Source organism: Providencia sp. PROV109, assembly GCF_033681625.1.
GTDB lineage: Bacteria > Pseudomonadota > Gammaproteobacteria > Enterobacterales > Enterobacteriaceae > Providencia > Providencia hangzhouensis.
In genome coordinates this window covers 3,401,800-3,458,462 of sequence record NZ_CP096320.1, presented here as the reverse complement: position 1 = coordinate 3,458,462, position 56,663 = coordinate 3,401,800, and the positions used below count along the sequence as shown (strand labels likewise).

Genomic DNA, 56,663 nt, shown 5'->3' with positions numbered 1-56,663 from the left:
GCATATTTTGCAATTAAGATGGAAGATATAGAATCATTTTTCTCTGAGAGTCGAGAGCCCCAAAAAAAGATTTCATTAAAAACACAAAACGCACAAGCTCAATTTATTTACGGTTTACTTTTTACTAAGTATGGCAAAGATGTTGCTGATAACCCCCGCCCTCATATTGAAAATCCAAGAGGAGTAATTAGAACAGAGTTCGACTCATTGAACCTCTCATTACCTAGTGGAAATGCTGTTTCTGGCTGGCTTAAAAATATTGACTCGTAATATTACGAACTATTTTTGTAATATTACGAAAACACCTAATTCAACGAAGTATATTCCATCCTGAGATCTACGAACGTCTACTAAGGCGTATCATTAACTAGATAACAGGGGGCACCATGCCAACAGTTACAACCTTAAAAGAAAACCTCATTCGCTTACCTGAAGTTATGCGTCGTACGGGCTACGGTAAAGCGTGGATTTATCGCCTCATTGAAGCAGGTCAATTCCCTAAATCAGTAAAAATCGGCACTCGTTCTATTGCTTTTGTTGAGTCAGAGGTCGATGAGTGGGTAGCAAATAAGATTGCTGAATCACGTACAGGCGAGGTGGCATAATGGAAAAGAAAAACCACCCGCTACAGGTGGCTTCTCAGGATAACGCGACAGCATCTATTCTATCAAAGAACCCACCCAAAAAACACCGTGCCCGTTTATATATGTTAGGTACTGGCATTAATGGATTTACAGAGAATGAAATATTAATTCATTGTCGCTTATCGTCAGCAAGGAACTACGCCTCGGAGTTAGAGCGCAAGTTGGATATTACACTGGATCGCATTGATGAGCCTAATCCTGATGGTATCGGGTCACACTACCGTTACCGCTTTAAGACGGCTCAGGATGCGCAGAAGGTTATCAATTTAATTAATGAACGCGCTGAACAAGGTAATTACCAGACGCTAGATAAAGTACACGTAAATAATATTTTAAGCCTCTACCCGACAAAATAACGGAATAAGAAAATGAAACTAAAAAATAACAGCTTAAATGCTGGTGGATTCGCTCACCCTAAATTCAGTGAAGAGCCTATTTTAAATATTAACTCAGATGATATTTCCGTTATTCGATTTGAGGGGGTAGAGGTACGGATAGTTAAAATTAATAATGATCCGTGGTTCGTTGCTAAAGATGTTTGTGACGCATTGGAAATATTAAACTCAAGTGATGCTTTAAAATCATTAGACTTGGACGAAAAAAATACTATAGCTTTAAACTATGGTATTCAGGGAAACCCTAACAGACAGGTTATAGCGGAGTCTGGTTTCTATAAACTAATTGCCCGTAGCCGCAAGGCAACCACTAAAGGCACATTCGCACATCGTTTTACTAATTGGGTATTCCGTGACGTTATCCCATCTATTCGTAAAACTGGCGCGTATGGTGTGCCATTCTCAGCGTTAAATGACTTCACTAAACGTCAGCAACAATACCAAATCACAGCCTCAAAACATGGACGTGACCTGCAATCCTGTAAGCAAAAGAAAGCTGATTTACAGCGTGAAGAACGTGAATTATGGAAGAAGTACCAGCCTGATTTTCTTGATGGAGAAATCCACTAATGACGGCTATTAACTTACAAATGGTTAGTACACCCAAAGCGGTGTATCAAAGTTCAAATATTAATCAATTATCCCCAGAGTTGTGGAATATTGCCTACCAAGTGAATGATTCCCTACTGGCAGGTAAGGGGGTAAGTTTAATTTACTCCCTTAATAATACTGTAGCTTTAAACTACGGTATTACTGGCAATCAATCAGACAAACTTTCGTCTGGTTACTCGGCCAATATTTTGGCTCAGCAATCAGCTAAAACTTTAGCCGATGTATTAGCGAAAATTTATGCCAATCAATCACCCAAATTTACGGGAAATCAATCTGGGGAATATTTCTCAGGTCAATCAGCAAAACATTTTGCCAATCAATTAATCCTAACCACCGTTGGAGGATGGGATAACAGCGAGAACCTAAAACGTGGAGAATTTACACCATTTGCTAAAGGTGATTTTTCTCACCTTTCTAAAGAGGCGAATTATCCTCATTGGCAAGGTTTATCTGGGGGCACTACACAAGGCAGAATTGAGTTTTTGGAGTCCATAAAAAAGGGCAGCCAATCGGCTACCCTTGGAAACGTCGATATTAAATACCGAGCAAGTGAGAATATTAATATTAGCTTACTTCTCTGGTATGGCAAATATCAGTTTTTAGGCTTAACACCTAATCTTTCCAGCTCGTTACGACAGGCTGTCTTAACCCATGAACTAAATGGCTCATTACCAATAACTGAGTCTATTTGTTTGAGCAAATCATCATCAAATCGGATTGTTCTTCTTGTGCTGTTTGCACGGTCGTATGGTTTTTTGTCTTTTTCATCTTGCATTGGTTCGAACCACTATGATAGTTTATATGTATATGGTGCGAACCAGTATAAAGGTAAGTGCTATATAAAAACAATGCCCCGCAGTGGTGGAACACTAACGGGGCATCTAATCACCACCGATAACGAAGCTATCGAGGTAACTATGAGTAAGCATAACACACCCGTCACAGGGCGGACTAGTCTCACCCCTAACCAATCGTACAGATGGTTATTCCTCGCGTTAAACCGTAGCGATTACACCGCTAAACCTTGCCGTATTGTTGTTACAGCATCGAACGAGAACAGTGCAAGACTGATGCTTGTACGTGATTACATGCTGATATTCGCTGGTCGCTTACCTGCTATTGGAGGTAAACATCATGCGTAACCCTCAACCTAATGATTTCTACACTCACAAAAATAATGGCGAAACCGTCAAAGTTCTATCGGTTCAATTCAACCGTGTGACCTTTCAGAGAGACGGCTTTGATAGTCCTGTCATTGTTCCATTAAGCCAGTTCAGCAACGAATACACCTATGCAGGGAGGGCTTAATCATGGCAGATATCAATATTCATCAAGCCGCTGAAAAGGCGCATCAGATTGAGTTAATTAACCTGCTCATTGAATCACACCCGCACCAGTTACAAGACAGTGAAATATCCACTTTGGCTTCTCTTATGGCGAAGTTATCAGGTGATGTTTGTGTATTTCTTCAAGAGGAAATTGTGGCACAGGAGGTGAAAGCATGAGTATTTCACGCCTATCTGACGCATTGAACAAAATCCAACGCCTAGCAGAAGCCGCTTTGTCTTTATCGAACCAACGTGATGAAGCAGAACTCAAAATTCAGCTAATTGAAATTATCAGCAAGACAGCAGAAGAAGCCGTATCTGAGGGGGAAGCATGAGCAAGCCTATTCCATTAGACAGAGCCGCATACAAAGCGCAGCAAAATAATTCATTGCTTGCCGTTATCTTGGAGCAAGTGAGTAGCGATTGTTCGCGTGAGTTAATCGACCTCGTTTCTATTGCGTATGACTTCAACGCAGAAATATGCGAATCCCTCGAGGAGGCGACCAAATGAAAACAGTTAAATTAAAAGTTGGTCACTTATCTACCTTAGAAGAAGTCGAACATATTAACGAAGAACTCCAAGCGTTACTAATCCCACTGTTAACCGCTGTAGAGAATGAAGCTGATACCGATACGCATTTTCTTCTGAGAGCAGTTAACCGCCTTGTGTGTGCTCAGCAGAAAGAAATCACTAGGTTAGCGGAGGTGATGAAATGAGACAGGTCACTATCAATGCCACCAGCTTAAGCCCATTTATGTATCAAGGTAAGCGAGTTGTGACCTTTGCCATGATTGACGAGGTACACCAACGCCCGAAAGGTACAGCAAAGCGCACATTTAACACGCATAAAAAACACTTCATTGATGGGGTAGATTACTTTTTGCTCACTAAGTACGTAATACGTACCGAGTTGCCCGAACTAGAAATAGGCGGAAAAGCAAAAGAGCTAATGCTTATCACTGAATCAGGTTATTTGATGGTTGCCAAGCCATTTACTGATGATTTGTCGTGGCAGGTCCAACGCTCAATGGTTAACAGCTACTTTCGTTTGTCTGAGTTTCCCGAAATTAAACACATTCAAATACCCACGCTGGCGGAACTTGAAGCCATGCCAATTGGTGAGGCTCAGAACTTGATTAGCCGCTTAGAGGCTGACTCTTATCAAGGTCACGGTAGGCGCGGAAGTTATGCCATGAACCTACGTCGCAAGGAGAAGAAAGCACTTAAACCAATGGTAATGGCCATTGAACAAGCCTCACAGCTACACATTCAGGATATGGGGGATTATCGCTCATGAGAACGTTTCAAATCGCAGGATATGGCACAACACCAAAAGGCTTAACGCTAGGTATTAGCAAACGTGTGATATCAGCCACCCAGAAAGACGCTCAATCGCAAGTGATGCGAGAAGCGCAACGAGACGGTTTAACCAGTATTCGAATTAACTATGTGCGTGAGGTGAAGTAATGAATCAGGAACAGAAACGCGAAGTGGAAATGTTACTAGAGCCGCACAAAGCAAAAGTATTAATGCTAATTACTTTACTTTCTACGTGGCTGGAAGCTGAAGAGTGTGGCGAAACCAGAAACATGATCTGGGCGGTGTTGATTGTTGTTTATTCGATTAGGGATGAAATGAACGAAGCGGCAGGGAGCAAATAATGAGCTTATTTATCAAACGTAACGTTGCCAGTTTTGGCTATGGTGCCACAGGTGTATTGGTCGTTTATCGTGAGAATGATCAGCTTAACGAGGTGATTAGTTACGACGATGCGCTTAAATCCCTTGATGCTGGTGATTTTGACACGGATTTGCTCATGGGGTTTGAGCTTGTATTGGCAATCTCAAAAGGTGAACGAGAACGCTTGTTTAACCCAACATTAGAGCAAACGTTGATTTTATGCCGTTGGGTAGTGGCTGCGTCATTTGTTCAAGAGTTAAGAGATCAACATGGCGTTATTGAACTCGACAATGAGCGAGGCGGCAAAGATATTGCCACGCTGTATTACAGCGATAACGGTTCGGGGATATCGGTTTATCCATCGGGCGAACGTGCGTTGTTAACTACGCATATGGAGGACTTTGTTTGTGAGCAATACGGGCAGGAAATGGGGCGGCAGTTAGTTATCAGGGCTTACATGGACTTTATCAATATGCAGCCAGAAGTGGGAAATCGCCTCTCTGAAAAAGGGCGAAAGGGGCTAACTATCTTGCATGATGGCCTTATGAAAATCGCTCGTTCTAGTGAAGTTGGCACTATGCCAGTGTTTCACTGATAGGGGGGATCATGATTAATAATTTAACCCATTTACTGGCGAACAAAGGAGCATTTCAATGAGTAACATTATCCCATTTAAAACCAAAGCGAACTCGCTTGATGATGCGCTGAAAGCCTTTGCCTTTGCTGTATTTAAAAGCCGCCCGAATGACTTTGAGGAATGTTACACCTACACGGAAACATGCCAAGGCCGTACTAACAAACAACAAATTTCACCGATTGAGTACCTTTGTTTCTTAACTGAGGTTTGCTTTATTGAGCCGCTAATAGACCAGTTTGAGGAATACGAAACGGCCGCATTAGAAGCATTAACTAAAGCGGTAGATTGTGGGCGTCTTACTCTGGAAGGCGAGGCGTTATATCAATCTGTTTTAAGTGTGTCTCATGAAATGGCTGAACCAGCTGGAGGCGCAGAGAATGAAGCCGATTGATGTTATCCGTGATGTAAAGCTGAAAGCTAACGGCCAATGGCAAAACATATTATCTAACCTCGGGGCAGAAGTGCCCCTAAACACGCACACGGCTTGCCCTCACTGTGGCGGTAAAGACCGTTTTAGATTTGACGACAAAGACGGCAACGGCACATTTATTTGTAGTCAGTGCGGCTCGGGTGATGGGTTGGACTTAGTTCAGCGTGTTCTGGGTAGTAGCGTGACAGAAGCCGCGTATGAAGTGGCTGGCATGATTGGAATTGATACCCGTTCAGATAATCCACCAGCCTACCGTAGCCATGAGGTAAAAGCGCAACAGGACGCATTGAAAGCGCAGCAAGCCCAGAGCCAAGCTAACGAGCAGATAGAGAAGCATAAACGTTTTACAGCGCGATACAACCGCACTATTGCCAAAGCTAAACAGGGCGAGTCTGAGTATCTCAAGGCGAAAGGGTTTGATAGTACCACCGTGACTCTATTGTCTGATGGTTCGCTAATTATTCCATTGATAGACACTGACGGCACAATTACAGCCGCACAGACCATTAAACCCAATGGCGATAAACGGCTATTACTCGATAGTACGAAGAATGGCAGCTATTACCCTATCAATGAGCCTGTAAATGTTTCTACGGTGATTATCGCTGAAGGATTGGCAACCGCCATGACGTGCCAGTTAATTCAACCAGAAGCGCACACAGTAGCGGCAATTGATGCGGGTAACTTAATTCATGTGGCTAAGGTGATGCGGGCGAAGTACCCAGAGAGCAAGATTATCATTGCAGGTGACAACGATATTAAGCCAGACCAAGACAATACAGGGAAATTGGCTGCAGAAAGGGGAGCTAAGGCAGTCAATGGCATTACGGTTTTACCGCCTACCGATGATAAAGCCGATTGGGATGATTATCGCTTATCACACGGTATTGAGGCAGCAAGACAGGCATTTAATGCTCAAGTGGGTCAGCAGGAAGGTGAGGAAGTGAAAGAGGATAACGTGATCCAAATTGACGCGAAAAAGAAAGTTAGAACACACGATGATTTAGCCCCATTTTTTGATAAGCGTCACGGTGGTTTGTATTACATCGAACGCAAACAAAACAACACGACGGGCGAAATTGACGAAAAAGAAACATGGTTTTCGGATGAAATGGCAACGGTAGGCATTGGCTCTGATGGCAAAGACAGTTATTTAGTTATCCAAATGAAGCAAGAGGGCAGCAACCGCATAATTTATGAAGCCATTCCGAGGCGTGAATTAGGCTCACCTCAAGGATGGGGAAGATTGCGCTCCCGTGGCGTAAATATCACAACTAAGCGCGGTCAATTGGATTTACTGGCTAACTATCTTCAGCGAAAAGGAACGCGCGACGAATGGACGATCACACATACCGCTGGTTGGCATGATGGGGCATACGTGATGCCTGATGGTCATATTATTGGCACACCTAGCCGCCCTGTTGCTTTTTGTGGCGGAACGTCTGCCGTTGCGGGTTATATCGTCAGGGGAACCGCGGAAAGCTGGCGGAAGAATGTCGGTAATTTAATGAAAGGCAACCAATCCATGATTTTAGGTGGTTTAGTCGCGTTAGCTGCCCCTCTGAACTCATTATCGGGCGGTAGCTCGTTTGGCATTCACTTATTTGCTCAATCCTCAGCAGGGAAAACCACCACTGTAGAAGCTGCCTCAAGTATCTACGGTGTACCCGATGAACTGAAATTAACATGGGATGCGACGAAGTACGGGCTAACGATTGAAGCCGCTTCACGAAATGATGGGTTTATGCCGATTGATGAAATTGGACAGGGTAACGATGTGCGGCATGTCGCAGGAAGTGCCTACAGCCTATTCAATGGTACGGGGCGCATACAAGGCAATAAAGACGGTGGAAACAAAGCCGTTTTACGTTGGGCGATTGTGGCGTTATCAACGGGTGAGGAAGATTTTGAAACTTACCTCATTCGTAATGGCGTTACCCCCAAAGCAGGGCAATTAGTGCGGTTGGTTAGCGTGCCATTTACCGATACTGTTGAGTTTCACAGCCTTGATGATGGTGATTTGCATTCACGAGCAATAAAACGCGCATCAACGCAGCATTGCGGGGCAGTCGGTAGGGCATGGATTGAATATTTAGCCAACAATCAGGACATGGCCAACCAGAAAGTAACCTTCAAAGAAAACGAATGGTTATCGAGTTTACCCGAAGAAGCATCACCGCAGGTTAAACGAGTCGCTACCCGTTTTGCCATGTTGGACGCTACCGCAGAGCTAGCAACATCAATAACGGGTTGGGATATTGCCGAATGTAGCCGTTTTATTCGTAATAGCTTCAATGAGTGGCTGGAGAACTACGGCACAGGGAACCGCGAAAAATACCAAGTTGTTAAACGGGCAAGGGATTTCATTCAACGCTATGGATTGAATCGCTTTCAGCCATACACCTATGGCAAGCGTAACGGAGACCTAGACCGAACTTACGCAGGCAGGATAACAAACCTTGCGGGCTATTTGGTTTCTGGGCGCAGAGAGGACGGCAAGGACGAATATCACATTATCCCGTCAGTGTTCGAAGATGAAATACTCTCAGGCATCCAAAAGAAACTAGGGGCTGAAGCACTCGACGAGGCAGGTGTTTTAGTCAGACCAGAATCAGGGCGCGTAGACGGTAAAACTATCAGCATCAACGGTAGCCAGCAGCGATTTGTTGTCTTAATTGATAGTGAGGAAGAATAGCCAGCCAGAACAGAATCCTTGTGATGAATCAAAAACGCTGGGATAAGTGGGATAACGGGATAAGAACTAAAAAAGATAACAGTATTATTAAGTTAGGTTACTTCTATTTATCCCATGTTATCCCAAGCTATCCCAAAGGTAATGATAATAAATTGTTATAAATGTTAATTAAAAACCAAAGTTATCCCAAAAATAAAAAGTCTGGGATAAGAAAATAGGGTGTTTGGGATAAGTTAACCTGATGATATTAAATGTAAATAATCAACTTATCCCGTTATCCCAAAGAAAAATCGATTTTCGCCTATAGAGAGATATTTAAATGAGCACTCAAACACTGACACTAAAACGGAAAAATCCACCAGCGACGAACGCCCAAAAAAGCATACAGGCTAAAACGCCACAGGAAGCCCCACAGCAACCGAAGAAGAAAAACAAGGCAGATGTTCACGCGAAGAAGAAACAACACCGTATCGACCGTATAGCGAAGCACTGGACGCTATTCAGTGAGCCAGAAGCCAAGCCGCTAATGATTGGCATTAAGGAAGCTATGATTGCCGAGGTTAAAGATAAAGAGCTGGATATCCCCGAGAGCCACATTAAACAGGGATTACGCTCATACATCAGCCGCAAGGCTTATTTGAAAGCTCTTACTCTGGGCGGCAATCGGTTTGATATGTTCGGGCAACCTAATGGAGAAATTACACCAGAACAGCAAGCCATAGCAGAGAAAAAGCTGGCGGAATGGGCTAAAAAATAGCAAGGTAACAACCGCCAAAGCATAAGCCGAGGCGGTTATGTATAATTGGCCTTATCAACTAAAGGGATCACCAAATGAAAAAAATCATGATAACGGCTCTATTGGCTTTGTTTCTATCGGGATGTGATAACAGTCCGCCAGCACCCTACGGCTTTAAGTGGGGGCAGTCGGTGGAGGATATCCAAAAGTTAAACTTAGATGGTGAAGGATGTAAGTTCCCTGTGTGTGAGGTAACCAATACTCCAAGCGGAGTTACAGGATCAACGGTTTTAATATTTAATAAAAAACTAGGGTTGGTTCAAGTATTACGCTCAGAGGCATTGGGTGAAACAAGCCAACAAGAAGTAATGAAGAAATTTAACAATGCGGTTGATGAGGTGAATGTAGCGTATGGTGATCCAACAAATAAAATAATTAAAATTGAGGATGAATCAAACTTTATTGCTTGCCTAAATAAAATAGGGTGTAGCAAGATAAAGGCTGAATACGACAAAGAAGGGTACAAAGTGTTAGTTTCAGTTGGTATTAGAGATAAAGATGGTAAATTAGCCATTCTAACCAACTATGCAAAACCTCTAAACTAGAACCCACCTAAAAAACAAAAGCCGACCTTGAGTCGGTTTTTTTGTTGTCTTAATCTTAATACCATCAAAGCCAAGATAGGTAGAAAATATTTCTATACTTTCGATTATTTATAGCAATATATTGTTGTTTATTTTTTACTCTGGATTATAATTGTAGTGTATATAACTACAGGGTGGGTAAATAATCATGGATAAGCAAAAAAGAACCTTCAAGGCAGTGTCAATTGAAAGCGACATAGTAGATCGTGTTAAAAAATTTAAAGAAAAACAGGGTGAAAAAGATGTTTTCATTCAACGAGCGCCTATTGGTCAATTAATTCAAGGTCTATTAAGTGATGCCTTACAGCGAGAGGGGTTCTAATGGAAAAGTTACAACAGTTAGCAAGCACTATAGCTCAGATTTATGTTGATGGGCTAAAAGCGGAAACGGGAACAACATTAGTGACTTATAACGGCATTACAGGCGAAGTGATCCCTGAGTTGCTGGCGGCAGGGTTATTTGATAATGCGGTATCGATTGTTAAGTCTCGTGGTGAGTCGTTCGATGTTGAGAGTAAAGCATGTGATTTATTGCTTCCTTACCTAAACGTATTTACCAAGCCTTATTCCATCACAGATCAGTGTATTTATGTGATTGGCGAAATGACTCGTTTTGCATTACGTGACGGTAATGTCAGTGGCTTATCAGCCGTGCATTAATTAGAGGGAACAATCATGACGTATCACGGTGAAGGTTATACAATAGAAATACATGGTGAGACTGAGAGCTTGCTTGAAGCGAATAAAGCGATTAGAGAAACAAAGCGCAAAATGGCTGAAATGGGTAAACAGGCTGATGATACGTCGAAAGCCTTTTACCGTTTTGATAAAACAGCAATGGCCGTTTCCAGTGCGTTAAAAATGCCTGAAATTAACCGCTTATCACGTCAAATGAGTGAGTTAACAGGGCAAATTGGCGCAGCATCAGCCGCTACAGACAGAGCGACTAGCGCGAATGCGCGTTTTACAGGGGTAATTAGTAATGTCTCTGGGTTATTAGGTGCGGGGTATATTTCTAATATTGGCAGTGCCACCTCCTCACTCTTACAACATACTCAAGGGGCGATTAACGCTACACAAGCCGAGGTTTCACATACTCGCGCTATTCAAATGAAAGCACAGGCATTACAAGCCGCAGCCTCCCAAGAAGTCATTAACGCTAGAAATCTGACCGTATCAGCACAAGCCGAGTTAAAAGCGGCTCAGGCAGCGTTAGAGCACGTTTATTCACTAGAAGCGGCTAATGATGCCAAGCAACGTGATTTAGAGTCACTGAGAGCACGACAGGCGGTACAGCTCAAGGATGCCGAAATAACCTATCAAATGGCAGCGAGTGAGGAAAATCTACAACGCGTCACCAAAGCCAGCAACGCTCTACACGCCACAGAAACCAAAATCAAAACGCATTTAGCCACAACAGGGAAAGAAATTGCGCGTGTTGAGGCTCAAGTCGCTAAAGCGAAAGAAGTTGAAGCCAACGCAACCCATAAATTAAATGCGGCATTAGCATTAGAGCAAAAAGCGAAAGCCACACTAGCGACCACAACGGACGCAGTGACCGCAGCGAATAACCGCGCAGCACAAGCCGCTAAAACTCAATCTATCGCTATGCAAGGGTTACGGGGCACAGTGGGATTATTAGGTGGTCCTACTGGCGTATTCTTTTTAGCTGCCGCAGGTGTTTACGCATTATATAACGCCATGAACGATGATACCGCAACTAAAGAGTTTAACGACAGGGTAGATCAGTGGATTGATAAAATCGACGAACTGTCAGCAAAACAGGCGCGTGTTGTGGCTAATCGTTTAGGCGAGAAGATAGCGGAAACAACCACAGAGCTAGATGGACAGAAAAAAAGCCTTGAAGCTGTAAATGTGGATCTCAGAGCCCATAGAGAAGAACTTGGCAGAATTGAAAAGGCAGTTAATAAACTTAAAGAACAAGATGGAGAAATAGGCTCTACTTATGCGCTAGACAGCTATGTTGACGCAATCAAGGAGCTGACTAAAAAACAGCAACAATATGAGCTACTTATTTCTGAAGGTGAGCAAAATATTCGACGCTGGACGGTATCGCAAGGAAAAGCCGCTGATATTGCTAAGGTTAGAGCGCAACAAACAGACGAACTGACCAGAGCCGATTTAATTTACCAACGCCAAGCTAAAGGCATGATTGATGCTAACCAACAAGTAGCCCGATCACTGGAATTAGGCAGCGAGGCAGCAGTTAAGAAAGAACAGGCTATCAAAGAGCTAGAAAAGGCGTTGATTGCTGACGGCTTTGTTAAAGACTCTGAAATATTTAAACAGAAAATCAAAGAGTTAACGGATGAATTTGATAAAACGGTCAGCTTGAACCTTGCTAACTCGCTTACTGAGATTGAGCAGCGCACCCAAGCCCTCACAATTGGCATGAAAGACGGTAAGCCGGCACTGGATGAATACAACGCCTCATTACTCCTTATGCAAATGGGATTAAAACAAGGTTCAGCCGCCTACAATACCGAACTCCCGAAAGCCATTGAAGCCATACGCAAGTTACGTGAAGCCCAAGAAGCCGCGCTAAGCAGTAAATCAAAAGGTAACAAATCAGCTAAAGCCGCCAACCAAGCGAATGAAGCGATAAAACGTCAGAGTGAGCAGTTGGCCACACTGAAAAAACGCTATGGATTACTGGAAAGTGGCGCAGCCGATGTTAACCGCCAAATGGCAATCTATGAAGCCGTTCAGCGACTCGGAGCGCAGGCAACAGAGAAACAAAAAGCGGCTATCTCAAAAGAGGCTGCGGAACTGTTTGACCTCAATCAGCGCGTGAATGATTTTATTGCGGCTCAAGAAGTCACCCCAGAATTAAAACTGGCGCATACCTTTGGTGAGGAAGTTAAAACCCTTAAGCGTTTGTTAGATGAGGGATTCATCAACAAGGAGGATTTTGAGCGCATGGGGCGTGAGGCGATGGTGTCATTTAATCAGGGAATGACCGATATCAAAATCAATGCCTCAGTGAATTACATTGAGGAAAACCGCGCTAAATTTGACCCAATTCAGGCATTGGCTAATGAGCATACTCAGAAGTTGGCCATGATGAAAGAATACAAGGCGCAAGAGTTACAAATACTCAATGAAGCCTATGCAAAACAACAAATTAGCCATGACCAGTTCACCGCATCGAAAGCGGCAACCGATGCGCAATATCAGCTACTCAGAACCGCAGCAGAGAAAGAGTATCAACAGCAGCAGTTAGCGGCACAATGGGAACTAATGAGGCAGCAGAACCTAGGCTATGAAATGTTAGCTTCAGCGGTTGATTCTCTGGCGGGTAATGTTTCAAACGTCATGACAGGGTTAATCACTGGCTCAATGGATGCGTCCGAGGCGTTGCGTTCGTTAGGTAATACGATGCTAAACAGTGTTGTAAACTCCATTGCTCAGGTTGGTGTGGAGATGCTTAAAAACTTCATACTTACTCAAACGATTGGTAAATCTGCGCAAGTAGCAAATGTACTAGCGGCTAAGGTGGGAGGTGCGGCAGCGTTGGCAGCTTGGACACCTGCGGCAATAGCGGCATCTATCGCAACGGGCGGAGCCGCATCAGGGACAGGATTATCAGCCTATCAAGGGGCGCAAGCATCAGGAATGGCTATGTCTGCGCTTAGTTTTGGTGGTGGGCGTGAGCATGGTGGGGTAGTTGATGCGAGTAAATACTATCGTGTCGGTGAAAATGGTAAGCCTGAGATATTCCAAGCGAGTACGGGCAAGCAATACATGATCCCTGGTGACAATGGGCGAGTTATATCAAACAAAGATTTACAGGGCGGCAGTCGATTACCTCCGATCATCAACGTGTACCAGCAAGCCTCAGGCGCAACAGTTGATGTAACCGCAGAACGAGGATTAAACGAGCGTGACGTGGTTAATATCGTTGTCCGTAACATTATCGATGGACGCGAGATAAGCGGAGCAATGGCAACTCACCATAATGCCCCAAGGAAGGCGACAGGCTCTTTGTAATTATGTATAGGGCAGCAATCTGCCCTTTGGTTTTATTGGAGTACAGCAATGATAAAAGTAAAAGTTGTCAGTAAAAAAGGAAACGGTAGCTTTGACCGCTATGTTAGCCATGTTCAGCAAAGAGTGTCTTTAGCTATGCAGCGGTTTCTTATCGACGCTGGAGCACAAGCCGCAGTCTATACGCCTATCGATACCTCGACATTGATTAATAGCCAGTTTCGAACAGTCACCGTTAACGGCACACGAGTAACGGGGCGTATTGGTTATTCCGCCAGCTATGCCGCGTATGTGCATGACCCGAAAGTTAAGCAGAAGTTTAAACGCCCAACGGCTAAAAAAGAGTTCCTGAAAAAAGGTGTTGAGGAAACATTACCCAATTTAGCTAAGTATATTCAGGAAGAATTGAAGCGTTAACTCGGTACTTTCGTGAACAGTACGCGCGCGAGGGGGAAATATGACTTTTCGGGCACGTTAGCAAAGGCAGTTAGATAGTTTTTACACATCGTAGAACAGGAGTTTTTACACACGTTAGACTGAATTATCGGACACGTTAGCGGTTGGTTTTCGGACATCGCAGGAAGAGTATTTTGAGGCCATAAAAAGAGAATATTAATCTTACGTTGAAATAGGCTTATATCTATTGGTATCACAGGGATTGACGAGATAATGAGAATGACAATTTATAAAAAACTCATATTATTTCGGATTAGAAATGGTGAGGCATTATGAGACCACAATCAAGGCACTATACGGACGCATTACCAACTATCGGGCATGGCACTATAGCTGCTATCAGAAAGTTTAAAAACGATGGTGAAGGGTTACAGTGGAATACTAGCGCAGGTAAATTAATCATTGGTAAAAATGGTGATAATTACTTGGTTGTTATAGGCGATAAGCGATTTTCTTTATCACTCGTTACCACTCAAGCGGGTTATGGCGTTCGCTATTGGTATTCATGCCCCTATTGCCGTAAACGTAGAGCCGAGCTTTATTTTAGTCGTAAAGATTTAGCCTGTAGAGCGTGTTGGAATTTCCACTATGCCAGCCAGAGCGAAAACAAGCTTGACCGATTAAGGCGCAAGGTGCGAGTAGGCCGCTTTGCTATTTGGGGCTATAGTTCAGATGTTAGCGATTTAACTAAATATGTTTATAACTTTAGAAAACCCAAAGGTATGAGGTGGGCTACATTCGATAAGTTAGTAGCAGAACAGGCAAGACTAGAGGATTATTACTGGCAGGCGTTTATACCATTTGTCGATAAATTAACGTCGGGTATTAAGATAAGGATAACCTAATATTTTCACGCAGTACCACCTCACGAAACCTCACGCCATTGATATTTTACTACTAGCCAAAACTAGCCTTGCTACTAGAGAAAACTAGAGGTTATTGCGCAAAACGAAACGCGCACTCTAAACAGTTAATTTGAGTTATTGGTAGATAACATACTGATAAGTGGATAATATTTAGTATTAAATGGAATTGCGCATTGATGCCAAAATTGCGCACTAAAACTGCGAACAAAAGTGCGAATTCGCAGTTGGCCATGAAGTGGGAATGTAGCATTAAAGCCGCTTTCTGTCTGGTTTTGTTCAATGATAACCTGTTATCAATTGTTATGGTTCATTGTTGAGAAATGTTAAGGTTGTTCGCATTTTACTACTACATAAAACTACACATTGAACTTAAAAAACTTAGTCATTGCGCGCAGTTTTATGTGTATCGGAATGTATCGGTAAATTGCGCACTAGATGCTAAGAAATGCTAAGGTTTAATGCGCAGTTGAATACCACGTTTTACAGGGGTAATTAGCTACTCAGTTTCCCTGCTATATCCTTGTGACGCTTCCACGCTGAATAAATATCCTTATCCCACGCTTTACCGCCTTTAGTTTGATATCCAGCCTCATTAATTCGTTCAGCGATAATGCGCCCGTTATCTATACCCTCTGATAGCACCAAATTAACCACAGAAACGACAGCAGACTCATTATAGGTATACGGTGGGATATCTGCCTTACCAGCAATTAAAGATGCCACAGAAGATTCTAGGCGTTCCACTAGCGATAACATACGAGCGTCAGGATTACTGTCTGGGCGGTTTAGCTTCTCTTTGATAGCTGAGACTATCCACGATGTTTTATCGCTACCAGAGTTCGATACAGCATCATTAAACAGGGCTTGTAGTTCAGCAGGTAAACGAAAGGCAATAAGATTAGATTTACTCATGATAATAGTCCGTTATTAACTCATTGAGTGCTTATTATATCAGCGTATAACGATGTTATACAGATTAGAAAATGTAAAATTGCTGGTGGATTTAACGAGTAATTGTATAACTTAATATAACAAAGTCAGGGTAACTTACTGTAAAACAAGCAAAGCGTATTATTGCGCCTTGTAACTAACTGAATGCATGACAAAGCTCAAATTTGAGCACAGTCTAATTTTACCAATAGAATCAATCGACTCATTTTTTGAGCCTGTATTTATCAATAGAAACAATGCCCTCAAAATTGAGGAGGGTTAACGATTGTGATTATGTCCACAGTCGGAAAGGGTGACAGTTGAAATGCTACCCTTGATACTGAGGACGGCTTGAAATGAAGCTCTCATATCAAAACCACAAATTAGTGCCTTTAGCCAAAGTAGCTAAGTATTAGCCAGTACAGCTAACCCATACGAAAAACACGGTGTAGTTATATTGATAACAAAAAGAATCACAATAATAACGTACCGAAATGGTACTTAAATAAACCACGGTGGTACTATGGTGTTGCTATAGTGATTGTAAGGTATTCGTTTTGGTATCCACCGAAAAGGCTATATTTTACTGGATACTCTATCCGCTGAATGTTGACAATTGTTGACATCAGAACCAGACAAAACCAGACATGGGAACCTGACAAAACCTGACATGAGAACAAAGTAAATGTTGTTAATTGTTGTGGTCGAAAACTTGTCAAAACTTGTCATCACGCCAAAGAAATTTATAAGCCCCGTCCAAAATCAAATAGGTACGCAGTAGGTACGCGCTTAATTCTAACGATTCGTTATAATTAAATAAAATCATGATGTTGCATAAAAGTACGCAGAATGGTACGCAGCAAAACAAGGGTAATAAGTTTGGACTAGTTTTGACGGATATAACTTGGTTGCTATCTTGACGGTTGCCACTCTGGTTGCCAGCAAAACAGCATGTTTTATGCTAGTGGATTGATGGGCTTTGATTGTTCCAATTCAGCACAATCAAGGTATAGCGATAATCACAACACCTTTGAGGTATAGCCATGTTACAACGTGAAGCAATAGAAGCCGTTATGATGGAGTTAGCCCACCAGCAAGGGCAATCACTCAACGGACGCGATAGGTTAGCGATTAGAACAGGTGTAGCCCAGACAATACAGGCTAAAGAACGTCACAGACGGAGAATGACAGCACCTACCTACCAATGGACGAAGCCAGCACCTAAACGATAATAGGTTGCCTTGAAATCAAGGGCACTTAAGGCGATTGAATAGGACTCCTTAATCTCAAGGAGTCATGAGGCTCTGAAACTGGAGGCTCGTCACTGGCTGGCAATATTCTAATCATGGCCATGAGATAAAAGTAACCACGTTGGTAACCACCAAAAGTAACCACAATGCAAATAAGCATTGCGATACCCACAGGACAATTTTGTCCTCTGAATATTAATTTCATACTGATAATAAAAACATCTCATAACGATAAATGTAATCATCTTAAAAGGATGGTCGTAATTAATTGGTAGATGTGAACTATATTTCATATAAAATATTCTACGCTTAGGACTTAAAGCCATAAACAAGAGTGTTATAAACTATTAAATTGTGTCTGTGAGAAATATTATAAAAAAGGTGAAGCATTGTGAGCATATTAAAATCGATTTGGGATTTTTTTGGGCTTTATCAGACTAAAAAAATAAGAATTTTACATGCGTTAATTCTACTTTTGGTAATATCACAAATCATTGTGAGTAATTGGATGACGGGAACTAAGTCAGTAGTTGTTCCGTTTTTTGACGAGACTTATTTATTCACTTGGATTCATATCGTTTCAGGTTTTGTGCTTTTTTTCTTAACGTTCTTTTTAGTCGTGTTATGTTTTAACCAGCGAGGGTTTAGATATTTTTATCCCTATCTCTGGGGGGACTTTAAGCAAATCAAAGAAGATATAAACTCTCTTTTAGCTAAAAAGCTACCAGACAGCTCACCTAAAGGGCTTGCCGCGACAGTTCAAGGGTTAGGGTTAGGTGCTTTATCAATTGTTATTTTGTCTGGTATTGCATGGTTTATTCTATGGTTACAGCAGTCACCACTTGCTTTAGAGGCTAGAAGTATTCATAAATCACTCACAATTTTAATTGAGATTTATATTTATGGTCACGGTGGTTTAGGGATCATTCATTTTATAATTTGGAATAAAAGTAAAAATAAATAGGTTTGCTTGATACCTGATTGGCAATATGGGTGATTAGTCGCCCATATTCATTAAATGATATTTTGTTGTAATCTGTAGATGCTAATAATTTACCGTGACGCAAATATGCGTTACTTAGTAAATCAATAGGTTATCTACTCTGAACATGAATGACTAAAGCTAAAATAACGGTCCTATTACGGTCCGTATAACACGATTAAACGGCAAGATTACGGCAAGGTTAAACGGGGATGTTACGGGGAGGGTTAATCCGATAACGGTAAGGTTACGGTAAGGAATCAGGGCGAGATTACGGCGAGGTTTCCACAATGGTTTCCAGTGAAAACGGACTTTAGCAAATGGAAACTAACACTAAGGTTACGCTAAGGCTTCAGATGGTCAATTTGACCGTTAGTAATGAAAACAATGTGTTGCCACCTCTTACCATTGGTCGCTGAAGCGATGACCAATGAGCGTTAATCTGGTTTTGTGACAGAATTAAACGTTATCAATTAGTTATATTTTGATTCCGTCGATTTAACGGAATTAAGTATAATCAACAGCTTATATCTACATACGGGATTATCCCGTATCATCATGGATAAATTAACGTTTCGATCACCACTGATAATTAGAGCGATTACCTGTATATCCAGAGTCCTATCAGCATTTTATTTTAACCAATAGCTTATATTGTGATGGTATCAAGATGAATAGACCAGAAATGAGAAAAGCAAAACCAATCAGGATCACCACATCAGGAACGGTAATAAAAGCCCCTGAGAGAGTTAAAACAGCCACAGGTAAAGTTATGGCCACAATGACTATTCAGGCTGAGAGTGACAAGCGTAGCCCGTACCCACTAAAGGTAGTGGCATTCGATATTAACGCGCTGGAGCTTATGACCTGCCAGAAAGGGAACAAAGTCACGGCTACAGGTCGTTATGAATGGTTTAATGGTTATCAGCTAACAGGGGCGCAGATAGTTACCTGTTAGTAAATGTTAGTATTTAATCGAGCTCAAATAAGAGATATTTTAAGTCTGGTGAGTGTCTAGTGGAGTCTAATGGCGTCTAGTAGCATCACAAAAAAGCATTTTTCTGATATGCTAAAAAAAGGTTTGATGACATACTGTGATAAACCAAGAAGCTTAACGTGATTATAAAGGAGTATAAAAATGGCTGTAGCGAACCTCAATAGCGTAGCTGATTACTTGCTGTGCTTTGCTCAGGAGCACGGCGATTTAATTACACCACTTAAATTACAAAAAATGGTTTTCTATGCTGATGCTTGGTATATGGCTCTAAATAATGGTGAGCAATTAATTGACGACCAGTTTGAGGCGTGGGTACATGGCCCTGTCGTTCGTGCTTTATATCGTCGATTTGCTGATTACAAATGGAAGCCGATTATTGAGCCAATCGAATGCCCAAAAGATTTAAGCACAGATGTAATCGACCACCTCAAAGAGGTTTATAGTGTTTTTGGTGGTTATAGTGCTTATGAGCTGGAGCAAATGACCCATAGTGAGCAACCATGGCGAGAAGCTAGAAATGGTATCGCAGATGACGAACCTTGCGAATTCATTATTGATAAAGAGCTAACGGCTAACTTCTATAGAGAAATGGCTAATCAGTAATGGCTAAAAGTGCAAGGATTAGAGCCAGAAATAATAGTAAGCCAGTATCGACTATCTCTGCTGGCTCTATTACACCGCCAACTACGACAGTTAGTTTTTCATTTAGACATCTTGACCCTTCCCATAGTAAATTTAATGTCACGTCTAAAAATGCTGATTACTTTTGTAAATTGTTTGACAGATTGAAATCAATTTCTGGCTTCACAGCTAAAGAAATCCTTCAAGAAAGAAGCTCCGCACTTAGGGCGCACCCTATTGATTGGTCGGGAACATCTGAAAAAAATGGATTTACTAATTTGAATGAGCAATTTAAATCCTATGAACCATACCAGTTATCAATATCAAGTAATGAGCATGGGCGCATACATGGATTTTTCATAGGGCATATATTCTATGTTGTGTGGCTTGACCCTGAGCATTTACTTTATTCAAGCAAGTAAGAATTATTTTGCTAAAGAGGACATTTCTCCCCTTTAAACTAACCCACAATTAGTTACCTGCCTTTAACTGACCCTCTTTAAGATGACCGGTTCAACTAACCCAAAAATATCAAGGCAATCTTAAATCTGTCTATATAAATTTAGTTACTTGCTCGCTTAGTTAATACATAGTTAATCTACCAAAATACTGTTTAATGACTTTCATACTGAGGAATAAATATGATTATTCGTTGTTATAGCGGAAAAATAGGCGAAAACAAAATAGATGAGCTTACCAATTTGTTGTATAGATGCGTCCTTGGTGGTGCTAGCGTTGGGTATACTGACGCAGAAGCTCAAATTGATGATATGAGAAATTATTGGATTAGCATTAATGACTCGTTATCCATGAATAATTTTAAGCTTGTTTCAGTAGAGGTCGACAATAAAATTGTTGGCGTTGTTGGGCTTGAGCTATGCACAAAACCAAATGGCAAACACCGAGGAGAAATTTGTAAGTTATTAGTATTGCCTGACTACAGGCGTAAGGGGCTTGCAAGAAAATTGATGCTAGAGGCTGAGCAAATAGCATGGGAATTAGGATTGTCACTTTTAACACTAGATACAAATACGAAAGGAGTAACTGTCAGTCTATACAGCTCGCTAGGGTGGCAGGCTAGCGGAGAAATTCCTGCTTTTGCACAATCAGTTAATGGCGAACTTGAATCAACTACTATCATGTTCAAACTCAGGCCAGAAAATAAAGTTTAAATAATATTGGTTGATGGCAAGTCAATTTGAGATTACATCCGTGTTAGTTTTATGGTTCCGTTTGAAACGGAGTCGTGAAAAACACGGATAAGGTTATTTATGATTGGTGTTTCATTATCTGCAATAAAATTTCCATTGATGATATTTTTGCAATGCTGGTGGCTTTGGGAAAACTGAAGCCTGAACCTCTTAATTTTTGAGTCACAAAATAAAAAGGGGGCATAATTGGGGGCATGGTATGAAATTGAATGAATTTAATGTGTTTATAATCAATATAATATGGCTTTATATTGAATCCTGTAGGGATTAATTTTCAATCAATTACTATCATTTAAAATTCTCCACTTTTGCTAACTGGGACGTATTTGGGACGCAAGTACCGAAAATCGTGTCTATTTGCTTCGCATGTTCAGTTAAATGATTAGGTGCTAAATGAGCATATCTTCTCACCATATCAACCGACTCCCAGCCGCCCATTTCTTGTAGAACTGAAAGCGGGACGCCAGACTGAATTAACCAACTAGCCCATGTATGCCGCAGATCATGAAAGCGGAAATTTTCTATTCCTGCTCTTTTTAATCCTGCATACCAAGCGTTACTATCATCAACTTGCTAGGGGTATTGCTGGTTATTGCCTGAAATCTGTATCTATCCTAGTATTTGTTTTCTATACAACTGGAGGGGGGATATGCGTAATTGGCTTGGGTACTTAATATATTTCTCTATTATATTCGCTATAGCAAAATGCACTATGACTATAACTCCAAATGCCAACATTCCAGGATGATGTTTTATCAATGAAAAATGGAGATTTTCAATGAAACCATGGAATCCTTGGGTTGGGATGACGGTGTTAGTCGTAATCATATTTCTAATAACGCATTGCACTTTGACTATGTTCCCAGGCTATGTGCCTCCAACTAATTAACTTTAATTTGCACTTCCGCTAAGCTAACATGACTGAAACTAATTGACGGGATGGTGAGATGAAAGGATACATAGTTGCTAGCTTGTTAATGATTTCCTGCTCTGGTTTTTATGCACATTCTAGTAATGGTATTGACCCATTAGTAGCAGATGGAAAAAGGTCTAATTATGGTGATTGGGATTTTCTTTATGCTGAAAAAATGAACTATGATTTATGTAAGCTATCAGTAGAGGCTATTTATACATCTGGCGCAATCGATCATAAATTGACATCAATAACTCATTTTGAAAACGCGCACACATTAATAACACAGACACCAAAACATGTAGTTAGGATTGATTGCAACGGACATGGTGGAAATATAATGATATTGACCGCTGATTATATTGTTCAATAGTTAATCTAGCATTAAGAGACTCTGAAATTAGTGGCTCGTCACTGGCTGGCAATACTCTAATAATGCCCATGAGATAAAAGTAACCACAATGCAGATAAGTATTGCGATACCTGCAGGACAATTTGGTCCTCTGAATAAATATCAATAAGTTACAGCAAAGAAAATAGAAAGAAAGCTACGAGTACGTAGCTTTGGTGAGTATTTATAGTAATTTAAATAACATTCGTTATTCTAGATAAGCCCCTCAGTGCTACAGCATGAATTACAGGTGAGACGCTTGTACAGCAGTTACCTAATACTGATAATTTATATTTTTTTGCTTGTTCAGAAATAGCAGTAAATAGGACGCAATTTTGAGTCATCATCCCGCATAATTCGATATGGTTAATATTATGGGTTATAAGCAAGTCATTGAGATTTGTTTCATCAAAGGAATTACCATGCTTTTTAGTCACAATCAAATGGCCTGGAGATAAGCTAGTGAGTTTAGAGATAAGTTCACAACCATCTGTTGTTTCATCAAAAAAAACGGCTCCTTGTGGTGATAAGTGTTGAATAAAAATCACAATATCACCAGTTCTTTCATACTCTGAAATTTTATTGGATATATGCTCCAAAGTAGTATCAATATTCCATAAGGGAAACCGACCATCAGAAAGATAGTCATTTTGTGCGTCAATGACAATTAATGCCTTGTCCATAATGCCTCATTAATTTTAGTTAAGTTCTATTTGAATATGAAATAGGACGATAGAAATTACAATAATTTTTTAGTGTTAAATATCAATTATAATCGGCAAGATTACAGCAAGGGTTAAGCCAATAACGGTGGGGTTACGCTAAGGTTTAAAGAGGTCACAGTGATCGTTAGTAATAAAAACAATGTGTTGCTGCTTATTGCCATTGGTCACTGAAACGATGACCAATTATCATTATTCTGGTTTTGTGACAAAATTAAGCATTATCAATAGATTATATCTACATGCGGTATAATCCCGCATGTGGTCTACTGCAAACTATCTTATTGTGTTTTATCTATTTCATTAATTCTCTTTAAAGCACGAGTGATTACGTTATTAGCGTATTCCATTGAGCTAAGGTAGATAATATTATTTTTATCAAATCCCGTTCTGTTAAATTGAAACCTTAGACCTGGAGTGTAAATGAGCAGTTTTCCATTTCGCTCCCTAAGATAAACCCCATATATGAAAATGATTATTATACTCATTAATGTAGGTGTCAATTTTATTGTTACCGTCACTTGTTTAGTTTTAGTTACTTAGATATAGCTACGAGCTTATGACCTGTCAGAAAGAAAACAATGTAATCGCTACAGGCACTATGGGTGGTTTAATGGTTATCAGCTAACAGGAGCGCGGATAGCTACCTACCTTTAACTGACCCTCTTTAAGATGACCAGATCATTTGCTCCGAAGTTACCGAGGCAATTTCAAATATATCTATAAAATTTTAGTTACTTGTGTGCTCAATTAATTCATAGTTAATCTACTAACTTGTTGTGCAATGACACACTTATTGAGGCGCAAATATGATTATACGTTGCTATAGTGGCAAAATAAGCGATAACAAAATAGATGAGCTGACCAATTTATTGTATAGATGCGTCCTTGGTGGGGCTAGTGTTGGGTATACTGACGCAAAAGCTCAAATAGAGGATATGAGAAATTATTGGGTTGGTGTTAATCACTCTTTATCAACAAGTAATTTTAAGCTGATCTCAGTAGAGGTAGACAATAAAATTGTTGGTGTCGTTGGGCTTGAGCTATGCATAAAACCAAATGGTAAACATCGAGGGGAAATTTGTAAGTTATTGGTGTTACCTGATTACAGGCGCAAAGGGCTAGCAAGGAGACTAATGCTAGCGGCTGAGCAAATAGCATGGGAAACAGGATTGGCACTTTTAACATTAGATACAAATACCAAAGGAATAACTGTTAGCTTATATAGTTCTCTAGGATGGCAGGTTAGCGGTGAAATCCCTGAGTTTGCTCAATCAGTTAATGGTGACCTTGAATCAACTACCATCATGTTCAAGCTAAAGCCTGAAAATGAAGTTTAAATAAGATTGGTTAATCACTGCCGTCATTTGAAATCGCACTAGTGTTAATTTTACGGTTCCGTTTGAAACGGAGTTGTGGAAAACACGAGTAGGGGGGCTGGTTGGAGTTTCATTATCTGCAATAAAAGCTTTAACTGATGATATTTTTGCAATGCTGGAGGCTTTGGGAAAACTGATGCCTAAACCTCTTAATTTTTGAGTCACAAAATAAAAAGGGGACATGGTACGAAATTGAATAAATTTAAGCTGTTTATAATCAATGTTATATGGATTTATATTGAATCCTGTAGGCCTTTAACCCTTCTTCGTTCAACTGACGTCTAGCTATATCAGTTTCTTAAATGTATTGATTATCATGGAAACGCGACTGTTCATCATGCGCCAGTCAGTTAGTGCAAAAAATCAAAATAGTTCATAAATAATATATGCGATTTGACGTATGTATTATTTATGTGTAATTTAAAGAAAAGATTGAAGAGGTACACATGGAACCATTACAACTGTTTAAAATTTTAGGTGACCAAACAAGGCTCGATATCGTGCTGCTTTTGAAAGCAGCTGGTGAACTGTGTGTGTGTGATATTTATACGGCTTTAAATCTATCGCAACCAAAGACATCTCGGCACTTAGCAATGCTAAGAGAGTCAGGTCTTCTGTTAGATTCAAAGCATGGCAAATGGGTTCACTATCGCTTATCTCCGGCATTACTACCATGGGTAAAAAGCATTATTGATGTCACCTATGCTACAGAGAAAAATAGAGTGTCAGGCTTACTTCAAAGTTTGAATGCAAAAGAGATAAATAATCATTGCTCTTAGTGATTTTTTAACTAAACGAATATGAAAATTCGTATATGTTGATTCAATAAGTATTAAATACATATAGTCGATAAGGCTTATTTTAGAGGAGTAAAAGGTGCACGAAAGCACCTTTTAAATGAGGTTGTTATGTTTATTGCCGCATTCATTTTTATTTTAACGATCACCTTTGTTATTTGGCAGCCCAAAGGACTGGGTATTGGCTGGAGTGCTACAGTCGGGGCTGTATTGGCACTGATCTTTGGTGTGATCAGTTTTCAAGATATCCCGATAGTTTGGAATATTGTGTGGAATGCCACTGCGACATTTGTTGCAGTAATTATTATTAGCCTACTTTTAGATGAAAGTGGTTTCTTCGAATGGGCGGCATTACATGTTGCTAAGTGGGGCGGGGGTAAAGGAAGATTACTATTCAGCTATATCGTGCTACTTGGTGCAACGGTGGCGGCTTTATTTGCCAACGATGGTGCAGCATTGATATTAACGCCCATTGTGATTGCGATGTTATTGGCACTTGGTTTCAACAAAGGTACGACATTGGCATTTGTTATGGCTGCTGGGTTTATCGCAGACACAGCGAGCTTGCCGCTGATTGTTTCGAACCTCGTGAATATCGTTTCTGCGGACTTCTTTAATATTGGATTTACGGAATATGCATCAATTATGGTGCCAGTGGATATTGCAGCAATTATCGCAACGCTCGTGACGTTGCATTGGTTTTTCCGTAAAGATATTCCTAAGCAATATGATGCCACTAAATTGAGTGCACCTGCTTTAGCTATTAAAGACATAACGACGTTTAAAGCAGGTTGGCTTGTATTAGTGTTATTACTTGTTGGTTTTTTTGTCTTAGAGCCTTTAGGTATTCCGATTAGTGCGATTGCCGCTATTGGCGCCTTAATTCTTTGGGTGATTGCGGCCAGAGGCCATACGATTAATACCAAAAAAGTATTACGTGGTGCGCCGTGGCAAATCGTCATTTTTTCCCTAGGTATGTATTTGGTTGTTTATGGTTTAAGAAATGCAGGGCTAACCGATTATCTTTCTGAAACGCTCAATTATCTTGCTGATAAAGGACTATGGGTAGCAACGCTAGGCACTGGATTTATTACGGCATTTTTATCATCCATAATGAATAACATGCCCACGGTATTAATTGGGGCTCTATCCATTGAAGGGAGTGAAGCGACAGGGTTAATTCAACAAGCGATGATTTACGCCAATGTGATTGGTGCAGATTTAGGTCCTAAAATTACGCCAATAGGGAGTTTGGCGACATTGTTATGGCTGCATGTTTTATCACAAAAGAACATGACCATTACATGGGGATATTATTTCAAAACAGGGATTATCATGACTATCCCTGTACTCATTATCACACTCGTTGCGTTAGTGCTTCGACTTTCACTGTTAAATTAAAGGTAACCCAATGAATGAGATTACCATCTACCATAACCCCAATTGCGGTACTTCGCGCAATACCCTAGCCATGATCCGTAATGGTGGGGTTGAGCCGACGATTATTTATTATCTAGAAACGCCACCAACTAAAGATGTGTTAATAAAACTTATTGCCGATATGAAAATTACGGTAAGGGCATTATTACGAAAAAATGTTGAGCCGTATGAGCAATTAAATTTAGAACAAGATAGCTATACTGATGACCAAATTATTGATTTTATGTTGCAATACCCAATATTGATTAATAGGCCAATTGTCGTCACGCCGTTAGGCGTAAAGTTGTGTCGGCCTTCTGAAGTTGTGTTAGATATTTTGCCTCAACCTCTTACAAGTGATTTTATCAAGGAAGATGGTCAAATAGTGATTAGTAATCACCATGTAAAACACAAAAAAGGATTAGGTTAATTAGTTTAAAATCTAAGAAAGTTGAGTGTTTTATCTATGTAATTAAATAAAACTTGTTCTAGGGAACACAATACAACTAACTATTATTCACGTTAGCTATCGGTTCCCTATTTTCTTGCTAATCATCTCATGGAAATCTAGCTCTGAAGTGGCATAGTGATATACATTTCAATAGCTTGATTTAAAGTTTTGATTGATCGCATTGTTTGGTTAAATTGTAATATTACTTCATCAGATGTATTACCAGTAAGGAAGTACTCTTCTAGTAATTTACATTCTAATGCGATTTTTTTAGCACCAATAATTTGGCTAGAACCTTCTAAACGATGGCAATAATGCGCTAAATTAAGCCAGTCTTGTTTTTCGAATAAGCGTTCTGCTTGTTGTATATCTTCTATATTTTCTTGAAGACTCGTTTGAAGTAATTTATTTAATAGCTGTTGGTCATCTTGAGTCAACTGCATTAATGCATCTAAATTAATTAAACTATTTAACATTGGTGGAATGGGTTCTTCTGTATCTTCTTCTATTTGTTGAAGGGTGCAGCGTAATAGCAGGGCTTCAATCTGAGATAGACGTAAAGGTTTAAATAGACAGTCATCCATACCCGCTTCTATACAGCGTTGCCGTTCTTCTTGCCTAGCATCTGCAGTTAATCCAATAATAATTAGAGTTTGGGGGGATATTTCCCGTAGTTGCCGAGTTAATTCTAACCCATCAATATCAGGCATATTACAATCGGTAATTACTATGTCTATTGCATTTTTTTTCCATAATTCGAGGGCTTGTTTCCCGCTCTTTGCTTCAGTGACATGATGACCAAATCTTGTTAATTGACGTACTAATAGCAGGCGATTTGCAGGATGGTCATCAACGGCAAGTATTCGTAAGCGTTTATTATTTTTTGTGGTCTTATAAAGTGTCGGAAGCGAAACTCTAGTGTTTTTACGATGCTTGACGGGGATATCTATTAAAAATTGAGTGCCATGCCCTAATTGGCTGTATAATGTAATAGTCCCATTCATCATGGATATAAGTTGCTTACAAATAGCTAAGCCAAGACCTGTTCCTTTATGTTTACTGCTTGATTCAGCTTGGGTATAGGGGGAGAAAATCAATTCTTGTCTGTTCTCTTCAATTCCCATTCCTGTATCAGAAATAATGATCCTTAAAATATTTTCCTCATGGTTTTGGGGGAGATAATTAATGATAACTTCAATAGTTCCTTCGGTAGTAAATTTAATAGCGTTGTTAAGTAGATTGGAAATAACTTGACGTAGTCGAAAAGCGTCAATATATATTTCATCAGGATGGATAGCATTAAGATGATAATGTAGAGAAATACCTTTTTGTTTAGCTAATCCTTCAAATAAACGGACAACGGGAGTTGCTAATTCATTACTTTTTACCCACTCAGGGACGAGTTCCAGTTTTCCTGATTCAATTTTTGCCATATCTAAAATATCGCCTATAAGTCCCATCAATGATAATGCGGACTCATACGGTATTTGAATTGATTCTGTTATATCATCTTGCTGATTTTTATTCGTGGCGGCTAATTCTAATAACCCAATAATTGCGCTGATATGGGTACGAATTTCATGGCTCATGATAGCAAGGAAATTGCTTTTTGTTTGGCTTGCATGTTCTGCGCGTTGGCGAGCACTAGAGAGCTCGATAAGGAGTTGTTCATGTTCAGTTATATCTTGCCAACTACAGATGAGACCAGAGATATTACCTTGGTTGTCTCTATATGCGACTGCTTGATGCACTATGACCCTTTCACCCATTCTATTTTTTATTTGATAACGTTTAGGCGGAGAAACTAGCCTATTAGGCTCATCGAAAAGAGAATGCAATTCTTGATAAATTGTCGATAGCGGGTGTTGTTGTGATGTCAATGAAAGTTGTTTTATGTTTTCATTATCAGGGCTGAAAAAACTCTCCCATGCTGAATTACTATTTATTATCGTTCCGCTTTTATCAATGACATAAATAGGAACAGGAGTACCATTATAAAGAGTTTCTAAGAATATAGCCTGTTCTTGTAAGCGTTTTTGTGTATATTTTCTTAATCGAATTTCACGATGTAAATAATAATTCCATATTAAAGAGGTAATAATAAGAATAGTGGCAATGCAAGCTAATGTGTAGAACTCGGTGCGGTATACTGTCCATGTATCCATTTTAACATCTGGTGAGCCTAGCCATTTATTAGTTAATACTGATATATCTCTCGGCGGAATAGATGCAATCGCTTTATCTAATATGCTATATAACTCAGGCTGGTCACGTCCTACGGCAAACGATATATAAGCTGTATCCTCGCTTAATTGTTCGCTGATTTTTAATCGACTACGAAAATATCGGTCAATCATATAGTGAGCGCTGATAAGATTCTCGATGGTACCATCTACTTTTCCTTCATTGACCATTTGCAAAGCCGTATAGGTATCTTTAGCTTCAATTAATTCCACTTGAGGATAGTTTTTTGTTAGCCAGTCGTGAATTGCATTATCAGGGGTAATCGCAAGTTTTGCTGTCTGAGCAATTTTTTTATGTGCTAATGGCGTGTCTCTAACAATTAAAACAAATGGGGGGAGAACATAAGGACGAGTAAATAGTAATTCTTTATCATTTTTTGAATTTTTTGTAATTGAAGCAATGAAATCCCCTTTATTTTTTTTCAATAAAGCAATCTCATCTTTTTCAGAGCTTGCTTCAATGACTTTAAAATTAATATTTGTTTTGAAATGGATGAGATTAAGTATATCTGCAGAAAGGCCATGAAATTGTTTTTGTGAGTCAAAAAATGTGAAGGGGGCATTTAGTGAATTAATGACGACCTTTAACTCGTTGTGTTGTTTTAGCCAATCTATTTCCTTTTGTGTGAATACCACAGATTGTTTTAGCGCCCATAAATCGGGTTTTGAACTCCAATGATGAAAAATAATATCATGCTGAGCTAATGATATTGAGCTTAAAATGATATCTACAGTACGCTTTAATTGCGCATTTTTAGGATGGAAGAGAAAGACTGGGCCAATATTTTCATTAGAGAAAATCTCAGCAGTGGATAATGTTGTTGCATAGTGGCGTTCAAGTAAAAAATTAGCCACGATCATTCTACCTAGGAAATAATCATTTTCACCAAATGCGACGGAAGATAACGCATTTTGCGGTAAAGGAAAACGTTCAATTTTAGCATCAGGAAAATATTTTTTGATCCATTCATTGCTTGGATAGCCTTGAACTGTAGCAATACGAGCACCATGAGGTATGGGATGCTTGTTGGACATTGCCGCTTTTCGTGAAATAAGTACAGGATAATCAGGGATATATGGAGCGCTTTTGAGAAAACCATAGCTCTCGTTTCTTTGCCTTTTGCCATCATCAGCTAACATATCTATCTCGCCATTGAGCAGACCCTGTAATGCTATATCTCTATTTGGGTAGTAGATAATTTTGAAGCGCAAACCTAAGTTACGCATGATGGTCATGATGCTATCTGCAGAAATTCCTTTATAAATTCCTGATTCTAATACTAAATCAAAGGGAGGGTTATTAGGAGCGTAGACACCAATCGCTAATTCTTGTTTTTCTCCTAGCCATCTCCAATCATAATCACTTAATTCAAATTTTGATGGGAGAATTTCAATTTGGCTATAAAGTCTGACTTCATAAGGTTGGAATGCAGAAAATGAGCAAGGAAACAGACCAATAAGCAAGCAAACTATTAGGATTAGGTTACGCATCGATATATTAATCCAAATTATTGCGTTGAATAAAGTCGTATAGCTCTGCAATATTATGAAGATCTAATTTAAGCATTAGTCGTCTTTTATAAGTGCTAACAGTTTTATCGCTGATGCGCATTTGTTGTGCAATGTTAATGCTTTTCATCCCTTTAGCCAGTAAATGTAAGACTTGTAGTTCTTTTGTGGAGAGCTCGGCGATTTTTTGTTTGTCATTAAGATGATTACTAGGAGAAGCATCCATTTTATTCAGATTAAGTGGAAAGTAGCCATATCCATTTCTAATCGCATGAATTGCGACATGTAGTTCCGTTAAGTTATTGCGTTTGCTAATAAAACCACTGGCACCGACACTTGCACAGCGACGAATGTAATGGTCATCATCTTTTGCAGATAACACAAGAAGCCCTCCCGTGTAGTTATTTTTACGCAATCGCTGCATGACATCAATCCCATTAAGTGATGGGATATCTATATCTATCATGATTAAGTCGGGAGAGAGAGTTTTAGCAAGTTGGATAGCTTCATGGCCATCAGCGGTTTCCCCTACAATGGTCATGTCATCTTTTTCTAATAGTATTCTTACAGCAAGCCGTGCTACTGGATGGTCATCGACTATCAGTACTGTTTTCATATTTTTCCCTTTCTGGCTAGTAAATTAAAGCGCGATGAACATAGGTGCAGGTGCCAAATGAAAAATTAATTGTTTTTTTTATTAGTTTAATGAGCGTTTGAATTTGCTGCAATGTATATTTTTGTAATATTTATCTGTCATAAATTTAATAATTAACTTACATAAATTGCTTTTTTGTCTTATTACATTTTATGGCTATTCCTCTCAAAATACACCTATGCACTGTGGCTGTGTTCAGATGTCTCTACTGTTTTATGGAAAATACAATAGAGCCTTCAATTCTTAATAATTAGATTAGCCTAAACTAAACCTAGGAGGTGAATGATATTATTTTAATAGATAATGACGATCATGGAAACTAACTTTACGAAACTATGTTTTTCTCTATTTCACTACATAGAGTGTATCTCGCCATTTCTATTTAACAGATTAATGGCATAAGGATTAATAAGTTAATGGATTAAACAGGTACCACAGACATTAATGGGAATTAATGTGGTAGTGATAACCATAATATATTAATAAATTAAATATTTTAACACTGGGTTATATATTGATTCAGTAAAAAAGGAATTAGAAATGAAAAAGATTATTGCTACTGCTATTTTTGCTGCGCTTTGTGTTGGTCAAGTTGCTAATGCTAAAGACGGTACAGTTAAATTCGTAGGTGATATCGTGACTGCACCATGTGAGGTAGCACAGAACTCTTGGGACCAAACTGTTCAAATGGCTCAAGTTAAAACAGCTACATTCGCAGATGCAGGAGCTAAATCAGCGGATAAGAAATTCCAAATCAGCTTGCTGAATTGTGATGTGGCGCAATTCAAGAATGTAGCTGTTTCATTCGCGGGCCAGGCTAACGGAGATGATGCAACACTTTTAGCACTTGATGGCGGCCAAGGTGCAGCTGAAAACGTTGGTGTGGCAATCTATGACGGTAAAGGTAAAAAATTAGCTTTAGGTACAGCGACTGCTGATACTGCATTACAAGTTGGCTCAAATACTCTTTACTTCTCAGCAGCTTATGTTTCTACTAAGAAAGATGTGAAAGCGGGTTCTGCTAATGCAACAGCAGACTTCAACCTGACTTATAAATAATAGTGAATTTCCTTCAGGCCACTATGCTGGTGGCCTGCTTTTTGTTCGAAGGGGATGTAATGATTCTTAATAGCCTTTTTATTAATAAGTTAATACTTGTTTTTTTACTCATGTGTTTTAGTTTCTCTATTTATGCTGCTGGTGGTGTCGTTGTCGGTTCCACCCGTGTTGTATTTGATGGCTCAAAGAGAGAAGCTAATCTTAGTTTAAAGAATAACAATGATAAAAGTACTTATTTAATTCAGTCCTGGGTTGAAGATGCATCAGGGAATAATAAGACTCCATTTATTATAACACCGCCACTTTTTAAATTAGACCCGGTTAAAGAAAATATGTTGCGTATTGTGCGTGCTGGTGGAAATTTACCTGAAGATCGCGAATCGGTTTATTATGTAAATGTAAAAGCTATTCCACCCGCTCCAGCTGAAGAAAGTGCTAATACTTTACAACTAGCAATTAAAACTAGAATGAAATTATTCTATAGACCTGCTGGTTTGAAAGGTAACCCAATGGATTCCTATAAGGCTTTAGTATGGAAAAAAGAGGGTGATAGCCTGCGTATAGTTAATAATACGCCTTTTTCTGTCACATTAAGTGAAGTGAAAGTGAATGGTAGTGAAATAGATAAAGTCGACCTTGTCCTGCCAATGAGTAGTACTAGTTATAAACTACCATCAAAAGTAAATATAGGTGCTCAGGTAGTGTTTACAACTATTAATGATTATGGCGGCACTTCTGAATTGCAAAAAGCAATACTTCAATAAACAAGCAAAATATTAAATAGAATAATAACGTTTTAGTGCATTTTATTATTAAATTTTTATGGAAATTTTTGCGCAATATATTTATTAGAGGGAACGAGGGAATGAACAAAACACGATATAGAAAGAATTTTTTGGCCTTCTCTTGCATTACATTGGGAATATTTAGCGCCTATCCTGTTTTAGCCAAAGAATTGTTTAACTCTCAATTTTTAGAAAATATTAATAGTAATAGCGTTGCGGATTTTTCTTTATTATCAAAAGGTGATGTAGACCAATTACCTGGTGAGTATTTGGTTGATATTTATGTTAATGAACAATCAGTAGCGAAACAGAATATAAAATTTAGTACCAGAGAGAATAAAGCAAGCTATTCCTCTGATAGCGTAGCACTTGAGCCTTGTATATCATATGAACAACTACAAGCTTATGGTGTACGTGTTGAAGCCTTTCCACAGTTAGCACAATATGGAAAGGACCCCGTTCAATGCAAGCCATTCTCAGCTTTTGAGAAAATTATCCCTTATGCATCATCTCATTTTGATTTTAATCAGCAGAGATTGTATTTGAGCTTTCCACAAGCATCTTTGACCAATTTAGCAAAGGGAACGATTGACCCGTCAATGTGGGATGAAGGAATCCCTGCACTACTAACAAATTATAGCTTTACAGGGAGTAACTCGACGAACACAGGCAGTCATATTAGTGATAAGTCAAGTGATAGCTATTTTTTGAGTTTACGTTCTGGGCTTAACGTGGGGGCATGGCGCTTACGTAATTATTCAACATGGAATAGTAGCAATGGTAATAATAGCTGGAGAAATATTAATACCTATCTCCAGAGGTATATTGCTCAGTTGAAGTCGCAAATAATTATGGGGGATACCTATACACCTGGCGATATTTTCGACAGTGTACAGATTCGTGGTGCACAAATTGGTACCGATGATGACATGCTAGCAGATAGCCTGAAGGGCTATGCACCTGTGGTACGTGGGATTGCACGTACTAATGCGACGGTGACGATTAAGCAAAACGGATATACCGTTTACCAGAGTTATGTGGCTCCTGGCCCATTTGCTATCACTGATTTGTATCCAACCGCCGCGAGTGGCGACCTTGAAGTAGAAATAAAAGAGTCGGATGGAACAATCCAAAGCTTTATTCAACCCTTTGCGAGTGTGCCTGTTTTGCGCCGTCAAGGGCAAATTAAGTATGCATTTTCTGCGGGACAATATCGTAATGGTCACAGTAGCCAGCGGCCATTTATAACGCAGGGCTCACTTGTTTGGGGGATCCTAAATAGCTTGACCGCTTATGGTGGCCTGCAAGTTGCAGAACGCTACCGTTCTCTGGTGCTAGGGGTTGGTCAGAATATCGGCGATTTTGGTGCATATTCTTTTGATATTACAACAGCTCATAGCGAAGATGTAACACGATATGGTAATGGCTCTACAGGCCAATCTTATCGCTTATTGTATTCTAAATCTTTTGCAAATACGGGAACGGACTTTCGTTTATTAGGGTACCGTTATTCAACAGAAGGGTTTTATACCTTCCAAGAAGCTGTTGAGCGTCGATATCAAGATTGGGATTTTGCAGACGATAGCCGCTATTCTTACCATCGACGCTATCGCCTTGAAGGAACATTAACGCAGCAACTAGGTAAAGATTTAGGGTCTATCTATTTTTCTGCTAACCGACAAGATTTCTGGAAAGGGCAAGGTAAGCAAACTCGATTACAAGTAGGTTATAACAATAACTGGGGCCCTTTAAATTATGGTGTTTCTTATAGTCGAGCGACATATCCAAACCAAAGAGAGACAGACCAAATATTCAGCTTCAATGGTTCATTTCCGCTCTCTGCGTTATTACCTAACACATGGGCGACTTACAATATGGTTAGTCAGCGCCATGGAACAACAACCCATCAAGCGGGGTTATCAGGCACATTACTTGATGACAATAACCTAAGTTATAACGTGCAACAAAGTTATGGTACTAAGGGGAAAGGTAATGGTGGTAGTGCCAGTCTTAGCTATCGTGGCGGCTACGGTAATATGAACTTTGGTTATAACTATAGTAAAGATTCTAGGCAGCTAAACTATGGCGTTGAGGGGGGAGTTCTAATCCATGGCGATGGTGTAACACTTTCCCAACCAATTAATGGAACTGCAATATTAGTGAAAGCGGTTGGTGCCAAGGATACCAATATTACAAGTTATACTGGTGTTAAAACAGACTGGCGGGGTTATGCCGTATTACCTTTTGCTCAAGCCTATCGATTTAACCATGTTGAGTTAGATACAAGGACATTAGGTGACAATGTAGAGTTGCAAGAGAGCGCTAAGAGTGTTGTGCCGAGTAAAGGTGCAATTTCCAAGGTTGAATTTATCACGCAAGTTGGTTATCGCGCATTGATCACATTAAAACACAAAAACGGCACAGTGATACCTTTTGGCGCATCCGCACAGCTAGTGCAAAACAATGGAAAAGTAGTGAATAGTTCCATAGTTGGAGAGGGTGGTCAGCTATTTATCAGTGGGTTACCGGAAAGCGGCAAGCTGGAAATTAAATGGGGACGTCAGGCAGCGCAGAGTTGCTTCGTTAATTATCAATTACCTGTGAAACCATCGAGTAAAGATACCGTTGGTATTATCCAGACTCAAGCGGTATGCCAGTAATTGGGAGATTGTAATGAGAAAGTTATTTAATGTTCATATTCCAAAGCGATTGTGGGTTTCTAGTTTGTTGGTTTCTTCTTTTTTGATGGTTTCTGGCAATGTTTTTGCTGCAACACCATATCGTTATGATGTATGTGCACCAACAACATCTGCTGCTAATTATAATTTTATTCTTTCTGGTGGGATTGATGCTGCATTTAATAAAGCGGGAGTGGAGCTACCATCAAAATTTACTTGGAATGAAGGGAAATCATACCAAATAACTTGTACATGTACCCCTGGACAACGGATTGGTCAGACATACTATTGGGGAAACTATTATGCAACTGGTGGTGCAGCAACGGGGGGCCATGCACCAGGTTGGCACCGTGTAAATGAGTATATAGACATTAAAGCTCATGTGGCAATTTGGGATCAATCAATTAATGATACAGTTATGCATGAAGTCCCATTCAATGAAATATCCAATAAGACACCGGAGGGAGTGTGTCCCAATACTGATCTCAATTCTTTTGGCAAAAGTTATATTAAGGAAACGATAACGAGTGGAGGTAAAGGGAAAATAGATGTTTACATCAAGAAACCATTTGTGGGAAGAGTTTCTCATTCTGTTCCCTCGTTGTTAACACTTCAGTCGTCATTAGACGTTCAAGTGCCAGGACAGCCAATAGCTATGATCGGAGTTAGCATAGATATTACTGCTCCGCAGTCCTGTGAGATTAATGCGGGCCAGAGTATTTCTATTCCGTTCAATAATGTCCCCCAGCGAGCTTTCGTGACAGCAGGTAAAGGAGGGATGCCCGCTGGTGTGGTTCCGCAATCTAAAACATTAAGCATAAAATGCTCAAATATGGACGCTTATGCAAATTTAGATATGCGCTTTATTGGTACTGCTGACTCAAACCGAACTAATGATGGTTTTAGTACAGATAATAAAGATATTGCTATTGCAATAGAAGGGCCTAATGGTCGCTTAACACCGACTACAGGGAAACTCCCTTTGCAATTAGATAGTAATCAAAATGGTTCGGTAACTATCAAAACTTACCCTTTCAGTAGTACTGGTCTAGCCCCTGCGGTTGGTAAATATTCATCAATTGTAACTGTGCGTTTAGACTTTAGATAATGACAATGGAGATAAATATTATGAGTAAGGCAATGGAGCGTAGTCGTAATTTCCTGTGGTCGGAAATGAAAAAAGTGGGTGTTTTATCATTATTGATTGCAGTTAGCGGTGCAGCACATGCAGCGGATATTACATTGAACTTTAGTGGAAATGTTGTGGTAACAGGGTGTGATATCTCTGCTAGCAGTAAAACAAAAGCGATTGCTTTCGGTACTGTAGATTTGGCAAAAGCGACAGCAGGTGGGACAGGGTCTTCGGCCTTAAAAGATGTGGATTTTTCTTTAGATTTTACCAATTGCGTGAACCTTAAGAATATCAGCTTAGTGATGGATACAACCAAAGCTGTGACGGGATTTGCTGATTACTATTCTATCGATGAGGGTGCGGGGAAAGCTGGTGGCTTAGCGGTTGGTATTAAGGGAACAGATACAGCAAAAACTGTTCAATCACCAGGAAAAGAGGTTTTGTGGGCAAAAACAGCAGCAACAAATAATATTCCTTTTAAAGCCACATTATATAAAACCGGTGCAGTAACTGCGGGAGCAATTACAGGGCTTGTGAATGTTACTGTGAAATATAATTAGTATTAATTATCTATTTTAAAATATTACTTCTAATAATATAGAACCAAAGGTTACATAAATGAAAAAAACTTTTGTATTAACGCTAATAAGCGCTATGGCAGGTATCGCTTTAATTTCAGGCGCACAAGCGGCTGATGCAACATTAACATTGAAAGCAACAATAAAGTTGGCGGGTTGTGATATTTCAACAGGTACAGGTAAAGACCAATTAGTTGACTTTTCAGATGTTACCGTAGTTAAAAATGCGGTCAAAGGAAGCTCAATAGCTAAAAAGGATTTTAATCTGCAATTTCAAAATTGTGCAGACTTGAAGGGCATTGATGTTTCAATGAAAGGTACTGCTGATACGGATTTCGCCGGTGGAGAACTGTTTGCGATTGATAAAGGTACAAATATGTCCAAAGGCGTTGGTGTCAAAATTATTGCGAAAACAACCGGTGGAGAAAAAGTCCAGAAGCCAGTCGGTGATACGGTTGTTTGGGGAAGTCTTTCAGGGGCTAGCGTGACTTTACCTTATCGTGCTGAACTAGTTAAAACGTTAGATACGATAACCGGGGGAGATGTTCGTTCAGTTGCCGAAGTTAGCGTAGCATATAAATAAAATATTAATAGATTGAATGGTGTTATAGATATTTAAAATAACTGATGGTATTGTCGTTTTATTATCTTAAAACGACATGAAAATTTAATTTATCTACTTTTATTATAGAAGTGATTCAATAATTTATATGCATATTATAAGGCAATGATTAATTCAAGAACTAGCATCTTTATTCGTTAATTTTGATTTGCGATTATTATTTGGACTGATTATGAAATTATATTCGTATAGGTATTGTTATATTTTTGGCATAGTTTTTTCGCTATGCCCTCTATTTTCATCAGCTAGTGATTTATCGTTAAATTTTACTGGAAATGCAATTGTTACAGGGTGTGATGTTGAATTTGGAAATAGTGGTAAGAATCAAGAAATCGATTTTAAAACAGTAACAACGACGAAAAGTGGAACTGGTCTTTCTGGCTTGGTCACTCAACCATTTTCATTAAAATTATCTAGTTGCGTGGGAACAATTAATAAAGTTTCTGTGAGTATGTCTGGTAAGGCTGATACTGGCTTTCCTGAATACTTTGCCATTAATAGTGGCACTGGCAGTGCGCAAGGGTTGGTTTATGGTGTGAACGTAAAAGGGGACAAGAATAAAAAGCAAAAACCCGATGGTACAGTTGTTGAGTGGTCATCGACGGCACAGCCATTAGAATATGAAGCCACTTTGTATAAAACAGGGAATGTTGACGGTGGTCTCGCACAAGCGAGTATTGATATCAGTATTGGGTATCAATAAATAATAGCTATTTAATATGGGAGAGAGAGGATGAACATAAGCCGTTTATTCAGGGGAACTGTTTTAGTCGCAGGTATAAGCTTCGTTTCATCAGGGGCACTGGCTTTGGATGCTTCTGTTCAGATTAAAGGCAAAATAAAATTGATGGGATGCGAGGTTGATACCGGATCAAAAGATCAAACTGTTGATTTTAAAAGGGTCAATGTGCCGGTGAGTTACCCTTCAGGAAGTGTTGTAGCCGAGAAACCATTTACGATTAAACTACAAAATTGTGAATCAACCGCAGTTGCTGATGTTTCGATGAGTGGTACCCCAGATAGTTTTAATGCGGATTATTTTGCATTAGATTCTACGAGCCAGGATTCAGCAAAAGGAATCGCACTGCGTATTAAATCAACAAATGGGGATGTTCAGAACCCTTCAGGTAAAGTAGTGACATGGCGTTTTAATTCATCAAGTAGTGAACAATTATTAACATATAATGGTGCATTAATTAAGACGAGTGATATCACTAACGGTAAAGTGAATGTAAATGCAGAGTTTAGCGTTAATTATCGTTAATTTTAATATAGAAAGATAATAGTGTGTTAATTAATCTAATAATAATGGTTTAATAACTTTTATTATATGAGCTTATGATTGTTTTTTTATTTGAGAAATATAAGTTTATTGGAAGTTGTAAATCTCGAATACGCTTTTTTATAGCATATCAGGGCGTTAAACTTTAAGGCTACAACACTAAAAATAATAGTGTCGTTATAATTAGGACAGTACGTATGAGCGTATATAACACTGAAATTTCTAATAGTTTTATTGGGCAGCAGGTTCGCAAACGCCGCCTTCTTTTAGGTTGGTCTGCGAGTACATTGGGGAAAAAATCAGGCTTGAGCCAACAACAAATTTCACGCTATGAAAGAGGAACACAGAATTTCACTATTTATCGTTTATGTATATTTGCAAATATACTAGAGTGTGACTTAAATTACTTTTTGGGGCATGAAACTGATCTTGGCTACCCATTATAAGTTGAATATTAAATTTAATAGCTTCTTGAGAGAGGAGCTATTAAAAATCAACATATGTAGACATAATCTGTTTATACTTGATGAAAACATCAAAAAAGATGGCAACAAATAAGCTCCTATGCTTATTTATAATATCTGTCTGTTTTATAAAAAAGTATGTTTAGTTTACATATATTGCTATGGTTATAGCAGTATTATGTTTTTTGGGACGAATAGAAACGGTATTATTTGGGGATCTTGTGAAAAATGTAAATGCTAACTCAGCAATGCTAAAAGGATGCTTCTAGCTGGCTGGTTGCTTATGGTATAATAATCGCACAAAAATATTGTGCTACAGCTATACTTTTTAAATCTTATTTTTAATCCATTTTACATTGGATACCCCAGTAATGAACATTAGTCAGCTTAAAAGCTTTGTTGAAGTAGTGAGGAGTGATTTTAATATCACCAATGCGGCTGAAAAATTGTATACCTCTCAGCCAACTGTCAGTAAACAACTTAAAATATTGGAAGATGAGTTAAACGTTTCATTATTCAATCGAAAAAATAATAACTTATTGTCGCTGAGCCCGATTGGTGAAAAAGTTCATCATGTTGCGTGTGATATTCTTGCGCAGTTCGATAAAATTAAAAGTATCGTGTCTCATGAAGACTCGACGATAAAACAAAACCTGCATATTGCAACAACTCACACACAGATCCGCTATAAATTGCCTCAAGTGATTGAGCGTTTTAACACACGCTACCCCAATATTTCTTTGCATTTCCATCAAGGTGCGCCTGCTCAGATTGCAGAGATGGTAAACAATGGCGATGTGGACTTTGCCATTGCGACCGAGTCTATGCACCTTTATGATGATTTATTGGTGATGCCTTGTTACCAATGGTCTCGCAGTATTATTGTTCCACATGACCATCCATTGGCTCAGTGTGAACAGCTTAAGATAGAAGACCTTGCAGACTACCCGTTAATTACTTATGTTTTTGGTTTTACAGGGCATTCAAAGCTCGACCAAGTCTTCTATCAACATAAATTAACGCCAAATGTTGTTTTAACTGCCGTAGATACTGAAATTATTAAATACTATGTGAAACGTGGTGCTGGGGTAGGTATTATTTCAACCGTGGCTTTTGACCCTGAGGAAGATAGTGAGGCATTACGCTGTATTGATATCAGCCACTTAGTAAAGCCAAGTTATACACATGTTTGCATCAATAGGCATATGCATTTAAAAGATTATATGTATGATTTTATTTCTAATTACGCACCTCACCTTGATTTGAACTATATTCATCAGCCGAATCAATGGGTACCTACAGAACAGAGCGAACGTGATCAGTTATACCGAGAATTGCCAGAATTGTAACTTATAAGTGAATGACTAAGAAAAAAGCCGAGTAATTGATTGTCCAACTATTGGGGGTCACTTCAATTTACTCGGCTTTAGTATTACTGTGTGTATTATATTTATTCTAACGAGTGGCAATATTAATAAAAATTTGAGCGCCAATCAGTAAACAATCGTCATCAACAAAATAAGGGTTAGCATGTAAGTAATTATTAATCCCTTTTGCTTGATTACCACTTCCTAAGAAGTACATGGCTCCGAGTTTATCTTTAGTGGCATTGATCATATAACTGAAGTCTTCACTGCCAGTCATTGGCTTACCATTTGAATCAATCTGCTCAATCGGTAAGAAGGCGGCAGCGGCATCATAAATCACTTTGGCTGCTTGTGGGTGGTTGACAACGGCAGGATATCCGCTGGCTTCCAGTGTTGTTTTAAACCCACCGCCTTCACTACGAGCCACAATTTCATGGAAGCTGGCTTTTAATATTTTGTCCGTTTCTTCATCCATTGAACGGATCGTTCCGCGTGCTTGCACATGATCCGCCAGCGCATTTGGGATGGTTCCCCCGTTAATCATGCCGCAACCAAATACGGCAGGGCTGAAAGGATCAGTTTTTTTGGCAACAATGTAGTCCATATAATCAATGATACGCGTTGCTTCGCGGATAGCATCTAACCCTTTATGAGGGGTTGAGCCGTGAGCAGAAACACCGTGGACATCTAGTGTCCACGCTGAGCCGTATGAGGACATAACCCCAGAATTGAATTTAATATAACCCGTTTCAAATGCAGCATCATTGTGTAGGCCGTAAACTTCGTCTACTCCTTCCATACACCCCATTTCTACCATTTTGTTAGCACCTGGCACACGCATATCTTCTTCTGCCATTTGGAAGATAAAGCGGACGTTATGGGTGAGCTCAGAACGGTTTTCACTGAGGTACTTCGCTGCCGTTAAAGCGATGGTCATGTGGGTATCATGTCCACAGTTATGAGCGCAGCCTTCATGGACAGAACTGTGCTCATTGCACGTTAAATCAGGCATTTCAAGGCCATCAATGTCAGTACGATAGGCAATCAAGCGCTTTGTTGGGTCGACAATCAATTCAGCGGTAAAACCTGTGTAGCCTTCGAATAAACGAATGTTATATCCAAAGCTTTCCATCAATTCACGGCAATATTGTGAGGTTTTGAATTCCTGCCCAGACAATTCAGGGATTTTATGTAAATCCTGACGTGTTTTTTTGCTAAATGTTTCTAAAGCAAAGAGCTTTTCACTGATATTGTATTTATTGGTCATTATGTTTTATCCCGTATACAAAAAGCGTTTTTAATGCTGTTAAAAGGCCCCTGGTGTGAGCATGGAATAATGAACAGCACGCTCATTTAATTTATGTGTATTTTAAAAACTAGATTCAGAAATAGGGTGATTTCTACTTCTACTCGTTATTTTTTATCTATCAATTTATAGGGTCAATTTTAGCGTGGATATTAAAAAATTGAGCGTGACGGAGATCGTGTTTATATCATATCAGTATTGCATGGCTCATGAATAATAAGGATGGTAATTTATTAAAATAATAATAAAAAATTATAATTTCAATTAAAATCCTTTTATATCAATTTGTTATGATTTTGTTTTTCAATTTTAATATTAAGGATATTTATATTTTAAAGCGAGCCTGAATAGGGTTTAAGTTAAATTTTTTATTTAAAGTAGGGCGGTGATTGGCATGATTTTAGAAATTTTTTAAATGAGATGGTGAATGTAAAAAGAAATTAAATTAATGCGAAGAAAAAATTTTAAAGGTGGGATAAAAGCTAAAAAAATCATATTCCCCTTATTATAATTAACATAGCAATAAGGGGAATATTTTAATAATTAGTTCTTAAAAGAGCCGATAAATGAGAGGTATTCCTCTTTGCTCATTAATGGGGTGTAATCAGCTAACATCTCATCAGCTTGGGATGCATCATCAAATAACAGGTCAATAATTGCCATTGCCATCATTTGAGCTGGGCGGATATAGGCCATATCATCATCAAAAACAACGTAATCTTTACCATGCAAACCACCACGAATTGCGCCAATCCATGGGTGACTCACTGGCATGATATGTGATAAGTCACCTGTATCCGTGCTTCCCGTCATGTGCCCAGCAACCCAAACATTTTCTTCACCAATCAAGTCATGGGCATTTTGCTGCAACAAATGGTTCAACGTATCGTTGTTATACAGTGGGAGGTAACCCGGTAAATCTTTGACTTCTACCTCTGCACCGACAGACATTGCACCAGCAACCAATGCGCGAGTAATACGCTCATTCGCATCAATCATTGCAGGGACATTTGACGCTCGGACATAACTTTCCATACGGACATCACTTGGGGTGACATTGACCAAATCGCCGCCTTGCGTGATGATCGGATGAAAACGAATATAATCTTTTTCTTGGAAGGTCTCGCGGATCGCATTCACTCCCATAATCCCCATCATTGCGGCATTGAGGGCATTGACACCTAAGTGAGGGGCAGCCGCAGCATGAGATGCTTTCCCTTTGTAATTAATCAACTTGCCAATAAACCCATTGGTGGTGGTCGATATTTCAATAAAACCGGTATCACGTTCTGGTTTGACACTGGTTAAATGAATTTGCATCGCCATATCGATATCATCAAATTCACCAAGGGATATCAGCTCTGGCTTACCGCCGATATAACTAATTTTTCCTTGTTCAATCAGTTTATTACGATAAGCCAGTTCAACATACTCCTCAGCGGGAACGGCGAAAGGAACGACGTCTCCCGCGAGGTATTGCATAGCACCTGACTTAACCAGACCAATAGTCACAGCCATCATATTAGCGATTTGAGCATTGTGCCCGCAGCAATGGGCTGCACCCGTTAAATCATCGGCTTCTGGGTGTTCTGCACAAATAATCGCATCGAGCTCACCAATAACAGCAATACTATGTTTACTCCCTTTTCCACCTTTTAGGCGCGCCTTAACACCTGTTAATGCGAGTTGGTTTCGGTAATTAACGCCTAGCGCAGAAAATGCAGCTTCCACTTTTTTTGCTGTTTTGATTTCTTTGTAGCCTAGCTCAGGCTCTGCCCAAATATCATCTGCTAATTTCTTTATATCCCCTTTATGGGATGCAATTGTCTCGCAGACGATGGCTTTCAATTGGTCTTTGGTCATTGTCATGGTAAATATTTCCTCTTGTTAGATAACGCCGCTCCATGAAAGTGTCACTTGACCAATAAGTGCAGCGAATAAGAATGTTCCCGTAAAGACCGCCAGTGAAACTGGGATGATACGCCATGAAATAGCTTTAAATTTATCAATATCTTTACCGAGTGAAAGACCGGCAAATGCAAGTACCGTCGTACTAATAACAGCAAGTGATATTTTACCTGTCATTGCGATCATTTCTTTATCGTAAGGGAATAACGGTGAACACAAACCGGCAGCAATTAAAGATACCCAGAAAATTACAGGTAACTTACCTAATGGTGGGATTTGTGCAATTAAGTATGCCACAAATGACATCCCCCCTAATAATGCCATGGCGATAAGTGAGTCACTAAAGACTGCGCCAAAGCTGCCGCGGCCATAAATTGAACCGCCGAGTGCATCTCCCAGTGAAGTGAAGATGATGACTAACACGATGATTATTGCAATTTCTGCCATCTTTTTCATGATCTTATATCCTTATTCTGTATCTGCTGATGCTGTTGCACGTTTTCTTTTCAACTTGTTGTATAAGAAAGAGGCAAACGGTAAGGAGAAGAAAATATAGATGTACAGACCTAATACTGAAGACATCAAGTTTGCGGAGGATGAAAATGCTTGAATATCCGCAGCGTGTTCAGGATAAAGCTCCAATAATGGTGCGACTGACGCAGCTAGCATCGAGCCACTTCCGACCCCGGCTCCCATTGCTAAAGCGAGAGGGCTCATAATATCAAGTCCAGCGATAACACTGGCGATGATGCCCATCCAAACGGCTCCGTACAATGTTCCGCAAATATACATTGCCATAACACCACGGCCTTCTGGTGAACTTAAACCATATTTGGCTTCAATAATGGCAATATTAGGTTCACGACCGATAGAGTAGGTCGCACCAACAGCTTCACGGCCCATGCCTAACATGATAGCAAGTGGTAAACCAAGTAAAATGGTACCAATAAAGTGACCGATTTCTTGCAATATTAATGCGCCACCGGCTTGAATAATTTTTTCCCAAGATGCACCAACGGAGGTGCTCAATTTTGCAATTAAGATAACTAACGCGACACTCATTATAGAGCTAGCGTGTGCCATGTTTTTTTCGCTGAGAATTTTGAATTTTGGAAAACTGATAATACCACCCATCAACATGGAATAAAGCATTGGAAAAACCATGACTAAACTGATTTTAATTTGCCCTATAGCTTCCGAAAGAAGAATGATAAGTAAGCTAACCAAAAGCAACTTACTATCTTTTAATATACCCATAGTGTTACCTTTCATTGGAAATGTTTTTAAGAGTTATTCGTATATATTTATAATAAAAATGCATCATTTTCGTATTCATACTATCCATGAAACTATTTTCCTGACAATATTCCGAAAGTCTCTTAGCCATGCCGAAAAGGCATGGTTAAAATCAATAAATTAAAATAATTAATAAAAATGGAGTCTTTGAATTGTTTTTCGCATTTCAATATTAAAAATATTTTTATTTTTCAGTGCGATACAAAAATTTATTAAATTTTTAACATATTGTTTCATAAGTGATTTTTATTTTCAGATGCATTAATGCGAAGAGTTATCAAATACCTAATAAATGTGAGGTTGTTCAGGTTTTATGTATTTTTATATGAAAAGGTTTTATTTTTATTGAGTTTGCATAATGGTGAAAATTGAGGAGTTTCTGGGTTTTGTTGTTGTATTTTTGGGTTTTAAGTTCTACTTTAATCTGCTTTAAATTTAATTATTAGTTTAATAAACCAATGCGTTTTTTTGTTTTTCTTTCAAAAAAATTTGATAAATTACAATAATGTTGTATTTGGCAGTGATATTTGACTTGGATCGCAATTCTGAATATTCATTAATTAGAAAGCAATAAATGAGTCGAAATTTTATTTTAGTCTAAATGCTGATATTAATGTTATCCGTAACATATCAACTGCTATTTGTTTATAGCATCTCAAAAAATACAAAGGCACGAATGGCGCGAACAAAAAAGTATTTATTGTTAATTTATGGTGAGTCATCTTTTTATCACAACGGTATTGTAATCGGTAAATCTAAAGTAAGGTGTTTATGGCCATTACCCTAAAAGATATCACCAAAGACAATTGGGTGGATATCATATGTCTCGAAATAACCAAAGAGCAGGAAGACTTTGTCGCTCTTAACTCAGAGTCAATCGCAGCCTCAAAATTTTTTGATTATTATATTAATCGAGGTATCTATGTTGATGATGAGCCTGTTGGCTTTGTTCAATATTATTCAAACCATGAAAATGGTAGGCCTGAAGAGGTGTTTATTGATCAATTGATGATTGATATAAAACATCAAAGAAAAGGTTTTGGTTCTAGGGCTATTCCGCTAGTTCTCGAGGAAATTAAAAATTTGGGCAAATATAAGTCCGTATCAATTTGCTATGTCGAAGGTAATGACATCATGAAACCTTTTTTTGAACAATTTGGCTTTTCTGTTGTTGAGCAAGATGAATTTGATGAAACTATTATGCGGTTATTTTTCTGATACTAAAGTGATAAATATCCACTCCAACTAAAAGTTAGCAGCGGATATTTATAGAGCGGTAAATCGGCAGTATTTATCTAAAATTGCGCATTTAATCCTAAGCGTAGTGTGCGGCCCGGGGCTGGCATCATACTACGTGTCAGTGGGTCGATATAATAACGATCAGTTAAGTTGGTTACTAAGAATTCGACATTAATATTTTTGTCAATTTGGTAACTTGCATAGGCATCCGCTGTAAAGGTGGGTGTCCAGTGCATTGGACTGTTGTTCGCCATCGAATAACTTCCCGGGAACTGTTGCATCAGTTTGCGTTCATCTTTATTTTGCACACTACTGGTATAACGTAAACGTGTTCCCACTTCGAGATCTTCATCCATAAAGCGCATGCCTAGGTTGGAGTTAATCGCATATTTAGGCTGTAATTGTGTGCGTAAAAAGCCACCGGGGAAACCTGCTGTTGTACATTGGGAGAGATTATAACGGTTAGTTGGGTCTAAATTAGCGGGCGCGGAGTCATCACAAACTTCATTTTTGAGGCGGTAATCAACACCAATATCCATAAATACCCCACCATTATCGTAGCGAGCTAAGGCTTCAATCCCTGCGGTTTTATGTTCTTTTACTTGAACGAAATTAAGACGCCCATCGCGGTCAAATGCATTTTCGATGACCGTATGGTAATAGCCTATTTTAACATCGGCATGGCGTTCTGCTCCGAGGAAACCCTGTAAATTACGTGAATAACCAAATTCAAAGGTTTTTGCACGTTCGGGTTTAAATGCCATCCTCTCTTTACGAGCTTCACTTTCGCCTGCAAATCCAATGCTACTTTCGAAGATACTCGGTAAGCGTACTGTTTCAATGTAACGTGCATAAACACGGTCGTTATCAGACAACCAAATATTGGCACCAAAAGCGGGGGCCCAGCCATGGCTTTTTTGCTTGCCTGAGAATTTCCATTTTTCTTCTTCAGTAAGTTCACGTTTGATGTCATCTGATGGGTGTGAGTAACTTGAACCATACACATAAACTTCTTTACCGGTTACTGGGTCGACTGCGCGAGCTTGAGAGTCAAAAGTTCCGTTATGGAAAGGGTTCGTTTTGGTGGTATAGCGCCCATCGTTATCTGATTTCCATTCAGTGCGGAAATTAACGTCTAAAACGCCATTTTCTTCTGGGTGCTGAGAGTTTTTTCTCTTGGTGATGAAAACGGTATAGTTCGTATCATCAAGTCCTATTGTTTTGAGTAAGATTTGTTTATTTTGATAGGCACCATTGAAGGGTTGGTAACCATTGGCAACAGCCTTATTATATTCTTCTTGAGTTAAAATTCGGTTGTAATTGATCTGTTTTGCAAGTCGCTCATCAGGGTTTTGAAAACCTTTGGTTCGATTGCGCATTTGCTCTTTTAAGTAATCATCCTCTGTCCAGCCATCAATATATTTTGCACCAGCATCCAATTCCAGCCAACTCGTTGGACGATAGTTAAAGTTAAAGGCAATACTGGTTTCTTGCCGATGTCCTTTACGTGGAAGGGCAATAAACGGGCTAGCCGTCTGCGATGGTGGTACGTCGTTAGAGTCTAATTTTTCTTTGAGCATTGAGCCGCGAATGGTTAAATCGAGATCGGGCGTGAGCGCCATGGTATTGCGTAAATTAAATCCAATACGGTCATTTTCAGAATTGGTTGCTGCGGTATTAATTAAAGTTCCATCAATGTTAGGATCTTTTCCATCACCATAACCATATTCAAACCCCCAATCACGTTCTTTAGGTTCTCGCGGGTAACCGCCAGAGGTGTTGGTATCTCCTACCGAATGCGTCATCCACACATTTGCATTTAGGTCAATCCATTGATTATCTTCGGGTTTCCATTTGTATTCCGCATTATAGGCATTGACCGTAAAGTGAGCTAATGGCCATTGTGGTAATACTTGTTTTCCTTCCAGCTCAGCAAATCCTAAACGTGAAGGCATAATTTCACCATAGGTACTTTCACTCCGGCGAAAGCCAAGGTGTAATGCTTGGTTTTCAGTGAGATATAAATTGGTTTTGACTAAATAGGATTCCAGCTTATTAGAGGTATTAGTCACTTCTTTTCCGGGGCGAAATACATTCGCGGCAAAAGGTAAATAAGGGTCTGGGCCAAGTTGTTGCTGTACTGTTTGTTGTTCATTTAATTGAACAGATTCTTTATAACGGTGAGCGCCATTTTTCCCCGCAAAGTAGTTACCTTGCCGGCGATAAGCATAGGCGGCCATTAAATCAAATTTTTCTTGTCGGGTCCCAACCGCGATCCTTCCTCCGTTATCTTTAAAATTGAAAAATTGAGCATTTCCTCGGGATTTCGGTGTGATGTTAACAACGGGGTCGGAAAGGACAGAGTTCTTATTTTTATAAATCTCAGGGTGATCTCGGTAATCTTCGCCATAACCATAGTGGGGAATACGTTCACGAGTTGAATTACTGCTGGTTTCCAATTTTAAGCTGACACCAAACTTTTCATCCGGTGCAACAACATCATCTATCCCTATGGTTCTGATGGCTATCCCTCCACCGACAGAGGTTTTTATATCGCCAGCGAGAGAACCACTTTTTTCAATCTCAATGCTACTAATGAGGTTTGGGTCCACATAGTTACGGTTATTTGCGCCATTATAACCCCGATAAACGGTGAGTGATTGTTCTGTGCCGTCAACCGTGACAGGAACGCGCTCTTGCCCTTGGATCCCTCGAATATTTGGGTCTAACGCACCACTGTTTCTTGCATCACCGCTATAGACACCAACTGCACTATTTAGCACATCTGCAGTACTGGTGCCTTTATAACGTTCAACAAGGTCTTTTCCTAAATAAATTTTAGAACCTTTGGCATCATATTGGTCATCGTAACCTTGTTGATCCCGTTCTTTGATGGTTTTTGCTGAATCTTGAACGGTAATGGTGCCGAGGTGTTCTTCTTTTTCCCCTAAAGCGGTTATTGGAATCAAAAGAGCAGTAATAATTGCAGTAGTAATAGGTGTTAATTTGTATTTATACATAGTGTTTTCTCTGTGCCATAACGCTTAAAAGCGGGTTTCTAACCCAATAGAAATTTCGTGCTGGTGGTAGGAGTAAATTCCATCCGCGGAACTGCGATTGTCACGAAAGCGGTAACTGGTATAAGGCGTGAATGTGAGCAATGAATAATTTGGAAAGCTGAGTCGCGCAAAATACATAGCTTCTTTATCATGGCGTTTTACATTCAACATTTGGTTGAAGGCCTTGAATTGGCTTTCTCGATAAGTTGCGAGTGCCAGTAAATGAATATCGGGTGTGAGTACGGTATACAAGCCGCCTCGGATACCTAGCTGGTCATAATCATCACTACGAACTTCAGTTGTGAGACGAGTCGCATCAGCCCCTAAAAAGAGGGAAGTATCTGGGGTAATACCATAGACACCCGTTAGATGTAGGCTACTTCGATTGCCATCAGCACTGTCATACGGTTTTTGGTAATGAAGTTGTTGGTAGTCAGCGGAGGTACTGAGGATAACCCGAGGTGTAAATTGGTAGTCGGCTTCAATTTTGCCGCCCATACCTAAATAACGGCGCTTTTCATTAACTGTTTTTAATTCAATTAATGGGCCAAAGGCGATAGTCGTATTTGCATCATTAAAACGATATAAAGTTGCTAAAGAAGAAGTGTTTTCACTGAATTCAGCATAGTGAGGATAGCGGTCGCCATAAGATGTTCCCTTGATTTGCAGGGAATGGTTGCTCGAGATAGGAATAATTTTACTTAGGCTTGCGTCATAGGTGAGCCCTGGCGATGACTTAGGGTTAGCCATTTTCCAGGTTCCCCCCGGAGTTTCCCAAACTTTATTTTTATCAGGAACTTGGTTGATATTACTGTTGTATTTATAGCCAAAAGAGAGGCTTCCTGTCCAAGCAGTACGGTTTTCTATAGCATCAATAAATTGTTGAATTGTTTGCTTTACACTGGCAGGTAATGCGAGTGTTTCATCGTTGATTAAATTTTGGAATAAAGCCAAAGACTCCTTATTTTGATTATCTTCAAAATAAGCCCGGGCAAGTTCCAATTTAATGCGAAGAAACTTTGGTGAAAGTGCCAGTATTTGTTGGTAGTGGGCAATTGCTTCAGGGTAATGGTTTTGCGCTTTAGCAGTTTCTGCTTTTGCAAATAAAATAAGCAATGGGTCCGCATCAGTTAGCTGCTGGTAGCGAGGCAATAAGCGTTGTACGTCTTGAAATTGCCGATGGTTGATTGCCAGATAAATTGCCTGTCCTAAGTCTTGAGCGTTATTTTTTAGGGTATAGTTTTCCCCATTTAGTTTTATTGATAGGTCATCTGGGAGTAGCAATTGGTCTTTATTGGGGACAACTGCACTTTTATCACGATAATTTTGTTTATCTTTTTGCCATAACAACTGTTCTCGGTCAGTATCCAAGCTAGCTGGAAATGCAGAGAACGCAACCATAAGCATCATGATGGCAGGGGGTAATAGCAGATATCGCATAGGATTAGCTTCGGTAATAAAAGGCTGTGGCCAACTACCTGTCACGTTTTATAGTTGGCCACTGAGGTTAATTTACGGATTACTGGGAGATATTCCCACGGCTTCCACCAAAGGCCATGTCTTTGCTGTGGTCGCTAAATTCAGTTACCCCTGCAATATGTTTAGCTTGGTCGCCAAAGAAGTGCCCATTTGTTGAGCCTGATTCACCATTAAGAGTGGCCGCTCCGGCGAAAGTGGCATTGTTATTTATGGTGGCATTAATATTGGTTGCACCAATATTCCCTGCTAAGGATTTAGTTCCAAAGTTGGCTGTCAGAGTACCTGCGGCTAGGGCACCTCCATTATATTGGCTTATCCCTTTAACAGAGTATTCCGCAGTGCCCGCTGTTGGCATATTGGTGGTGACATCTTTACCAGAGTAGTAAGCCGTGTGTGTTGTGTCACTAGCTTGTCCGGTTGATGACCATTCGCCGAAATAGACTTCTGCATCTGCTACTTTTGCAAAGTTAAATACGCCCATTTTGTCATGTGAGCCAGAGCTATTAGGCATAGAGATCACATGTGCTTCATTCCCCGGTTGTTTTGGCGCCATTTTTGTTAACCCAGAGAATGAAATGATTTTTCCACCGTAAACAGATTGCACACCAATACCAGGATCACCCGCAGCACCACCATGTCCACCACCGGTTCCTTCTGTCGCTCCAACACGAATGGAAGGTTCATTGGGATCGAAAGGTTGGCTTTGGCCAGAACCGATTGCTGCAGAAGCACCAAAAGTCATTGTGCAGGTTGCGAGTGCTAGAGCGATAATATTTAACTTTTTCATCGAAATACTCCATTTTTATTAAAGATATTAACGATACTATTGATTAAGAAATTATTATTTCGCATATATATGACGAGAGTTATTAAATCAAATAATAATATAAATGCAAATGATAATTCTTCGCATTAACATTAAAATAATTATGGGTATCAATGGGATAGTGGTATTTACTTTATTGTTAGTTGTTGATATTACGATTTATTTTTGTAATCAATTTGTTGGTTTATCAATTTTTATGATAATTATTTTTTAATAAAAAAGTTAAACTAGTCACATTTTAATGTGTTTGATTAAAAGAGTTACATAAAAAACATTAAAGTTAGTGTTGTTTACTGTTTCATCATCGGTGCTAGTCAATGGCGGGCTAAATAAATTAAAATAGTAAATGAAAATAAGGCGCATTATCATTAGTGGTGTGGTAATTTAGCTTTTACCGATCACTATTAGATTAATATTTACTCAAAATGCTAAGGGATAAAGTAATGGCACCATGGTTAATTTTTGGCGCTGGTGGAAAAGGTGTTGGCCATCAGATTGCTCAGTTGGCAATAGCAGAGAAACATCCTGTCATCGCAGTTGTACGTAATAGGCAATCTGCAGCAGCGTTAGAGGCTGTAGGGGTGCAAGTTTTCATCGGCGATGCTTGTGATAGCGAGGTGGTTAAAGCTGCATGCCATGCCGCAGGAACAAATGCCACAGTTATTTCAACCATGGGAGGTACGCAAGATTATTTAGCTCACCGTACGGTGATTGATTGTGCCGAGCAAGCGGGTATATCTCGCATGGTGTTAGTTACGTCATTAGGCTGTGGAGATTCATGGCCTTATTTATCTGCTCGGTCACGCGCTGCGTTTGGTCAGGCAGTGAGAGAAAAATCCCTTGCGGAATCATGGCTACAAACTAGCTCGTTAGATTATGTGATTATTCGCCCTGGTGGGTTATTACATGGTGAACCAACGGGAAAAGCAGTTCTTCAACAAGAGGTTGAAGTTCATGGTTTAGTGATGCGCGCGGATGTTGCTTCACATGTTTACCAGTTGGCTAAGCAAGGGGAATTGAAAAAACAAATTTATAGCGTGGTACAACCCGGTCTGACACCCTCTTAATAAAACCAAGGTTTTTTTTGCATAGTGACAACGACATCATAACTATCCTCAATTATTTGTTTATTGCCTTAGACTCGCATAATTTTGAACAAGTTATTCAAGTTTTAGGGGAACAAACAGAAAAGCATAAGGAGACAATCATGAATATTGCGCAACGATTGCAAGATAAAGGACGACAAGAAGGGCTGCAGGAAGGATTTCAAAAAGGCAAAGAAGAGGCAAATATAACAACGGCACGGAATCTTTTGGAACAAGGAGTTAGTATCGAGATAATAATGAAAAGCACTGGGCTGAGCCGTGAAAAACTTATTTCTTTACAGTAACTCAGGTGTTATGACTCAGATTTAAAAGGGATATTATTTATCAATATCCCTTTATTTAATAATAGTTGAATAATATATAAATTATTTAAATGGCATCTACTAGGTTTGCTTATCCCATTGAACTAGCGCTAACGACAGTTGACTCAAAGCGGCATAAAAACCAAACTCATCATATCGTTGGCAATTTTGGCTAAATACCGGTAGCCATTGCAGTAAAAGTGATAAAGTTTTTAGGCGTAACTGTTTCACTTTTTCTTGGTCCAAATGGGCTTCATTTAATGAAAAATGTAAGTGACTTAATAGCTCCAAAAAAATTGAAATATGGTCAGAAGGCTCGTTAAATGCCTCACTGGTTTCCATTCCTGCCTCGGCTAATAGGTACTTAATCTGTTCATTACCATGTTCACTGTTTGGATAAACTGAGGCGTAAGGTAAGGCTGATTGTTTATCTGACATTAAGAATAAACTACAAAAATCTGCGGCTAATTCGAGCTGAGCATCATTTCGCATCATTAGCGCTTTGATTTTTGTTTTAACCTCTTGAATTAGCGAAGTTAAAACAGGTTCCTGCTCGATAGTCGTAAACCAATCCATCATTTCGCTAGATTGAATCTGTGCTAACGTTGCATTATCTAATTCACGTGAGAACAATTGTGCTAGCCATGCATAAACACATGCTATTTGTTCTGGCGACAAAGTGATTTGTTTTGTCATTTGTTCACCTGTGATGCAGGAACATATTCACATTGAGCAACCATTTCAATTGGCCCATCGAATGCATTGACGTTATCCACTTGTCCTGTGTATTTTTCTATCTCCACTAAGGTTGTATGTGCGCTGGTGGCCTGCGCTAATTGAGAGGTTCCAATATCAAGCGTTAATACGTTTGGGTTTCCGTATTTGCACAGGGAATTGATTTCTCCACCCTTAGTCGGGTCATACCAAGCTCCTTCATGGATACGAGCAACGCCTTCTGTATATAAGTCAGAAACTACGGCTCCTGCTAACACTTGCCCGCGGTCGTTGAAAACACGAACAATATCACCATTTTGTATGCCTCTAGCTTTCGCATCTTGAGGGCTAATAAAGACCGGCTCTTTGCCACTCACAGAATAATATTGACGTAATACAGGGGACTCGCACAATTGTGAGTGTAAACGAAAATCGGGATGTGCGGATTGCAAATGTAGTGGCCATTTTTTTGAACCTGGACCACCATGAGAGCGTTCTGCTTTTTCGAACCACATTGGGTGACCTTGGCAATCATCATATTGCATATCAGCAATAGTTTTTGAGTAAATTTCAATTAAACCACTCGGTGTCCCTAAAGGTTCTAAGTCGGGATCTTCCCTAAATGCTTGATGACGAACAAACATTTGTGGATGTTCAAATTCCACATAGCCTTCTTTTTCCCAGAACGTATCGAAGGAGGGTAAATGAATACCACGGCCTTTTCCTTGTTGGCTGCCTTCTTGCCAAATGCGTTTTAGCCAGCCCATTTCGTCCAAACCTTCAGTAAAGGCTTCTTCACGACCAAAACGGCGGCAGAGGTCACGTAAGATATCGAAGTCATTACGTGACTCAAACTGCGGTTCAACGAGTTGTTTCATCGCAATAATGCCACGGTTTGAGTGATTGCCGTATTGGTCAAGGTCATTACGTTCAAATTGTGTGGTTGCCGGTAATACGATATCGGCAAAACGACAGGTGGATGTCCATTGATTATCAATAGAGACAACCGTTTCTAGTTTGCGCCAACCTTCAATAATACGGTTAATTTGTTGGTGGCGGTGGAATGGGTTGGTTCCGGCAAATACACACATTTTTAGTGGAGGTAATTTAACTGCTTTACCGTTCCAGTTGATTGTTTTTCCTGGTTCTAAAATAGCATCAATAAAACGAGCAATAGGAATGGTGCTGCTGTAGCCTTTGTAGTCATTGTTATCATGAATAGGTGGCACTTTGGTTGAGCCGGAAAAACCACTTAAAATAATTCCCTGGCGGCTTGGGGTTCCTGCTCCATTATAGTGCCAACCGAAGCCAAATCCTCCACCCGGTAAGCCAATTTGACCTAACATCGCAGCCAAAACAACAATCATCCACGACCATTGTTCACCATGTTGCATGCGTTGAACGCACCAACCTGCAATGATTTGGGTTCTATCTGCTGCCATTTGGCGGGCTAAGGCTTGGATTGTGCCGGCATCAATACCACAAATTTCAGACGCCCATTGTGCATCTTTGGGTTGTCCATCTGTTTTTCCCATTAAGTAGGGAACAAATTGCTCGAAACCAACACAATATTCTTTTAAGAAGGTTTTATCATGCAAGTTTTCACTGTAAAGCGTGTGGGCGATGGCTAATTGCAGTGGGACATCCGCTTGCGGGTTAATCGCAATATGCTGAACATTAGTACGCCCAAGGTAATCATGAGTAGAGGTGATTATAGGGTCGATACTGATGACTTTTATCTCGCCACTAGCAGCTTTCTCTTTCAGTTGTTCATAATATTCATAAACGTCATGATCAGGACACCACCAGTTAGCTTGTTGGTTTTTAATCAGGTCAGAGCCCCATAATACGATGGTTTT

Annotated in this window: 62 protein-coding genes and 1 pseudogene (2 of these 63 only partly in view); 48 read left to right on the top strand and 15 right to left on the bottom strand. The window is 39.6% G+C overall.

Translation table 11 applies throughout. From position 1 onward, the window contains the following. From M1F25_RS15930 to M1F25_RS15915, 4 genes are all read left to right on the top strand, one after another. Positions 1–270, top strand: the final stretch of a protein-coding gene (locus M1F25_RS15930; protein ID WP_094960711.1) for a hypothetical protein. It extends 645 nt beyond the left edge of the window; only the last 270 of its 915 coding nucleotides appear in the window; its start codon lies beyond the left edge, outside the window; the stop codon is at positions 268–270. Positions 271–386: 116 nt separating this feature from the next. After that, positions 387–605 (top strand): helix-turn-helix transcriptional regulator, encoded by a 219-nt coding sequence (locus M1F25_RS15925; RefSeq protein ID WP_172767332.1) that lies wholly within the window; start codon positions 387–389, stop codon positions 603–605. After that, positions 605–1,000, top strand: a complete 396-nt coding sequence (locus M1F25_RS15920; RefSeq protein WP_181488337.1) for a hypothetical protein — start codon at positions 605–607, stop codon at positions 998–1,000. The genes M1F25_RS15925 and M1F25_RS15920 overlap by 1 nt, the downstream gene beginning before the upstream one ends. A gap of 12 nt (positions 1,001–1,012) precedes the next feature. Next, entirely contained in the window at positions 1,013–1,609 is a 597-nt protein-coding gene (locus tag M1F25_RS15915) for a Bro-N domain-containing protein (protein WP_181488336.1), read from the top strand. Between the two features lie 634 nt (positions 1,610–2,243). On the opposite strand, the gene M1F25_RS15910 is transcribed toward M1F25_RS15915, so the two are convergent. Beyond that, positions 2,244–2,426, bottom strand: a complete 183-nt coding sequence (locus tag M1F25_RS15910) for a YlcI/YnfO family protein (RefSeq protein ID WP_071585900.1) — start codon at positions 2,424–2,426, stop codon at positions 2,244–2,246. A gap of 73 nt (positions 2,427–2,499) precedes the next feature. On the opposite strand from M1F25_RS15910, the gene M1F25_RS15905 reads away from it, so the two are divergent. The 20 genes from M1F25_RS15905 (at position 2,500) to M1F25_RS15810 (ending at position 15,111) form a co-directional block, all read left to right on the top strand. Beyond that, positions 2,500–2,793: a host cell division inhibitor Icd-like protein gene (locus M1F25_RS15905; protein WP_318826253.1), complete on the top strand. Its 294-nt coding sequence runs from the start codon at positions 2,500–2,502 to the stop codon at positions 2,791–2,793. Continuing rightward, positions 2,786–2,959, top strand: coding sequence for a DUF4222 domain-containing protein (locus tag M1F25_RS15900; protein WP_004265088.1), 174 nt, complete (start codon positions 2,786–2,788; stop codon positions 2,957–2,959). The genes M1F25_RS15905 and M1F25_RS15900 overlap by 8 nt, the downstream gene beginning before the upstream one ends. A 2-nt stretch (positions 2,960–2,961) precedes the next feature. Next, on the top strand, positions 2,962–3,156 hold the full coding sequence (locus M1F25_RS15895; protein ID WP_165119740.1) for a hypothetical protein: 195 nt from the start codon (positions 2,962–2,964) through the stop codon (positions 3,154–3,156). Beyond that, entirely contained in the window at positions 3,153–3,314 is a 162-nt protein-coding gene (locus M1F25_RS15890; RefSeq protein ID WP_004255433.1) for a hypothetical protein, read from the top strand. The genes M1F25_RS15895 and M1F25_RS15890 overlap by 4 nt, the downstream gene beginning before the upstream one ends. Further along, a complete protein-coding gene (locus M1F25_RS15885; RefSeq protein WP_004255431.1) occupies positions 3,311–3,490 on the top strand; it encodes a hypothetical protein in 180 nt (59 codons plus the stop codon). Before M1F25_RS15890 ends, M1F25_RS15885 begins: the two co-directional genes overlap by 4 nt. Beyond that, a complete protein-coding gene (locus M1F25_RS15880; RefSeq protein ID WP_105880952.1) occupies positions 3,487–3,696 on the top strand; it encodes a hypothetical protein in 210 nt (69 codons plus the stop codon). Before M1F25_RS15885 ends, M1F25_RS15880 begins: the two co-directional genes overlap by 4 nt. After that, the gene (locus M1F25_RS15875; RefSeq protein ID WP_181488334.1) at positions 3,693–4,277 is read left to right on the top strand and encodes an ORF6N domain-containing protein; all 585 of its coding nucleotides are present in this window, start codon (positions 3,693–3,695) and stop codon (positions 4,275–4,277) included. Before M1F25_RS15880 ends, M1F25_RS15875 begins: the two co-directional genes overlap by 4 nt. Continuing rightward, a complete protein-coding gene (locus tag M1F25_RS15870) occupies positions 4,274–4,447 on the top strand; it encodes a hypothetical protein (RefSeq protein WP_165880165.1) in 174 nt (57 codons plus the stop codon). The genes M1F25_RS15875 and M1F25_RS15870 overlap by 4 nt, the downstream gene beginning before the upstream one ends. Then, on the top strand, positions 4,447–4,641 hold the full coding sequence (locus M1F25_RS15865) for a hypothetical protein (protein ID WP_181488332.1): 195 nt from the start codon (positions 4,447–4,449) through the stop codon (positions 4,639–4,641). The genes M1F25_RS15870 and M1F25_RS15865 overlap by 1 nt, the downstream gene beginning before the upstream one ends. Next, positions 4,641–5,255 carry a hypothetical protein gene (locus tag M1F25_RS15860; RefSeq protein WP_181488330.1) on the top strand — a complete coding sequence of 205 codons (615 nt, stop codon included), beginning with the start codon at positions 4,641–4,643 and terminating at the stop codon, positions 5,253–5,255. The genes M1F25_RS15865 and M1F25_RS15860 overlap by 1 nt, the downstream gene beginning before the upstream one ends. Positions 5,256–5,313: 58 nt before the next feature. Next, complete coding sequence (locus M1F25_RS15855) at positions 5,314–5,688, top strand: hypothetical protein (protein ID WP_004265397.1); 375 nt, start codon at positions 5,314–5,316, stop codon at positions 5,686–5,688. Next, positions 5,642–8,422, top strand: a complete 2,781-nt coding sequence (locus M1F25_RS15850) for a DUF927 domain-containing protein (RefSeq protein WP_282561947.1) — start codon at positions 5,642–5,644, stop codon at positions 8,420–8,422. Before M1F25_RS15855 ends, M1F25_RS15850 begins: the two co-directional genes overlap by 47 nt. Before the next feature lie 23 nt (positions 8,423–8,445). Continuing rightward, positions 8,446–8,583 carry a hypothetical protein gene (locus M1F25_RS15845; RefSeq protein ID WP_165119736.1) on the top strand — a complete coding sequence of 46 codons (138 nt, stop codon included), beginning with the start codon at positions 8,446–8,448 and terminating at the stop codon, positions 8,581–8,583. Between the two features lie 158 nt (positions 8,584–8,741). Continuing rightward, the gene (locus M1F25_RS15840; RefSeq protein WP_181488326.1) at positions 8,742–9,179 is read left to right on the top strand and encodes a ProQ/FINO family protein; all 438 of its coding nucleotides are present in this window, start codon (positions 8,742–8,744) and stop codon (positions 9,177–9,179) included. Between the two features lie 74 nt (positions 9,180–9,253). After that, on the top strand, positions 9,254–9,763 hold the full coding sequence (locus M1F25_RS15835) for a hypothetical protein (protein ID WP_004906510.1): 510 nt from the start codon (positions 9,254–9,256) through the stop codon (positions 9,761–9,763). A gap of 187 nt (positions 9,764–9,950) precedes the next feature. Next, on the top strand, positions 9,951–10,124 hold the full coding sequence (locus M1F25_RS15830) for a 3-hydroxybutyryl-CoA dehydrogenase (protein WP_080641485.1): 174 nt from the start codon (positions 9,951–9,953) through the stop codon (positions 10,122–10,124). Then, on the top strand, positions 10,124–10,462 hold the full coding sequence (locus M1F25_RS15825) for a hypothetical protein (RefSeq protein ID WP_004906508.1): 339 nt from the start codon (positions 10,124–10,126) through the stop codon (positions 10,460–10,462). Before M1F25_RS15830 ends, M1F25_RS15825 begins: the two co-directional genes overlap by 1 nt. A 15-nt stretch (positions 10,463–10,477) precedes the next feature. Next, positions 10,478–13,813: a hypothetical protein gene (locus M1F25_RS15820; protein ID WP_181488324.1), complete on the top strand. Its 3,336-nt coding sequence runs from the start codon at positions 10,478–10,480 to the stop codon at positions 13,811–13,813. Between the two features lie 48 nt (positions 13,814–13,861). Then, a complete protein-coding gene (locus M1F25_RS15815; RefSeq protein ID WP_166185453.1) occupies positions 13,862–14,227 on the top strand; it encodes an HK97 gp10 family phage protein in 366 nt (121 codons plus the stop codon). Positions 14,228–14,538: 311 nt separating this feature from the next. Then, positions 14,539–15,111 carry a hypothetical protein gene (locus M1F25_RS15810; protein WP_181488322.1) on the top strand — a complete coding sequence of 191 codons (573 nt, stop codon included), beginning with the start codon at positions 14,539–14,541 and terminating at the stop codon, positions 15,109–15,111. 513 nt (positions 15,112–15,624) lie between these two features. Here M1F25_RS15810 and M1F25_RS15805 read toward each other — a convergent pair. Next, positions 15,625–16,044: a hypothetical protein gene (locus tag M1F25_RS15805; protein WP_181488320.1), complete on the bottom strand. Its 420-nt coding sequence runs from the start codon at positions 16,042–16,044 to the stop codon at positions 15,625–15,627. Between the two features lie 1,061 nt (positions 16,045–17,105). On the opposite strand from M1F25_RS15805, the gene M1F25_RS15800 reads away from it, so the two are divergent. The 6 genes from M1F25_RS15800 to M1F25_RS15775 all read left to right on the top strand — a co-directional run bounded on the left by M1F25_RS15800 (position 17,106) and on the right by M1F25_RS15775 (position 21,084). After that, positions 17,106–17,294 (top strand): hypothetical protein, encoded by a 189-nt coding sequence (locus M1F25_RS15800; RefSeq protein WP_036960459.1) that lies wholly within the window; start codon positions 17,106–17,108, stop codon positions 17,292–17,294. Positions 17,295–17,703: 409 nt separating this feature from the next. Next, positions 17,704–18,276 (top strand): cytochrome b/b6 domain-containing protein, encoded by a 573-nt coding sequence (locus M1F25_RS15795; RefSeq protein ID WP_181488318.1) that lies wholly within the window; start codon positions 17,704–17,706, stop codon positions 18,274–18,276. 688 nt (positions 18,277–18,964) lie between these two features. Beyond that, positions 18,965–19,252, top strand: a complete 288-nt coding sequence (locus M1F25_RS15790; RefSeq protein WP_181488316.1) for a hypothetical protein — start codon at positions 18,965–18,967, stop codon at positions 19,250–19,252. Positions 19,253–19,432: 180 nt separating this feature from the next. Further along, on the top strand, positions 19,433–19,894 hold the full coding sequence (locus M1F25_RS15785; protein WP_181488314.1) for a Panacea domain-containing protein: 462 nt from the start codon (positions 19,433–19,435) through the stop codon (positions 19,892–19,894). Further along, the gene (locus M1F25_RS15780) at positions 19,894–20,334 is read left to right on the top strand and encodes a hypothetical protein (protein ID WP_220129047.1); all 441 of its coding nucleotides are present in this window, start codon (positions 19,894–19,896) and stop codon (positions 20,332–20,334) included. Before M1F25_RS15785 ends, M1F25_RS15780 begins: the two co-directional genes overlap by 1 nt. 219 nt (positions 20,335–20,553) lie before the next feature. Then, complete coding sequence (locus tag M1F25_RS15775) at positions 20,554–21,084, top strand: GNAT family N-acetyltransferase (protein ID WP_181488312.1); 531 nt, start codon at positions 20,554–20,556, stop codon at positions 21,082–21,084. 327 nt (positions 21,085–21,411) lie between these two features. On the opposite strand, the pseudogene M1F25_RS15770 reads toward M1F25_RS15775, so the two are convergent. Further along, positions 21,412–21,696, bottom strand: a pseudogene (locus M1F25_RS15770) (site-specific integrase); the annotation flags it as partial. A gap of 374 nt (positions 21,697–22,070) precedes the next feature. On the opposite strand from M1F25_RS15770, the gene M1F25_RS15765 reads away from it, so the two are divergent. Further along, positions 22,071–22,409 (top strand): hypothetical protein, encoded by a 339-nt coding sequence (locus tag M1F25_RS15765; protein ID WP_112307353.1) that lies wholly within the window; start codon positions 22,071–22,073, stop codon positions 22,407–22,409. A gap of 212 nt (positions 22,410–22,621) precedes the next feature. On the opposite strand, the gene M1F25_RS15760 is transcribed toward M1F25_RS15765, so the two are convergent. After that, positions 22,622–23,110, bottom strand: a complete 489-nt coding sequence (locus tag M1F25_RS15760) for an isochorismatase family protein (protein ID WP_004262441.1) — start codon at positions 23,108–23,110, stop codon at positions 22,622–22,624. 848 nt (positions 23,111–23,958) lie between these two features. Between M1F25_RS15760 and M1F25_RS15755 the strand changes: the two genes are divergently transcribed. The 4 genes from M1F25_RS15755 to arsC all read left to right on the top strand — a co-directional run bounded on the left by M1F25_RS15755 (position 23,959) and on the right by arsC (position 27,174). Next, the gene (locus M1F25_RS15755) at positions 23,959–24,489 is read left to right on the top strand and encodes a GNAT family N-acetyltransferase (RefSeq protein ID WP_096863249.1); all 531 of its coding nucleotides are present in this window, start codon (positions 23,959–23,961) and stop codon (positions 24,487–24,489) included. Between the two features lie 485 nt (positions 24,490–24,974). Next, on the top strand, positions 24,975–25,307 hold the full coding sequence (locus M1F25_RS15750; protein WP_004262433.1) for a metalloregulator ArsR/SmtB family transcription factor: 333 nt from the start codon (positions 24,975–24,977) through the stop codon (positions 25,305–25,307). 129 nt (positions 25,308–25,436) lie between these two features. Continuing rightward, positions 25,437–26,726 carry an arsenic transporter gene (locus tag M1F25_RS15745; RefSeq protein WP_112307351.1) on the top strand — a complete coding sequence of 430 codons (1,290 nt, stop codon included), beginning with the start codon at positions 25,437–25,439 and terminating at the stop codon, positions 26,724–26,726. Positions 26,727–26,736: 10 nt separating this feature from the next. Further along, positions 26,737–27,174, top strand: a complete 438-nt coding sequence (gene arsC, locus M1F25_RS15740) for a glutaredoxin-dependent arsenate reductase (RefSeq protein ID WP_094961290.1) — start codon at positions 26,737–26,739, stop codon at positions 27,172–27,174. A 137-nt stretch (positions 27,175–27,311) separates the two neighbouring features. Here the strand turns inward: arsC and M1F25_RS15735 are convergent, their stop codons facing one another. After that, positions 27,312–30,929, bottom strand: a complete 3,618-nt coding sequence (locus tag M1F25_RS15735; RefSeq protein ID WP_181488310.1) for a response regulator — start codon at positions 30,927–30,929, stop codon at positions 27,312–27,314. Between the two features lie 7 nt (positions 30,930–30,936). Then, positions 30,937–31,563: a response regulator gene (locus tag M1F25_RS15730; protein WP_004262426.1), complete on the bottom strand. Its 627-nt coding sequence runs from the start codon at positions 31,561–31,563 to the stop codon at positions 30,937–30,939. Between the two features lie 579 nt (positions 31,564–32,142). Here M1F25_RS15730 and M1F25_RS15725 point away from each other — a divergent pair. The 10 genes from M1F25_RS15725 (at position 32,143) to M1F25_RS15680 (ending at position 41,551) form a co-directional block, all read left to right on the top strand. Continuing rightward, positions 32,143–32,661, top strand: a complete 519-nt coding sequence (locus tag M1F25_RS15725; RefSeq protein ID WP_094961292.1) for a fimbrial protein — start codon at positions 32,143–32,145, stop codon at positions 32,659–32,661. 59 nt (positions 32,662–32,720) lie between these two features. After that, positions 32,721–33,425: a molecular chaperone gene (locus tag M1F25_RS15720; RefSeq protein WP_137018917.1), complete on the top strand. Its 705-nt coding sequence runs from the start codon at positions 32,721–32,723 to the stop codon at positions 33,423–33,425. A gap of 101 nt (positions 33,426–33,526) precedes the next feature. Beyond that, positions 33,527–36,106, top strand: a complete 2,580-nt coding sequence (locus tag M1F25_RS15715) for a fimbria/pilus outer membrane usher protein (protein ID WP_181488308.1) — start codon at positions 33,527–33,529, stop codon at positions 36,104–36,106. A 13-nt stretch (positions 36,107–36,119) separates the two neighbouring features. Further along, positions 36,120–37,232 carry a fimbrial protein gene (locus M1F25_RS15710; RefSeq protein ID WP_181488306.1) on the top strand — a complete coding sequence of 371 codons (1,113 nt, stop codon included), beginning with the start codon at positions 36,120–36,122 and terminating at the stop codon, positions 37,230–37,232. Positions 37,233–37,252: 20 nt separating this feature from the next. Further along, entirely contained in the window at positions 37,253–37,816 is a 564-nt protein-coding gene (locus M1F25_RS15705) for a fimbrial protein (RefSeq protein ID WP_165119663.1), read from the top strand. A gap of 58 nt (positions 37,817–37,874) precedes the next feature. After that, positions 37,875–38,417 (top strand): fimbrial protein, encoded by a 543-nt coding sequence (locus tag M1F25_RS15700; RefSeq protein ID WP_094961297.1) that lies wholly within the window; start codon positions 37,875–37,877, stop codon positions 38,415–38,417. Positions 38,418–38,628: 211 nt separating this feature from the next. Continuing rightward, entirely contained in the window at positions 38,629–39,159 is a 531-nt protein-coding gene (locus tag M1F25_RS15695) for a fimbrial protein (protein ID WP_094961298.1), read from the top strand. 30 nt (positions 39,160–39,189) lie between these two features. Beyond that, complete coding sequence (locus tag M1F25_RS15690) at positions 39,190–39,720, top strand: fimbrial protein (RefSeq protein ID WP_004262411.1); 531 nt, start codon at positions 39,190–39,192, stop codon at positions 39,718–39,720. 215 nt (positions 39,721–39,935) lie between these two features. Beyond that, positions 39,936–40,184, top strand: a complete 249-nt coding sequence (locus M1F25_RS15685; RefSeq protein WP_004262407.1) for a helix-turn-helix domain-containing protein — start codon at positions 39,936–39,938, stop codon at positions 40,182–40,184. A 389-nt stretch (positions 40,185–40,573) separates the two neighbouring features. Continuing rightward, positions 40,574–41,551 (top strand): LysR substrate-binding domain-containing protein, encoded by a 978-nt coding sequence (locus tag M1F25_RS15680; protein ID WP_181488304.1) that lies wholly within the window; start codon positions 40,574–40,576, stop codon positions 41,549–41,551. 106 nt (positions 41,552–41,657) lie between these two features. Here the strand turns inward: M1F25_RS15680 and M1F25_RS15675 are convergent, their stop codons facing one another. The 4 genes from M1F25_RS15675 to M1F25_RS15660 all read right to left on the bottom strand — a co-directional run bounded on the left by M1F25_RS15675 (position 41,658) and on the right by M1F25_RS15660 (position 46,040). Beyond that, a complete protein-coding gene (locus M1F25_RS15675; protein ID WP_096863235.1) occupies positions 41,658–42,836 on the bottom strand; it encodes a M20 metallopeptidase family protein in 1,179 nt (392 codons plus the stop codon). 582 nt (positions 42,837–43,418) lie between these two features. Then, positions 43,419–44,744 carry an amidohydrolase gene (locus M1F25_RS15670; protein WP_164564855.1) on the bottom strand — a complete coding sequence of 442 codons (1,326 nt, stop codon included), beginning with the start codon at positions 44,742–44,744 and terminating at the stop codon, positions 43,419–43,421. Positions 44,745–44,762: 18 nt separating this feature from the next. Next, on the bottom strand, positions 44,763–45,239 hold the full coding sequence (locus M1F25_RS15665; RefSeq protein ID WP_004262394.1) for a hypothetical protein: 477 nt from the start codon (positions 45,237–45,239) through the stop codon (positions 44,763–44,765). A 12-nt stretch (positions 45,240–45,251) separates the two neighbouring features. Continuing rightward, positions 45,252–46,040: a DUF3100 domain-containing protein gene (locus tag M1F25_RS15660; RefSeq protein WP_036958500.1), complete on the bottom strand. Its 789-nt coding sequence runs from the start codon at positions 46,038–46,040 to the stop codon at positions 45,252–45,254. A gap of 810 nt (positions 46,041–46,850) precedes the next feature. Here M1F25_RS15660 and M1F25_RS15655 point away from each other — a divergent pair. Then, a complete protein-coding gene (locus M1F25_RS15655; RefSeq protein WP_004262388.1) occupies positions 46,851–47,297 on the top strand; it encodes a GNAT family N-acetyltransferase in 447 nt (148 codons plus the stop codon). A 77-nt stretch (positions 47,298–47,374) separates the two neighbouring features. Here the strand turns inward: M1F25_RS15655 and M1F25_RS15650 are convergent, their stop codons facing one another. From M1F25_RS15650 to M1F25_RS15640, 3 genes are all read right to left on the bottom strand, one after another. Beyond that, positions 47,375–50,338: a TonB-dependent receptor plug domain-containing protein gene (locus M1F25_RS15650; protein WP_181488302.1), complete on the bottom strand. Its 2,964-nt coding sequence runs from the start codon at positions 50,336–50,338 to the stop codon at positions 47,375–47,377. 24 nt (positions 50,339–50,362) lie between these two features. After that, positions 50,363–51,817 (bottom strand): porin family protein, encoded by a 1,455-nt coding sequence (locus M1F25_RS15645; RefSeq protein ID WP_036958532.1) that lies wholly within the window; start codon positions 51,815–51,817, stop codon positions 50,363–50,365. A gap of 79 nt (positions 51,818–51,896) precedes the next feature. Beyond that, positions 51,897–52,643 carry a Slam-dependent surface lipoprotein gene (locus M1F25_RS15640; protein WP_094961304.1) on the bottom strand — a complete coding sequence of 249 codons (747 nt, stop codon included), beginning with the start codon at positions 52,641–52,643 and terminating at the stop codon, positions 51,897–51,899. A 482-nt stretch (positions 52,644–53,125) separates the two neighbouring features. Here M1F25_RS15640 and M1F25_RS15635 point away from each other — a divergent pair, with 482 nt between their 5' ends. After that, on the top strand, positions 53,126–53,749 hold the full coding sequence (locus M1F25_RS15635; protein WP_036958498.1) for an SDR family oxidoreductase: 624 nt from the start codon (positions 53,126–53,128) through the stop codon (positions 53,747–53,749). Between the two features lie 140 nt (positions 53,750–53,889). Further along, positions 53,890–54,072, top strand: a complete 183-nt coding sequence (locus tag M1F25_RS15630; RefSeq protein ID WP_226617031.1) for a hypothetical protein — start codon at positions 53,890–53,892, stop codon at positions 54,070–54,072. Positions 54,073–54,171: 99 nt separating this feature from the next. Here the strand turns inward: M1F25_RS15630 and torD are convergent, their stop codons facing one another. Next, positions 54,172–54,786, bottom strand: coding sequence for a molecular chaperone TorD (gene torD, locus M1F25_RS15625; RefSeq protein ID WP_004262368.1), 615 nt, complete (start codon positions 54,784–54,786; stop codon positions 54,172–54,174). Beyond that, positions 54,783–56,663: the 3' portion of a trimethylamine-N-oxide reductase TorA gene (gene torA, locus M1F25_RS15620; RefSeq protein WP_181488300.1), read on the bottom strand. 666 nt of this gene lie beyond the right edge of the window; the window shows 1,881 of its 2,547 coding nt (coding positions 667–2,547); its start codon lies beyond the right edge, outside the window; its stop codon occupies positions 54,783–54,785. The genes torD and torA overlap by 4 nt, the downstream gene beginning before the upstream one ends.

What these genes read in the sequence shown, in the direction of transcription:
- M1F25_RS15925 (WP_172767332.1), top strand. Translation starts at nt 387, where the DNA reads ATGCCAACAGTTACAACCTTAAAAGAAAACCTCATTCGCTTACCTGAA.
- M1F25_RS15920 (WP_181488337.1), top strand. Translation starts at nt 605, where the DNA reads ATGGAAAAGAAAAACCACCCGCTACAGGTGGCTTCTCAGGATAACGCG.
- M1F25_RS15915 (WP_181488336.1), top strand. Translation starts at nt 1,013, where the DNA reads ATGAAACTAAAAAATAACAGCTTAAATGCTGGTGGATTCGCTCACCCT.
- M1F25_RS15910 (WP_071585900.1), bottom strand. Translation starts at nt 2,426, where the DNA reads ATGCAAGATGAAAAAGACAAAAAACCATACGACCGTGCAAACAGCACA.
- M1F25_RS15905 (WP_318826253.1), top strand. Translation starts at nt 2,500, where the DNA reads ATGCCCCGCAGTGGTGGAACACTAACGGGGCATCTAATCACCACCGAT.
- M1F25_RS15900 (WP_004265088.1), top strand. Translation starts at nt 2,786, where the DNA reads ATGCGTAACCCTCAACCTAATGATTTCTACACTCACAAAAATAATGGC.
- M1F25_RS15895 (WP_165119740.1), top strand. Translation starts at nt 2,962, where the DNA reads ATGGCAGATATCAATATTCATCAAGCCGCTGAAAAGGCGCATCAGATT.
- M1F25_RS15890 (WP_004255433.1), top strand. Translation starts at nt 3,153, where the DNA reads ATGAGTATTTCACGCCTATCTGACGCATTGAACAAAATCCAACGCCTA.
- M1F25_RS15885 (WP_004255431.1), top strand. Translation starts at nt 3,311, where the DNA reads ATGAGCAAGCCTATTCCATTAGACAGAGCCGCATACAAAGCGCAGCAA.
- M1F25_RS15880 (WP_105880952.1), top strand. Translation starts at nt 3,487, where the DNA reads ATGAAAACAGTTAAATTAAAAGTTGGTCACTTATCTACCTTAGAAGAA.
- M1F25_RS15875 (WP_181488334.1), top strand. Translation starts at nt 3,693, where the DNA reads ATGAGACAGGTCACTATCAATGCCACCAGCTTAAGCCCATTTATGTAT.
- M1F25_RS15870 (WP_165880165.1), top strand. Translation starts at nt 4,274, where the DNA reads ATGAGAACGTTTCAAATCGCAGGATATGGCACAACACCAAAAGGCTTA.
- M1F25_RS15865 (WP_181488332.1), top strand. Translation starts at nt 4,447, where the DNA reads ATGAATCAGGAACAGAAACGCGAAGTGGAAATGTTACTAGAGCCGCAC.
- M1F25_RS15860 (WP_181488330.1), top strand. Translation starts at nt 4,641, where the DNA reads ATGAGCTTATTTATCAAACGTAACGTTGCCAGTTTTGGCTATGGTGCC.
- M1F25_RS15855 (WP_004265397.1), top strand. Translation starts at nt 5,314, where the DNA reads ATGAGTAACATTATCCCATTTAAAACCAAAGCGAACTCGCTTGATGAT.
- M1F25_RS15850 (WP_282561947.1), top strand. Translation starts at nt 5,642, where the DNA reads ATGAAATGGCTGAACCAGCTGGAGGCGCAGAGAATGAAGCCGATTGAT.
- M1F25_RS15845 (WP_165119736.1), top strand. Translation starts at nt 8,446, where the DNA reads ATGAATCAAAAACGCTGGGATAAGTGGGATAACGGGATAAGAACTAAA.
- M1F25_RS15840 (WP_181488326.1), top strand. Translation starts at nt 8,742, where the DNA reads ATGAGCACTCAAACACTGACACTAAAACGGAAAAATCCACCAGCGACG.
- M1F25_RS15835 (WP_004906510.1), top strand. Translation starts at nt 9,254, where the DNA reads ATGAAAAAAATCATGATAACGGCTCTATTGGCTTTGTTTCTATCGGGA.
- M1F25_RS15830 (WP_080641485.1), top strand. Translation starts at nt 9,951, where the DNA reads ATGGATAAGCAAAAAAGAACCTTCAAGGCAGTGTCAATTGAAAGCGAC.
- M1F25_RS15825 (WP_004906508.1), top strand. Translation starts at nt 10,124, where the DNA reads ATGGAAAAGTTACAACAGTTAGCAAGCACTATAGCTCAGATTTATGTT.
- M1F25_RS15820 (WP_181488324.1), top strand. Translation starts at nt 10,478, where the DNA reads ATGACGTATCACGGTGAAGGTTATACAATAGAAATACATGGTGAGACT.
- M1F25_RS15815 (WP_166185453.1), top strand. Translation starts at nt 13,862, where the DNA reads ATGATAAAAGTAAAAGTTGTCAGTAAAAAAGGAAACGGTAGCTTTGAC.
- M1F25_RS15810 (WP_181488322.1), top strand. Translation starts at nt 14,539, where the DNA reads ATGAGACCACAATCAAGGCACTATACGGACGCATTACCAACTATCGGG.
- M1F25_RS15805 (WP_181488320.1), bottom strand. Translation starts at nt 16,044, where the DNA reads ATGAGTAAATCTAATCTTATTGCCTTTCGTTTACCTGCTGAACTACAA.
- M1F25_RS15800 (WP_036960459.1), top strand. Translation starts at nt 17,106, where the DNA reads ATGTTACAACGTGAAGCAATAGAAGCCGTTATGATGGAGTTAGCCCAC.
- M1F25_RS15790 (WP_181488316.1), top strand. Translation starts at nt 18,965, where the DNA reads ATGAATAGACCAGAAATGAGAAAAGCAAAACCAATCAGGATCACCACA.
- M1F25_RS15785 (WP_181488314.1), top strand. Translation starts at nt 19,433, where the DNA reads ATGGCTGTAGCGAACCTCAATAGCGTAGCTGATTACTTGCTGTGCTTT.
- M1F25_RS15780 (WP_220129047.1), top strand. Translation starts at nt 19,894, where the DNA reads ATGGCTAAAAGTGCAAGGATTAGAGCCAGAAATAATAGTAAGCCAGTA.
- M1F25_RS15775 (WP_181488312.1), top strand. Translation starts at nt 20,554, where the DNA reads ATGATTATTCGTTGTTATAGCGGAAAAATAGGCGAAAACAAAATAGAT.
- M1F25_RS15765 (WP_112307353.1), top strand. Translation starts at nt 22,071, where the DNA reads ATGAAAGGATACATAGTTGCTAGCTTGTTAATGATTTCCTGCTCTGGT.
- M1F25_RS15760 (WP_004262441.1), bottom strand. Translation starts at nt 23,110, where the DNA reads ATGGACAAGGCATTAATTGTCATTGACGCACAAAATGACTATCTTTCT.
- M1F25_RS15755 (WP_096863249.1), top strand. Translation starts at nt 23,959, where the DNA reads ATGATTATACGTTGCTATAGTGGCAAAATAAGCGATAACAAAATAGAT.
- M1F25_RS15750 (WP_004262433.1), top strand. Translation starts at nt 24,975, where the DNA reads ATGGAACCATTACAACTGTTTAAAATTTTAGGTGACCAAACAAGGCTC.
- M1F25_RS15745 (WP_112307351.1), top strand. Translation starts at nt 25,437, where the DNA reads ATGTTTATTGCCGCATTCATTTTTATTTTAACGATCACCTTTGTTATT.
- arsC (WP_094961290.1), top strand. Translation starts at nt 26,737, where the DNA reads ATGAATGAGATTACCATCTACCATAACCCCAATTGCGGTACTTCGCGC.
- M1F25_RS15735 (WP_181488310.1), bottom strand. Translation starts at nt 30,929, where the DNA reads ATGCGTAACCTAATCCTAATAGTTTGCTTGCTTATTGGTCTGTTTCCT.
- M1F25_RS15730 (WP_004262426.1), bottom strand. Translation starts at nt 31,563, where the DNA reads ATGAAAACAGTACTGATAGTCGATGACCATCCAGTAGCACGGCTTGCT.
- M1F25_RS15725 (WP_094961292.1), top strand. Translation starts at nt 32,143, where the DNA reads ATGAAAAAGATTATTGCTACTGCTATTTTTGCTGCGCTTTGTGTTGGT.
- M1F25_RS15720 (WP_137018917.1), top strand. Translation starts at nt 32,721, where the DNA reads ATGATTCTTAATAGCCTTTTTATTAATAAGTTAATACTTGTTTTTTTA.
- M1F25_RS15715 (WP_181488308.1), top strand. Translation starts at nt 33,527, where the DNA reads ATGAACAAAACACGATATAGAAAGAATTTTTTGGCCTTCTCTTGCATT.
- M1F25_RS15710 (WP_181488306.1), top strand. Translation starts at nt 36,120, where the DNA reads ATGAGAAAGTTATTTAATGTTCATATTCCAAAGCGATTGTGGGTTTCT.
- M1F25_RS15705 (WP_165119663.1), top strand. Translation starts at nt 37,253, where the DNA reads ATGAGTAAGGCAATGGAGCGTAGTCGTAATTTCCTGTGGTCGGAAATG.
- M1F25_RS15700 (WP_094961297.1), top strand. Translation starts at nt 37,875, where the DNA reads ATGAAAAAAACTTTTGTATTAACGCTAATAAGCGCTATGGCAGGTATC.
- M1F25_RS15695 (WP_094961298.1), top strand. Translation starts at nt 38,629, where the DNA reads ATGAAATTATATTCGTATAGGTATTGTTATATTTTTGGCATAGTTTTT.
- M1F25_RS15690 (WP_004262411.1), top strand. Translation starts at nt 39,190, where the DNA reads ATGAACATAAGCCGTTTATTCAGGGGAACTGTTTTAGTCGCAGGTATA.
- M1F25_RS15685 (WP_004262407.1), top strand. Translation starts at nt 39,936, where the DNA reads ATGAGCGTATATAACACTGAAATTTCTAATAGTTTTATTGGGCAGCAG.
- M1F25_RS15680 (WP_181488304.1), top strand. Translation starts at nt 40,574, where the DNA reads ATGAACATTAGTCAGCTTAAAAGCTTTGTTGAAGTAGTGAGGAGTGAT.
- M1F25_RS15675 (WP_096863235.1), bottom strand. Translation starts at nt 42,836, where the DNA reads ATGACCAATAAATACAATATCAGTGAAAAGCTCTTTGCTTTAGAAACA.
- M1F25_RS15670 (WP_164564855.1), bottom strand. Translation starts at nt 44,744, where the DNA reads ATGACAATGACCAAAGACCAATTGAAAGCCATCGTCTGCGAGACAATT.
- M1F25_RS15665 (WP_004262394.1), bottom strand. Translation starts at nt 45,239, where the DNA reads ATGAAAAAGATGGCAGAAATTGCAATAATCATCGTGTTAGTCATCATC.
- M1F25_RS15660 (WP_036958500.1), bottom strand. Translation starts at nt 46,040, where the DNA reads ATGGGTATATTAAAAGATAGTAAGTTGCTTTTGGTTAGCTTACTTATC.
- M1F25_RS15655 (WP_004262388.1), top strand. Translation starts at nt 46,851, where the DNA reads ATGGCCATTACCCTAAAAGATATCACCAAAGACAATTGGGTGGATATC.
- M1F25_RS15650 (WP_181488302.1), bottom strand. Translation starts at nt 50,338, where the DNA reads ATGTATAAATACAAATTAACACCTATTACTACTGCAATTATTACTGCT.
- M1F25_RS15645 (WP_036958532.1), bottom strand. Translation starts at nt 51,817, where the DNA reads ATGCGATATCTGCTATTACCCCCTGCCATCATGATGCTTATGGTTGCG.
- M1F25_RS15640 (WP_094961304.1), bottom strand. Translation starts at nt 52,643, where the DNA reads ATGAAAAAGTTAAATATTATCGCTCTAGCACTCGCAACCTGCACAATG.
- M1F25_RS15635 (WP_036958498.1), top strand. Translation starts at nt 53,126, where the DNA reads ATGGCACCATGGTTAATTTTTGGCGCTGGTGGAAAAGGTGTTGGCCAT.
- M1F25_RS15630 (WP_226617031.1), top strand. Translation starts at nt 53,890, where the DNA reads ATGAATATTGCGCAACGATTGCAAGATAAAGGACGACAAGAAGGGCTG.
- torD (WP_004262368.1), bottom strand. Translation starts at nt 54,786, where the DNA reads ATGACAAAACAAATCACTTTGTCGCCAGAACAAATAGCATGTGTTTAT.